This is a genomic window from Robiginitalea marina (assembly GCF_024006985.1).
Lineage (GTDB): Bacteria > Bacteroidota > Bacteroidia > Flavobacteriales > Flavobacteriaceae > Robiginitalea > Robiginitalea marina.
This window is the reverse complement of record NZ_JAMXIB010000012.1, coordinates 1-57,671: the sequence shown is the minus strand read 5'-3', so window position 1 is coordinate 57,671 and position 57,671 is coordinate 1. Positions and strand designations below refer to the sequence as shown.

At 56.5% G+C, this 57,671-nt stretch carries 46 protein-coding genes and 1 tRNA gene (1 of these 47 running past the window's edge); 25 read left to right on the top strand and 22 right to left on the bottom strand.

What is annotated here, in order from left to right; translation table 11 throughout:
• From NG653_RS12800 to topA, 11 genes are all read right to left on the bottom strand, one after another.
• Window positions 1-2,163 carry the 5' portion of an efflux RND transporter permease subunit gene (locus tag NG653_RS12800; protein ID WP_252742110.1) on the bottom strand. Its footprint begins 1,134 nt before the window's first position, so 2,163 of the gene's 3,297 nt are visible here — the first part of the coding sequence; its start codon is at window positions 2,161-2,163; its stop codon lies beyond the left edge, outside the window.
• A gap of 4 nt (window positions 2,164-2,167) precedes the next feature.
• On the bottom strand, window positions 2,168-3,319 hold the full coding sequence (locus NG653_RS12795; RefSeq protein ID WP_252742109.1) for an efflux RND transporter periplasmic adaptor subunit: 1,152 nt from the start codon (window positions 3,317-3,319) through the stop codon (window positions 2,168-2,170).
• 148 nt (window positions 3,320-3,467) lie between these two features.
• A complete protein-coding gene (locus tag NG653_RS12790) occupies window positions 3,468-4,364 on the bottom strand; it encodes a leucine-rich repeat domain-containing protein (protein WP_252742108.1) in 897 nt (298 codons plus the stop codon).
• A 125-nt stretch (window positions 4,365-4,489) separates the two neighbouring features.
• Window positions 4,490-6,421, bottom strand: coding sequence for an ABC-F family ATP-binding cassette domain-containing protein (locus NG653_RS12785; protein WP_252742107.1), 1,932 nt, complete (start codon window positions 6,419-6,421; stop codon window positions 4,490-4,492).
• Window positions 6,422-6,494: 73 nt separating this feature from the next.
• On the bottom strand, window positions 6,495-7,562 hold the full coding sequence (locus NG653_RS12780) for an NAD(P)/FAD-dependent oxidoreductase (protein WP_252742106.1): 1,068 nt from the start codon (window positions 7,560-7,562) through the stop codon (window positions 6,495-6,497).
• Window positions 7,563-7,680: 118 nt separating this feature from the next.
• Entirely contained in the window at window positions 7,681-8,583 is a 903-nt protein-coding gene (porN, locus tag NG653_RS12775) for a type IX secretion system ring subunit PorN/GldN (RefSeq protein ID WP_252742105.1), read from the bottom strand.
• An 84-nt stretch (window positions 8,584-8,667) separates the two neighbouring features.
• Window positions 8,668-10,236 (bottom strand): type IX secretion system motor protein PorM/GldM, encoded by a 1,569-nt coding sequence (porM, locus tag NG653_RS12770; RefSeq protein ID WP_252742104.1) that lies wholly within the window; start codon window positions 10,234-10,236, stop codon window positions 8,668-8,670.
• Between the two features lie 60 nt (window positions 10,237-10,296).
• Window positions 10,297-10,947 carry a type IX secretion system motor protein PorL/GldL gene (gene porL, locus NG653_RS12765; RefSeq protein ID WP_252742103.1) on the bottom strand — a complete coding sequence of 217 codons (651 nt, stop codon included), beginning with the start codon at window positions 10,945-10,947 and terminating at the stop codon, window positions 10,297-10,299.
• A gap of 88 nt (window positions 10,948-11,035) precedes the next feature.
• A complete protein-coding gene (porK, locus tag NG653_RS12760; protein WP_252742102.1) occupies window positions 11,036-12,394 on the bottom strand; it encodes a T9SS ring complex lipoprotein PorK/GldK in 1,359 nt (452 codons plus the stop codon).
• A gap of 116 nt (window positions 12,395-12,510) precedes the next feature.
• A complete protein-coding gene (locus tag NG653_RS12755) occupies window positions 12,511-13,668 on the bottom strand; it encodes a formimidoylglutamase (protein ID WP_252742101.1) in 1,158 nt (385 codons plus the stop codon).
• Window positions 13,669-13,687: 19 nt separating this feature from the next.
• Window positions 13,688-16,153, bottom strand: a complete 2,466-nt coding sequence (gene topA, locus NG653_RS12750; RefSeq protein ID WP_252742100.1) for a type I DNA topoisomerase — start codon at window positions 16,151-16,153, stop codon at window positions 13,688-13,690.
• Window positions 16,154-16,336: 183 nt separating this feature from the next.
• On the opposite strand from topA, the gene NG653_RS12745 reads away from it, so the two are divergent.
• The 15 genes from NG653_RS12745 (at window position 16,337) to rodA (ending at window position 34,115) form a co-directional block, all read left to right on the top strand.
• Window positions 16,337-19,474 carry a WD40/YVTN/BNR-like repeat-containing protein gene (locus NG653_RS12745; RefSeq protein ID WP_252742099.1) on the top strand — a complete coding sequence of 1,046 codons (3,138 nt, stop codon included), beginning with the start codon at window positions 16,337-16,339 and terminating at the stop codon, window positions 19,472-19,474.
• A gap of 142 nt (window positions 19,475-19,616) precedes the next feature.
• Window positions 19,617-21,062: a tRNA (N6-isopentenyl adenosine(37)-C2)-methylthiotransferase MiaB gene (miaB, locus tag NG653_RS12740; protein WP_252742098.1), complete on the top strand. Its 1,446-nt coding sequence runs from the start codon at window positions 19,617-19,619 to the stop codon at window positions 21,060-21,062.
• Between the two features lie 3 nt (window positions 21,063-21,065).
• On the top strand, window positions 21,066-22,340 hold the full coding sequence (locus NG653_RS12735; RefSeq protein ID WP_252742097.1) for a sigma-54 interaction domain-containing protein: 1,275 nt from the start codon (window positions 21,066-21,068) through the stop codon (window positions 22,338-22,340).
• A 10-nt stretch (window positions 22,341-22,350) separates the two neighbouring features.
• A complete protein-coding gene (locus tag NG653_RS12730) occupies window positions 22,351-22,878 on the top strand; it encodes an LptE family protein (protein ID WP_252742096.1) in 528 nt (175 codons plus the stop codon).
• Between the two features lie 4 nt (window positions 22,879-22,882).
• The gene (locus tag NG653_RS12725; protein WP_252742095.1) at window positions 22,883-23,797 is read left to right on the top strand and encodes a tetratricopeptide repeat protein; all 915 of its coding nucleotides are present in this window, start codon (window positions 22,883-22,885) and stop codon (window positions 23,795-23,797) included.
• Window positions 23,798-23,806: 9 nt separating this feature from the next.
• The gene (secG, locus tag NG653_RS12720; RefSeq protein WP_252742094.1) at window positions 23,807-24,169 is read left to right on the top strand and encodes a preprotein translocase subunit SecG; all 363 of its coding nucleotides are present in this window, start codon (window positions 23,807-23,809) and stop codon (window positions 24,167-24,169) included.
• Between the two features lie 137 nt (window positions 24,170-24,306).
• Window positions 24,307-24,585, top strand: coding sequence for a co-chaperone GroES (locus NG653_RS12715; RefSeq protein WP_252742093.1), 279 nt, complete (start codon window positions 24,307-24,309; stop codon window positions 24,583-24,585).
• Window positions 24,586-24,640: 55 nt separating this feature from the next.
• Window positions 24,641-26,272 (top strand): chaperonin GroEL, encoded by a 1,632-nt coding sequence (groL, locus tag NG653_RS12710; RefSeq protein ID WP_252742092.1) that lies wholly within the window; start codon window positions 24,641-24,643, stop codon window positions 26,270-26,272.
• Window positions 26,273-26,379: 107 nt separating this feature from the next.
• Window positions 26,380-26,832, top strand: coding sequence for an XrtF-associated fRMsr-like GAF protein (locus NG653_RS12705; protein WP_252742091.1), 453 nt, complete (start codon window positions 26,380-26,382; stop codon window positions 26,830-26,832).
• 94 nt (window positions 26,833-26,926) lie between these two features.
• Window positions 26,927-28,459, top strand: a complete 1,533-nt coding sequence (gene purH, locus NG653_RS12700) for a bifunctional phosphoribosylaminoimidazolecarboxamide formyltransferase/IMP cyclohydrolase (protein WP_252742090.1) — start codon at window positions 26,927-26,929, stop codon at window positions 28,457-28,459.
• Window positions 28,460-28,516: 57 nt separating this feature from the next.
• Window positions 28,517-29,545, top strand: coding sequence for a rod shape-determining protein (locus NG653_RS12695; protein ID WP_252742089.1), 1,029 nt, complete (start codon window positions 28,517-28,519; stop codon window positions 29,543-29,545).
• 56 nt (window positions 29,546-29,601) lie between these two features.
• Window positions 29,602-30,420 (top strand): rod shape-determining protein MreC, encoded by an 819-nt coding sequence (gene mreC / locus NG653_RS12690; RefSeq protein ID WP_252742088.1) that lies wholly within the window; start codon window positions 29,602-29,604, stop codon window positions 30,418-30,420.
• A complete protein-coding gene (locus NG653_RS12685; RefSeq protein ID WP_252742087.1) occupies window positions 30,410-30,919 on the top strand; it encodes a rod shape-determining protein MreD in 510 nt (169 codons plus the stop codon). Before mreC ends, NG653_RS12685 begins: the two co-directional genes overlap by 11 nt.
• A 54-nt stretch (window positions 30,920-30,973) precedes the next feature.
• Window positions 30,974-32,842, top strand: coding sequence for a peptidoglycan D,D-transpeptidase FtsI family protein (locus NG653_RS12680; protein ID WP_252742086.1), 1,869 nt, complete (start codon window positions 30,974-30,976; stop codon window positions 32,840-32,842).
• Window positions 32,832-34,115: a rod shape-determining protein RodA gene (rodA, locus tag NG653_RS12675; protein ID WP_252742085.1), complete on the top strand. Its 1,284-nt coding sequence runs from the start codon at window positions 32,832-32,834 to the stop codon at window positions 34,113-34,115. Before NG653_RS12680 ends, rodA begins: the two co-directional genes overlap by 11 nt.
• Here the strand turns inward: rodA and NG653_RS12670 are convergent.
• Complete coding sequence (locus NG653_RS12670; RefSeq protein ID WP_252742084.1) at window positions 34,112-34,927, bottom strand: DNA/RNA non-specific endonuclease; 816 nt, start codon at window positions 34,925-34,927, stop codon at window positions 34,112-34,114. The two genes, rodA and NG653_RS12670, sit on opposite strands and share 4 nt — an antisense overlap.
• 78 nt (window positions 34,928-35,005) lie before the next feature.
• On the opposite strand from NG653_RS12670, the gene msrB reads away from it, so the two are divergent.
• Window positions 35,006-35,467, top strand: coding sequence for a peptide-methionine (R)-S-oxide reductase MsrB (gene msrB, locus NG653_RS12665; protein WP_252742083.1), 462 nt, complete (start codon window positions 35,006-35,008; stop codon window positions 35,465-35,467).
• Window positions 35,451-35,999 (top strand): peptide-methionine (S)-S-oxide reductase MsrA, encoded by a 549-nt coding sequence (msrA, locus tag NG653_RS12660; RefSeq protein ID WP_252742082.1) that lies wholly within the window; start codon window positions 35,451-35,453, stop codon window positions 35,997-35,999. The genes msrB and msrA overlap by 17 nt, the downstream gene beginning before the upstream one ends.
• Before the next feature lie 74 nt (window positions 36,000-36,073).
• Here msrA and NG653_RS12655 read toward each other — a convergent pair whose 3' ends face one another.
• A complete protein-coding gene (locus NG653_RS12655; RefSeq protein WP_252742081.1) occupies window positions 36,074-38,191 on the bottom strand; it encodes a carboxy terminal-processing peptidase in 2,118 nt (705 codons plus the stop codon).
• A gap of 180 nt (window positions 38,192-38,371) precedes the next feature.
• On the opposite strand from NG653_RS12655, the gene surE reads away from it, so the two are divergent.
• The 5 genes from surE (at window position 38,372) to NG653_RS12630 (ending at window position 43,223) form a co-directional block, all read left to right on the top strand.
• Window positions 38,372-39,151: a 5'/3'-nucleotidase SurE gene (gene surE / locus NG653_RS12650; RefSeq protein WP_252742080.1), complete on the top strand. Its 780-nt coding sequence runs from the start codon at window positions 38,372-38,374 to the stop codon at window positions 39,149-39,151.
• Window positions 39,144-39,443 (top strand): hypothetical protein, encoded by a 300-nt coding sequence (locus NG653_RS12645; RefSeq protein ID WP_252742079.1) that lies wholly within the window; start codon window positions 39,144-39,146, stop codon window positions 39,441-39,443. The genes surE and NG653_RS12645 overlap by 8 nt, the downstream gene beginning before the upstream one ends.
• Entirely contained in the window at window positions 39,440-40,561 is a 1,122-nt protein-coding gene (gene lpxB, locus NG653_RS12640) for a lipid-A-disaccharide synthase (protein WP_252742078.1), read from the top strand. The genes NG653_RS12645 and lpxB overlap by 4 nt, the downstream gene beginning before the upstream one ends.
• A gap of 85 nt (window positions 40,562-40,646) precedes the next feature.
• Window positions 40,647-41,207 (top strand): C40 family peptidase, encoded by a 561-nt coding sequence (locus NG653_RS12635; protein WP_252742077.1) that lies wholly within the window; start codon window positions 40,647-40,649, stop codon window positions 41,205-41,207.
• Window positions 41,208-43,223 carry a ComEC/Rec2 family competence protein gene (locus NG653_RS12630; RefSeq protein WP_252742076.1) on the top strand — a complete coding sequence of 672 codons (2,016 nt, stop codon included), beginning with the start codon at window positions 41,208-41,210 and terminating at the stop codon, window positions 43,221-43,223. It abuts the gene before it with no gap.
• A 4-nt stretch (window positions 43,224-43,227) separates the two neighbouring features.
• On the opposite strand, the gene NG653_RS12625 is transcribed toward NG653_RS12630, so the two are convergent.
• Together NG653_RS12625 and NG653_RS12620 are read right to left on the bottom strand one after the other, a co-directional pair.
• Window positions 43,228-44,760: a peptide MFS transporter gene (locus tag NG653_RS12625; RefSeq protein ID WP_252742075.1), complete on the bottom strand. Its 1,533-nt coding sequence runs from the start codon at window positions 44,758-44,760 to the stop codon at window positions 43,228-43,230.
• 18 nt (window positions 44,761-44,778) lie between these two features.
• Window positions 44,779-46,944: a S9 family peptidase gene (locus NG653_RS12620; protein ID WP_252742074.1), complete on the bottom strand. Its 2,166-nt coding sequence runs from the start codon at window positions 46,942-46,944 to the stop codon at window positions 44,779-44,781.
• 155 nt (window positions 46,945-47,099) lie between these two features.
• Here NG653_RS12620 and NG653_RS12615 point away from each other — a divergent pair, with 155 nt between their 5' ends.
• Both NG653_RS12615 and NG653_RS12610 read left to right on the top strand, forming a co-directional pair.
• Complete coding sequence (locus NG653_RS12615) at window positions 47,100-48,425, top strand: hydroxymethylglutaryl-CoA reductase, degradative (protein WP_252742073.1); 1,326 nt, start codon at window positions 47,100-47,102, stop codon at window positions 48,423-48,425.
• A complete protein-coding gene (locus NG653_RS12610; protein ID WP_252742072.1) occupies window positions 48,422-49,333 on the top strand; it encodes a GYDIA family GHMP kinase in 912 nt (303 codons plus the stop codon). Before NG653_RS12615 ends, NG653_RS12610 begins: the two co-directional genes overlap by 4 nt.
• A 67-nt stretch (window positions 49,334-49,400) precedes the next feature.
• On the opposite strand, the gene NG653_RS12605 is transcribed toward NG653_RS12610, so the two are convergent.
• The 7 genes from NG653_RS12605 to NG653_RS12575 form a co-directional block, all read right to left on the bottom strand.
• A complete protein-coding gene (locus NG653_RS12605; protein WP_252742071.1) occupies window positions 49,401-51,521 on the bottom strand; it encodes a peptidylprolyl isomerase in 2,121 nt (706 codons plus the stop codon).
• A gap of 89 nt (window positions 51,522-51,610) precedes the next feature.
• Entirely contained in the window at window positions 51,611-52,888 is a 1,278-nt protein-coding gene (locus tag NG653_RS12600; RefSeq protein ID WP_256470482.1) for a hemolysin family protein, read from the bottom strand.
• Window positions 52,889-52,900: 12 nt separating this feature from the next.
• Window positions 52,901-53,104 carry a hypothetical protein gene (locus NG653_RS12595; protein ID WP_252742070.1) on the bottom strand — a complete coding sequence of 68 codons (204 nt, stop codon included), beginning with the start codon at window positions 53,102-53,104 and terminating at the stop codon, window positions 52,901-52,903.
• Window positions 53,101-53,703, bottom strand: coding sequence for an LPS export ABC transporter periplasmic protein LptC (gene lptC / locus NG653_RS12590; protein WP_252742069.1), 603 nt, complete (start codon window positions 53,701-53,703; stop codon window positions 53,101-53,103). The genes NG653_RS12595 and lptC overlap by 4 nt, the downstream gene beginning before the upstream one ends.
• Window positions 53,704-53,705: 2 nt before the next feature.
• Window positions 53,706-55,076, bottom strand: coding sequence for a hypothetical protein (locus NG653_RS12585; RefSeq protein WP_252742068.1), 1,371 nt, complete (start codon window positions 55,074-55,076; stop codon window positions 53,706-53,708).
• A 40-nt stretch (window positions 55,077-55,116) separates the two neighbouring features.
• Entirely contained in the window at window positions 55,117-56,382 is a 1,266-nt protein-coding gene (gene bamG, locus NG653_RS12580; RefSeq protein ID WP_252742067.1) for a BamG family beta-barrel-assembly machinery protein, read from the bottom strand.
• The gene (locus tag NG653_RS12575) at window positions 56,383-57,111 is read right to left on the bottom strand and encodes a type III pantothenate kinase (protein ID WP_252742066.1); all 729 of its coding nucleotides are present in this window, start codon (window positions 57,109-57,111) and stop codon (window positions 56,383-56,385) included.
• 244 nt (window positions 57,112-57,355) lie between these two features.
• On the opposite strand from NG653_RS12575, the gene NG653_RS12570 reads away from it, so the two are divergent.
• Window positions 57,356-57,428 (top strand) — tRNA-Phe (locus NG653_RS12570).
• The last annotated feature ends 243 nt before the right edge of the window (window positions 57,429-57,671 follow it).

Here is a 57,671-nt window from a genome sequence, read left to right as displayed (position 1 = left end):
CTCCGGGTCGGTATCGGTCACATCCGTCAGTTTGGGGTTGTTCTCCAGGTAGGCCCGGAGTTCGTCCTTCGCGGCCTCCAGCTGCTGGTTGTCATTGCTCAGCAGGGCCACGGATACCGGGTTCCCGCCAAAGTTTCCGCCAGACCCAAAAGTAAGGCGTTCCACCCCGTACACCTCCCCTACTTCCTCCCGGATCGCATTGGTGATTACCGGGCTGGGAAAATCCCGCTCCTCCCCGGGCAGGAGGTTGACCCTCAGGGAAGCTTTGTTGTTCCCGGGTCCCACCCGCTTGATGATATTATCGATCACGGGCTTATTCCCGCTCTGCCGCTCCGTGAAGGCCTCTCCCACCTTCCAGGCAGCCTCCTCCACCCGGGTAATGATGTCGGAGGTGATCTCGGGGTTGGTCCCTTCGGGCATCAGAAGGTCGATGTTGACCTGGTCGCTGGCGATACTCGGGAAAATGGTCACCCGGATCGCCCCTGAGGCAATCGACGCCAGAGTGATCAGGAGCAACCCCAGGAAAATCGAGAAACTCAGGAAACGGTGCCCCAGCACAAACCTGAGGGTTGGCCCGTAGGTGTTGTCGCGCAAAACCGCCATCACCTTGTCGCCCACTTCGTTGAACTTGCGCAATCGCAGGAAGATTTTGTTGAAGAAGCCTTTTTTTGCGCTTTTTCTCAGCTCGCTTTCCGGGAGCAGGGCCTTGGAATGGGCGATGTGGGCCGGGAGGATGATCAGGGCCTCAAACAGGGAGACCACCAGGGTCAGGATGACCACGGTGGAAACCTCGCCAAAGAATTCCCCGATGCGGCTGTCGAGGAACAGGAAAGTGGAAAATGCCAGCACGGTGGTGATAATGGCCGATATGATTGGAGGGATCACCTCCATGGTACCGTCTATGGCGGCCTGTATGGGCGATTTGCCCCTTTCGTAATGCTGGTAGATGTTTTCAGAGATCACGATGCCATCGTCGACCAGGATCCCGATGACGATAATCATCCCGAACAGGGAAAGCACGTTGATGGTTACCCCCAGGGACCCGGCGAAGATAAACATCCCTAAAAAGGAAATCGGCAGGCCGAAAGCCACCCAGAACGCCAGGCGGGTATTCAGGAAGAAAGAAAGGAAAATCAGTACCAGGATGATCCCCATAGCCCCGTTTTCCGCCAGGAGCTGGGTGCGCTGTTTGAGGGTGATGGACCGGTCGGAGTCCACATCGAGACGGACGTTGTTATGCGTGGCATTGAAATCCGCGATGTAGGCGTTGATCTTGTCGGCGGTTGGGATCAGGTCTTCATTGTTGGTGTTGCTCACCTCGATGTTGACCGCCAGGTTCCCGTTGAAATAGGTGGCATTGGGGGTTTCTGAAAAGCGGTCCCGCACCTCAGCCACATCCTTTAACCGAATGGTGTTGCCCGAAATATCGGCCCTGACCACCAGGTTGTTGAGGTCATCGCCATAGTAGGAGCGGTTATTCGCCCTGATGAGGTAATCTTCCTGTACGGTTTTGATATTCCCCCCTGTGGTGAGGATGTTGGCCTGGGAAACGGCCTGGGCCACCTCCTGGAAGCTCAGCCCATAGGCCAGCAGGTCGTTTTCCCTGACGGCGATCTCGATCTCCTCATCAGGGTACCCGGTGATCTGGATCTGGGAAACCCCCTCCATCGCCCTCAGGTCGAATTCAATCTGCCGGGCAATCTGTTTCAGGGTCCCCAGACTCACCCCCTCCCCGCTGAGGGCAAAACTTATGGTGGGGCGGATGGCTTCCTGTTTGGCCACTACCAGGGGTTCCATACCCCCGGGGAAGTTGGGCACCCGGTCCACCGCATTTTTGACCTCCGTCAAAATCACATCGATGTTCTCGTCCTTGTCCGTTTCGATGGTAATCGATCCGCCGTTCTCCCTGGAAGTCGAGGTCACGCGGTCGATACCAACCAACCCCTTGAGGTTGTCTTCAATCTTCAGGACAATCCCCTCTTCGATCTCCTGGGGGGCAGCGCCGGGGTAATTGATGCTGATGGTGATGATCTGCGATTCGATCAGGGGGAAAAAGGAGGAACGCATCCGCAGGGCCCCTGCGATGCCGAACACCACAAATGCGAGGATGATGACGTTAACCGCCACATCGAATTTGATGAAATAGCTGATGATCTTTCGCATCGGCTTAAGGATTCTGGAGGTTTTGAACGGGAGCCTCCGTATTTCCGGTATCGCGGTAGGCGCTTACCAGCATTCCCGGATACGCCCCGGGTACGGGACGCGAGAGGTAAACCGTTCCATTTTTCAATCCCTTCAGGATAACGGTCTTATCTGTAAAGAACACGGGGTCTACCGGCATCAGGTCCAGGATGCTGTCCCTGAGGATATACAATTCCCCCTGCTCGGTAAGGAGCTGGCGGGGCACTTCAATGGCATTTTCTTCCGCCCTTCCTTCGATAATCGCTTCGAGGTACATCCCTTCCTTCAGGGCCGGGTCGGCCACGTCGATAAAGACGGAAACCGTTTGGGTCTGCGGGTTTACCGCCGCATTGATCCGCGATACAACCCCCTGGTACTCCTGGGTGCCCTCCAGGTTCCGCAACCGCACCTTTTTCCCGATCTGTAGGAAATCGCTGTAGGTTTTGTTGACCGATACTTCCAACTCGTAAATGCTGGGGTTGATAAAAATCCCCAGGGACTGGCCGGACCGCACCAGGGTTCCCTCGGTTACCTGGGCATCGGTCAGCACCCCGCTGAAGGGCGCGCGGATATAGTATTTGTCGAGCCGCTGTTCCAGGTTGCGCACGTTGTAGTAGGTGGTCACGATATTGCGGCCATTGATGAAATACCGCTCCTTATCGGAATCCATTTCGGGGAGCTCCGGGGTTGGCTGGGTAATATCGAACGCATCCAGGTACCCCTGCCATTTGGGGTAGATTTCAGGATAATCGAGCCGCAGGTCAGGCATGGCTGCCGTTAACAGGTTATAGAGGTTGCTCTTGGCACTCTGCACCGCTGCCCGGTATTCGGTGGCGTCAATACGCAACAAAACCTCCCCTTTCCGGTAGGCCTGCCCATCCTTAAAAGGATGCGAACTGTTTTGGAAGATCCCCTGCACCTCTGCAAAAAGTGCTACCCGTTCCTTGGCCAGCAGATTTCCGTTGGCCCTGACCCTGATCGGGACACTTCCGTTTCTGACGGTATCGGTAAAGACGGTTTTGATTTGCCTGACTGGGGCTGGGCGCTTTTCTTTTTCCTGGGTAAGCAACCGGTAAGACACCCATCCGGCAAGCGCCAGGAGAAGCACGCCGAGCAGGTAGAGGATAATTTTGCGCATAAAGCTTGGAATCAGCTGATTACTTTTTAGACCCCAAAACTATCCATAAGTTTAATCTGCCGTCGTTAAAATATTCATAAAAACCCTTCGCTCAAGGGGTGGGGATTCCCCCCGGGCGCGGGCCCGTGCCCGGTTCCGCCCCTTTCCCTCAATGCTCCTCTTCAAACTTCGTATCGGCCATCCGGGTCTTTGAAAACTGCAACTTCCTGAAATCGATCTCCGATTTTTCGGTATCGTAGTCGAATACAAGCAATTGCCCCGGATTAAGCCGTCCCAGGTTGCGGTAATTCTCAAACTGGTTGTTCTGGATCTGCAGGACCCTCAGGTTAGCCAGTTGCCCAATGCCGGAAGGGATGGCCCCTTCCAGCTGGTTGTTGGCAAGGACCAGCTCCCTGAGGTCTGTCAGGTTCCCCAGGGTTTCGGGAAGCTCCCCGTAAAGACGGTTTTCAAAAAGGCCCAGGGATTGCAGGTGCCTCAATTGGCCTATGCCTTCAGGGATGCTCCCGGTAAGGCCGTTGCTCGACAGGTTGAGTACTCTGAGGTTTTTCAGTTCCCCGATGCGCTCCGGTATGGGTCCGTTAAAGAAATTATTAAAGGCCGATAATTCCTCGAGCATTTCAAGGTTCCCCAGGTCTTCGGGCAAAGGTCCCTTCAGGCGGTTCATTTCCAGTTTCAACACCCGCAACCGGGCAAGGCTGAAAAGGGCACCGGGCAGGGTCCCGGTCAATTCGTTGAACGCAAGGTTAAGGGTTTCCAGAGCACCCAGGCCCGAGATTTCAGGGGGGATGGTCCCTTTAAGGTTATTGTGAAACAATTCGAGGGCCACTACGCGTCCCTTGCGCAGGGTCACCCCATGCCACTGGGAAACCGGGGCATCAAGGTCCCAACCCCGGGTCCACCCGGGGCCTCCGGTACTGTGGTAGAGGGCGAGCAGGGCCTCCTTTTCCGTGGAAGATACCTGAGCGTTCAGGTTTTGGATGGGCAGGGAACCGGCCAGGAAAACGACCAGCCAGAAGATCTGTGGATACACTGCATTCCTACGCATAATGTAGCATATTATCCTATATTATATATAGGAATTTACTTACAATTGTACGAATTTACAGCGATATTGCCCGCAGATCAGGGAATTATGTTGTGTAGGGCCCTGTTTGTGTGGTGAAAAGAAACCTACCCCAGGCCTTCCAGTTCAGAAGAAACCGTTTCCCACTGCCCCATGAGCTGTTCCAGTTCCTTCTTTTTATCGTGGTACCGGTCGAAGAACCCGGGTTTGGAAATCGTTTGGTCATAGTCCATGAGCAACTGGTGGTCTATGTCGGCGAGGTGCTGTTCCAGGGAATGGATCTGGCTTTCCAGCGAATTCAACCGGTTTTTAAGGGCCCTTTGCTTTTTCTTGGCCCTGTAGTCTTCAGGCCCCCCGGATTCCCGACCGGAAGTCTTTGGCGGACGGCCCCCTTCCTCCCCGGGGCTGCCCCGTTCCACTTCCCTGAAATCGGCCGCCTGGCGTTGTTCGAGATAAAAATTTATGTCCCCCAGGTAGGGCTTGATTTTCTGGTCCCTGAATTCATACACCATATTGGTCAGCCCCTGAAGGAAGTCCCGGTCGTGGGAAACCAGGATCAGCGTCCCCTCAAAATGGCGCAGGGCCTCCTTCAGGACTTTCTTCGAAGGGATATCGAGGTGGTTGGTCGGCTCGTCCATGACCAGCACGTTGAAGGGCTGCAGCAGCATCCGCGCCAGCGCCAGCCGGTTGCGCTCTCCCCCGGAAAGCACCTTCACGGGTTTTTCAACCTCGTCGCCCCGGAAGAGGAAAGCCCCCAGGATATCCCGGATACGGGGCCGGGTAGCTTCCGGGGCGCCATCCATCATGGTATCCAGAACCGTCAGGTCGCCGTCGAGAAATTCAGCCTGGTCCTGGGCGAAATACCCAAGCTGTACATTATGGCCCAACTTGCACTGCCCCCCGAAGGACAGTTGCCCTACCAGAATCCTGGCCAGGGTGGTCTTCCCCTGGCCATTCTGCCCCACAAAAGCGATCTTGCTGCCTCGCTCGATCGAAAGGTCCACCCCGTCCAGGACCCTTTTGTTCCCGTAGTCCTTGGTAATCCCGACCCCTTCGAGAACGACCTTTCCGGGCTGTTGCGACAACGGGAATCTGAGGAACATAACCTGGGTTTCTTCCCCATCGACCTCAATGCGGTCCATCCGCTCGAGCTTTTTGATCAGCGACTGGGCCATGGACGCTTTGGAAGACTTGGCCCGAAAGCGTTCGATAAGGCGTTCCGCTTGTTGGATTTCCCGTTGCTGATTCTTCTGGGCACTCAGCTGTTGCTGGCGGATCTCGTCGCGCAGCACCAGGAATTCCGAATACGGTTTCGGATAATCATAGATGCGCCCCAGGGAGATTTCGATCGTCCGGTTGGTCACCTGGTCGAGGAACATCTTGTCGTGGGAGACTAAAAGGACCGCCCCGGGGAATTGCCTGAGGAACTCCTCAAGCCAGAGGATGGATTCAATATCGAGGTGGTTGGTGGGCTCGTCGAGCAGCAGCAGGTCGTTCTTCTGCAACAGGAGTTTGGCCAGCTCAATCCGCATCCGCCACCCCCCGGAAAACGTTTCGGTGGGCTTGTCAAAATCGGTGCGGCGGAAGCCCAGGCCCAGCAAAACTTTTTCGGTCTCCCCCTGATACTGGTAGCCCCCGATCAGTTCGTATCGGTGCGTACAGTCGCTCAGGGCCACCATCAGGTCGTGGTAGGCTTCGCTCTCATAGTCTTCGCGGCGGGCCAGTTCCCCGTTGATCCGTTCGAGTTCCGCCTCCAGTCCCCGGATCTCCTCAAAGGCATGGTAGGCCTCTTCCAGCACCGTATTGCCCCTGCGGAATTCCAGGTCTTGTTTCAGGTACCCCAGGGCCATTCCCTTTTCCCTGGATACCGTCCCCTGGTCGGGGTTCATTTCCCCGGCCAGCATCTTGAGCAGGGTCGATTTTCCCGCCCCGTTCTTCCCGATCAGGCCGACGCGGTCCCCCGGGCGGAGTTGGAAGGAAATGCCGTCAAAGAGGGCCTCCCCCCCGAAAGAAACCGATAAGTCGTGTACGTTCAACATGGGTCCAATACATCTGTTGCGGCAGGGCATCCTGCCATTCGCATGCAAAAATCCGAAAAATCCATGGAATCCGTCAAGGTTGCCCTGCCTGCTTTTCAAACCGGCGTGCAAAACGGGCGCTATCCATTGCTTCCGGGAGGGGATCGCCAAAGTCGATGAGGCGCTGGAGGCAGTGGGCGGCGTAGGGGGCCACCAATACCCCCCGGGAGCCCAGGCCATTCAACACATAGAGGCCCTGATGCAAGGGATGCCGTCCGACAAGGGGCCTGCGGTCTGCCACCGTCGGGCGGATGCCCGCACGTTGCGATTCCACCGTGAACCCGCATTTCAGGAATTTCCGCAGCTTTTCCAGGAGCTCCTCCCGCCCCTTTTCCGTGGGGTTCGGGTCTTTATCCCAGTTGTGGTACGTCGCCCCTACCAGGTACCTGCCTTCGCCCATGGGGATCAGAAACACCCCCGATTTGATGACGTTGTTCTCCTTTAGCTGCGGGGCGTGGACCACCAGGAGTTCCCCTTTGGTGCCGTTCAGGGGCAGGTAGTTGAAAAACGGATTGGCCTGCAGGCCAAAGCCCTCGCAAAATACCACCGCATCTACCCGCTTCCCCTTATAAGCGGGTTTGTCGGAACCCGGCTCCAGCGCCTTGTAGTCAAACGCTTCGGTCCGCAACCTGCCCTGCCCCTCCAATCGGGCCCGGTAGGCGGTTAAGAGGGTTTCGGTATGGATACGCCCGGTATGCAACACTTCCCCAAAGCCGAAAGGGGCTTCCAAACAGGGGTTCTGGTTATCGAGTAAACGGGTGGAAAGAAACCCATCGAGGCCCGGCCGGTCGGTGGCTTCGAACCATTCGTTTTGCTCCCTTGCCGAGTGCAGCAACCGCAGCACGCGGAGTTTTTCATCGAGGGAGACCCCAAGTTCCCGCTCGAGTCGCTCGTAAAAGGGGATGGAAAACCGCATCAGGCGCCGGCCTTCCCAGGAAAGGGTAAAGCGTTTCAGCACCACCGGGTTATAAAGGCCGCCGGCCACCTGAGAGGCCCTTTGGGAACCATCGTCATAGACCTCCACGGCATGTCCCTGCCCCAAAAGGGTGTCTGCCAGGGCAATCCCCCCGAGTCCTGCGCCAACCACCAGGTATTCTGCCATGGGGCAAAGGTAAAGAACAATCCCTGATCCGGGGCCTTAAAAACAAAGCCCCGGCCATAGCGCCGGGGCTTTTCTGCTCTTGAATTGGAATAAGTTCAGGTACGGATGGCGTAAGGCCCTAATAGGCCCACATGTCCTGCTCCCTGTCGCGGATAGTTTCCTTGATGCGCTGGGCTTCCAGTAACTGGAACAGCGCATTGTCGGCGATGTAATCGCGGATTTGACGGTCTCCGTGCACATTGTCTTCCTTGAAGATCACGGCATTGAAACGCCTTGCGTTCAACAGCATGTCAAAGGAAATGGGCAGGGCCGAATTGCTGGCATTGAACACCTTGGCATCGTGAAGGATTTGCCGTGCACTCGGGTACCATACCCAGAAAAGGGGCACCAGGGCATCTTCGGCCGACATGCTTTCGCTGTCGATGAAGTTGACGTCGGGCGCCACCGGGGCAATCCCCAGCAGGCGGTACTTAAGTTCCCCCTGCCGCTTGTCGAAATACCAGATCCCCTTGATCCGGTACTCCTCGATGTCGGCGGCAGTGATATCCCTTTTGTTGATATACTCCGGGGAAATCTGCTCCCCTGCATTGAGCTGCTCATAGCCCAGGTCAGTGGTGTCCACTTTCTGCAGGGTGGCCTTCAGGTCCTCGAACTTCCGCTTCTCCGTAAAATAGGAATCCACGTAGATGTCCTGCAGGGTCCCGTCTTTGATGTTCTTGATCAGCACATCGTAAAGGGAGCGGCGGTCAGAGCCGATCCCCACCGTATCGGTCGGGTAATACAGGGGGAAATTCACCCGCTCGTCCAGGTCTATGGTTTCCCATACGGTTTTGGACCAGAGGATATCCCTGTCGTCCACGTAGCCGTAATCCAGGGGGGCATCGTTGTCGATTTCCTTCTGGGAGGCCGTGCGGATCCCAATCTCCTCGGGTTTCTTCGCATTCAGGATGTTGGCCTGTGCCAGGCCCGATGCCGGAAGGAAGGTTGCCGAGGCGATGATTAAAACACTTTTCCAATTCATGGTTTAAGGTATTGCTTGGTTCCTTTAAAACCCGGTGCAGGCCTCCGCAGGGATTCCTGCACCGGATCTATTGATAAACACACACTAGTTCGTGATCTCCACCACTACGGGAGATACTTTCTTCAACTTATAACTCTTATTGTTGGTGATATAGGCTTCGATATCGAAGATCTGTACCGCATCACCCCTCCTGGCACGGGCCAGGGCCGATTTCGCACGGGCGTCCAGCTTATTGCCGTTCACATTGACGGTAGGTTGCCCTGGCACCTTGAATTTGAAGCCGCTCACCTCCAGGTTCAGGTCAAAGTCAAAGTCTTCCAGCATGGCCCCCACGGTGGAAATCTCCAGGTTGGCCCTTGGCATCTGCACGCTTCCGCTTTCGCCGCGGACAGACCCGGAAGGCCGGGGGATATCCTTGATGCGGAATTCGGAACGGGTGGTGATGTTCTGTCCGTCAGGCAGGGTCCCGGAGGCGGTAATGGTTACGGTGCGCCCGGTGCCCGGGTTCATCACGTAATTGCTGCCTCCGCGGCGGGTCAGGCCCGCAGCCGATGCATTCACCTTATTGTCGGGGATCCCCGGGATGGAAATGGTCATCGGGTTGGCTACCCCACGGTATACCACATTCATCTTATCGGCTGAAATCACTGCGGCATTCGGTTTGGAAATGGTGGAAAAGCTGTTCTTTACGGGAACTTCCTTTTCCTGTCCATCCTGCATGTAATACAGGTTTCCGCTGATGACGTGGTCGCCGGGGTTGCCGGCACCGATCAGCATTTTCACGCCGCCTTCCTGCAGCTCGTAGTCCTTCCCTTCAGCCAGTTTCCTGCCATCCAGGCTCAGGTCGGCCCGTACGGGCTTCGCCGATTTGTCGGTCTTGCCCAGCACGATGCTCCCGCTGAATTTCTCCCCGGAGTAGAAGGCAGATTTCTCAGCCTCCAGCAGGGTGGAGAAATTGGAGAGGTTGATCTGCTCGGTGAGTTGCCCCTGCAACATGGCTTTCAGGGCATCTTCCTCGGTAGCCTTGATGTCGGCCTGCAAACTGGTGAGGTTGGTCAGGGACGCGATCAGGGGGAACCCTTCATAGTGGTAATTGATCCAATCGACACGTACCCCGTCGCGGCGCTCTACTTTGCCTTCGGCGTCCCCGGTTTTAAAACGGGTTTCCACAGCAGCGGATACCTCCGGGAAACTTTCCCCGAGGATGCCCAGCACCTTATCCCGGTAGCTGGTCAGTTGCTCCATGAATTTCTTCCCTTCAGGGGCAAGGTTGTCGCCCTGGAAGAATTTCTGGTCGAGGTAGTCGGATTTGTCCATCACCTGGTAATCCGAGGGGTCTTCGATTTCGGCCACCATGGATTTTTTAAGGTTTTCCAGGTAGTCGTAGTAGTCCTGGGAGAGCTGCTTGATCTGCTGGGCATCTGCGTAGAGCTCAGCATATTTGGCAGCATCTTCCGAAGCCTTGGTTTCCAGGCCTTCGAGGAACGCCATATTGTTCTCGGTGGCCTTCTTGTTGGAAGTCTCCAGCCTTTCGTTCATAAGCCCGAAGGCGGCCAGGACTTCCTTACTCATATTCAACGCCAGCATTGCGATGAAGATCAAGTACATGAGGTTGATCATCTTCTGACGTGGGGTTTGTTTTCCTGATGCCATTATCTCTAATTAGTTGTTAACAGTTACGTTGATTTGGGAATTGGTCGAACAACAACTAAGTTAGTTTCTGCTCATCGCGGACAGCATGCCGCCGTAAACCCCGTTCAGGGAAGACAGGTTGCTGGCCAGGGATTCCATTTGGTCCTTAAGGGCACCGGCATTCTGCACCACTTCCTCGTTGATGGAAGCCTGGCGGCTGGCACTCTCCAATTGTACTTTGTAGAGGCTGTTGAGGGATTCCATCTGAACGGCGGCCTGCGCCAGCTCATCGGAATATTTCTTGGTCGACTGGATAGCATCTGCGGTAGGGGCAATTCCTTTGGCGGCGCCTTCAAAATTGCGGATACTCTCACCCAGGCTGCTCATCAGTTCGGCGTCGATATTAGCCTCCTTCAGGAGTTCATCGAGTTTCCTTGAAAGCAGTCCTTCAGCTTCTTTGGCTTCGGCAGCCTCATTCTTGCGCGCTTTGGTTTCGGCTCCGGCCAGTTCCGGGTATACCAGGGACCAGTCGTACTCATCGTCCACCGGTTCGAAGGCGGAAATCGCGAAAATAAGGGCTTCGGTAATCAGACCTACCGCCAGCAGGAGGCCTCCGGTCAGCGGGCCGAACTCCCAGTGCAGGATTTTGAACAGGGCCCCGATGATTACCACCGAAGCTCCAAGGCCGTAGGCCATGTTAAAGAGTTTTTTAGTCGATTTGGATTGTGCCATGATTCAAAGATTAAATAGTTAAGTTTAAAGTTAAAGGTTGAGGTATTGGGTTCTTGTCAATGTTGTATAAGCCGTCTTGTCTTGCGTACTACTGGGTGGAATCTTCCTCCCCCATGTAATCCTGTACCGTCCTGAAGCCGATATAGCTGCGGGCCGAATCCTTGTATTCGTAATCGCGGGTGCTGACCTGCAGGAAATACGCCACGTCCTTCCAGGAACCGCCGCGGATCACTTTGCGGTTGTTGTTCTGCGAGTCTGCGTTGGGGTTCATGGTAGAGGCGTACATGTACGACCCGGGGTAGTAGCTGGAGTTGGTCCACTCCGAAACGTTTCCGGCCATGTTATACAGGTTGTAGTCGTTGGGCTCATACGATTTGGCCTCCACGGTATACATGGCAGCATCGGCCGCATAGTCGCCCCGCTGGGGCTTGAAATTGGCCATGAAACAGCCGGTGTCGCTGATCACATAAGGGCCTCCCCAGGGGTAGGTACCCCCTTCAATGCCCCCGCGGGCGGCATATTCCCATTCAGCTTCCGTGGGCAGGCGGAACTGGTTTACAAATTGCTTGCCCCGCTCGCGCTGGTAATCGTTCTTGAATTTGGTCCTCCAGTGGCAGAACGCTTTGGCCTGGCTCCAGGAGACCCCCACTACCGGGTAGTCGCTGTAGGCATCGTGCCAGAAATAATCGTTGTGCATGGGTTCGTTGTAGGAGTATTCAAAGTCCCTGATCCAAACCGTGGTGTCGGGGTAGATTTCGGTCTCCTCCTTGCGGATAAAGTCGCGGCGGCGGCCATCGCGGGAGCGGGCGGCGGCCTCGATATCCATCCAGGTATACTGGTACTTCAGTTTTTTGACGTCAAGGGTGCGCTGACCATTATAGGATTCCTCCTCGGGCAGGTACATGGAGTCTACCATCACCTCTGCATAATATTCATCGGGGTACTCCGAAGTGTCCCAGATCAGATCCTCATCCCAGTTCAGGGCGCGGCCTTCGTAATAATTATCCCCAAGGCCTGCATAATTGTCGAGCATATACTTGTCGTAAACCGACAGGTTGGCGGTATCTGCATCTTTGAACGCGTACCTCCCGATGCCTTCGTCTTCAGGGCCAATCCCGAGTTCATCGGCCAGGATAGCGAGTTTGGTCCGTACCACGGAATCCTTTACCCATTCCACAAACTGACGGTACTCGCTATTGGTGATTTCGGTGTCGTCCATATAGAAAGAGCGCACCGTCACGGTTTTGGTCGGTGCGTTCAGGGCATCAGCCATGTCTTCTTCGCTCTTCCCCATAATAAAGGAACCCCTGGGGATGAGCTCCATCCCATAGGGCTTTTCGGGATGCCATTGCTTCCCCTGCACGCCAACCAGCTCCCCTTTGCCTTTGGAGCCACAGCTGCTGAGCAAAAACACAAACGCTAAAGATGTTAACAATAGCTTTTTCATACGTAGGTTAATTTCAATTGAGACTGAACGACAGTAATGTCAATGATTATTCACTAAAACTTAAAATCGAATAATTTATTGTACACCACAGCCTGACGGCCTTAAATAAATTTGGTTTAGTTGAAGCCCTTCCTGTAGGCCTTGAACCACCGCTCCGGGATATTCTGGTCACAGGCGTCCAGATAGTCCTGTTCGGTGCATGGTAATAACGCAGGGGCATTGGGTTTAGTATACCCGCCCGGAAGGTTTGGGACCTCGACCCACCAGCGTCCGCTGAGGGCGCTTTTGTAGAAGACGAGTTCCTCGGAGTCGCAGGGGACCAGGAATTTGGTGAAGTCAGCGTCGGACGGGGAAGGGTGTTCCACGGTCCGGAAGTTGTGCCCTTCCATAAAGTACCAGATCATCTGGGAGACCAGCTGGAAGGATTGCATGTTGTTTTCGATCTCGAAGATCCCGAACAGGGAAATGGCATCTCCCATCCCCGCATAGCGGGCGATGGCACAAATCTCCCTGCCGGTAAAGCCGTTGGGCGAGAAGGCGTCGGCCTGTCCCATCTCACTGGCCCGTATGGCTCGGGCATCGATGCTCACCAGGTGGGCGTTGCGCAGCACGGGTTCGGCCAGCGAAACGTCGGAGGCGATTTCCCCCAGGCGGTAGGCATCGAAGAAAAGGCGTTCCATCAGGTCGATCTCCTCCTGGGCATTAAAATAGGTCTGGTAGCCGATGTTGGAAAAATTAAACAGGTTGTTGGGCTTGTCGGTAATGATCCGGCTCATGTAGGAGTTCGAGGAGATCAGTTCGTCCTCCACCCCGAAGTCGAACCGGCAATCCACCGAAACCAGGTTGATCATGTCGGCAATGCCGTCGAAGGCCCGGTAGGCCGGGTAGGTCAGGTCCTGGGTGGCCCCCATGATGATGGGGATGATCTTTTCCTCAAGGAGTTCGGCGACGATTTGCCGAAGTACAAAATAGGTGTCGTCCACCGTTTCGCCCTGTTCAATATCGCCCAGGTCGATGATGGAGTCATTCCAGTTGCCGTGCATCAACCGGTATAGCTGGATGCGGAGTTGCTCGAGGTCGAGGCGGTCGTTCTTTTTCTCAAAGGCATTCCGCGACTCATTCACCCCCAGCAGGGCGAAGGTGGCCCCGGCCAGTACCGGCAGGCCATCCTGTTCCGTGTGCTTGTAGATAAGCCGTCCCAGGGCCTGGGCCGGCAGGAGTTCCGTATGGGCCAGGACCCGTTGGGAAACCGGTTGTAAAAAGTCGAATGCCATGCCTGAGATCGCGTCTAGCTTATTTTACCCCCTTTTTTGGTTTTTTCTTGTCGAGCAGTTCTTTGGCCTGTTCCAGGCTCACCTCCATGGGGTCGACCTCCCGGGCCAGGTCCACGCGGGCCTTGCCCCTGATGATCTGGTGCCGGCCCCACCGCCCTTTTTCAATCCTGATTTTTTCCTCCGGCCATTCGCGCACGAGTTTTTCGGCTTCCTTTTTCTTTTTGTCCTCGATCAATTCGGCAATATCTTCCTGGCTCAGCTGGTCAAAGTTGTATTTGCGGCCTACATTAATAAAGGTACCGTCCCATTTTATGAAGGGCCCGAAGCGACCCTTTCCCTTGGTCACCTCCTTCCCCTCGTAGGTGGCAATGGGTGCTTCGGCCTTTTCCTTGGCACGGATGAGTTCCAGGGCCCGCTCCAGCTTCACGTCGAAGACGCTTTCCTCCTTCTCCAGGGAGACAAACTTCTTTCCGTACCTTATATAAGGTCCATAACGCCCAACATTGGCCTCTACCTCCTCTCCCTGAAAGGTGCCCAGATGGCGGGGCAGCTTAAAGAGGTCCATGGCATCCTCAAAGGAGATGGTGCTTATGGATTGATCCGGGAGCAGGCTGGCAAACTGGGGCTTCTCTTCTTCCTCCGCCGTGCCGATCTGTACCATGGGGCCAAAACGGCCGAGGCGGACCGCTACCTGCCGGCCCGTTTTGGGGTCTGTCCCCAGGATGCGTTCCCCGCTGGCCCGCTCGGCGTGTTCCTCCACGCGTTCCACTTTCGGGTGAAAGCCCGAGTAAAATTCCTTAAGGACCGATTTCCAGTCTTCCTCCCCGGCGGCTATATCGTCAAAATCCTTTTCCACCTTGGCGGTGAAATGGTAATCGAGGATGTTGGCGAAATGGCTGACCAGAAAATCGTTTACGATCATGCCGATATCGGTGGGCACCAGTTTCCCCTTGTCAGACCCAATGGTTTCGGTGAGTTTTTTGGCGGTAACCGTCCCGCCTTCCAGGACCAGTTGGGCATATTCCCTTGGGGTCCCTTCCACCGTGCCCTTTTCGACATACCCCCGGTTCTGTATGGTGGAAATGGTAGGGGCGTAGGTGGAAGGCCTTCCGATGCCGAGCTCTTCGAGTTTTTTTACCAGGGAAGCCTCCGTATACCGGTACGGCGGGCGGGTGAACCGCTGGGTGGCCGTGATGCTGTTGGCCTCGAGCCGCTCCCCTTCCGAGAGGGCGGGCAGCATGCCCTCCTGCTCCTCGGAATCCTCTTCGTCCCTCCCCTCGAGGTATACCTTCAGAAATCCGTCAAACCGGATGACCTCCCCCTGGGCGGTAAACCGCTCCTGGTTCTGGTCGTTGCTGATCGTGGCCAGGGTCCGCTCCAACTGGGCATCGCTCATCTGGGAAGCCAGGGTCCGTTTCCAGATAAGCTCGTAAAGGCGGGCCTGGTCCCTTTCCAGGTTCGGGTGCTGCAGGCCCATGTCGGTCGGGCGGATGGCCTCGTGGGCCTCCTGGGCCCCCTTGGACTTTGAACTGAACTGCCGGACCTTGCTGTAGCGCTCCCCGTAGTTGTCCACAATGGCCTTTTTGGCCGCCTCAATGGCTTCCCCGGAAAGGTTCACACTGTCGGTCCGCATATAGGTAATGAGTCCGGCTTCGTAGAGGCGCTGGGCTACCTGCATGGTCCGGGACACATTGAAGTAGAGTTTTCGGGAAGCCTCCTGTTGCAGGGTGGAGGTGGTAAAGGGGGCCGCCGGGGTCTTGGAAGCGGGTTTTTTATCGAGGCTTTCCACCTGGAAAGCGGCCGGTTTTAAGGCCTCCAGGAAACTACGCGCCTGCTCGAGGGTATCAAAGGTCCCGGACAGCCTCGCGGTGAAGACAGCCCCCCCGGCCGCGCGGAACTCCGCGGCCACCCGGAAACTGCTTTCCGGGGTAAAGGCTTCGATCTCCCGTTCCCTTTCGACGATTAGCCTGACGGCCACGGATTGGACCCTCCCTGCAGAAAGGCCGGGTTTGATCTTCTTCCAGAGCACGGGAGACAGCTCGTACCCTACCAGGCGGTCGAGGATCCTGCGGGCCTGCTGGGCATTCACCAGGTTGTAATCAATCGCCCTGGGGTTCTCTATGGCCTTTTGGATGGCCGATTTGGTGATGGAGTTAAACACGATGCGACGCGTCCTGTCGCGGTCGAGCCCCAGGGTTTCGGCAAGGTGCCAGGAAATGGCCTCCCCTTCCCGGTCCTCATCGCTGGCCAGCCAGATAGTCTCTGCCTTAGAGGCCAGGTCCTTCAGCTTCTTTACCAGCGCCTTTTTTTCCTTGTCCACCACATACTGGGGGGCAAAATCATTCTCCACATCCACGCCGAGCTCCCGGGAGGGCAGGTCGGCGATGTGGCCAAAACTGGAGGCGACCTTATAATCCTTCCCAAGGAATTTCTCAATGGTTTTAGCTTTGGCAGGCGACTCGACAATTACCAGGTTTTTGGCCATCAGGTGGTTTTTGGTTAACAAAAGTAGGTCAATTTTCTGATTTGCCAATTCACCCTGCCCTGCAACCCCGGGGAGAAAGGACTTGTTCAGTACCTTTCTGACAGGGGCAGCGACCCTGGCCCCGGAAAAGTGCGGAGGGAAAAAATTATTGCGTAAATTGACGGGCACAAAATCCAACCCCCTATGAAAACCCTCCTTCGCGCCCTGATCCTGACCCTTTGCCTGGCCCTTGGCCTTCCTGCACTGGCACAGCGCAAAAAAACACAGCAAGCCCCTGTTTTCCCCGAAACCCTTTACAATTCCATCCAATGGCGGCTGGTCGGCCCCTTCAGGGGAGGCCGGGCGGGCACCGTAACCGGGGTGGTCGGCAACCCCAACCTGTACTACATGGGCACCGCAGGCGGCGGGGTCTGGAAATCCGGTGACGCGGGCAATACCTGGGAATGCATTTCCGACGGGTACTTTGGCGGTTCCATAGGGGCCGTGGCGGTTTCCGAATCGGACCCGAACGTACTCTACGTCGGGGAAGGGGAGCAAACCCTGAGGGGAAATGTCTCTTCCGGAAACGGCCTGTGGAAAAGCACCGATGCCGGAAAATCATGGAAATTCATCGGGCTGGAAGGCTCGGAGCACATCGCCCGGATCCGGATACACCCACAGAACCCCGACATCGTTTATGTAGCGGCCATCGGCAACCTGTGGATCCCAAATGAAACCCGGGGGGTCTACCGCTCCACCGACGGGGGCGAGACCTGGGAACGCATCCTTTATGTAAGTGACAAGGCCGGGGCCGGGGACCTGATCCTGGACCCGAACAACCCGCGTATCCTTTACGCGGCCACCTGGGAAATGTCCCGAAACGGCTACCGCATGGACAGCGGGGGCCCCGATAGCCGGATGTTCCGGAGCACGGACGGGGGGGACACCTGGACCGATATCTCGGAGCGCCCGGGGCTGCCCGGGTTTCCCTGGGGTATTGTGGGGATTGCGGTTTCCCCTAAAAATTCCAACCGGATCTGGGCCATCATCGAAGCTGAAGAGGGCGGGGTGTACCGTTCCGAGGATGGCGGGGGCACCTGGCAGCGGATCAACCAGGACCGGGCCCTGCGCCAGCGGGCCTGGTATTACAGCCGGATATATGCCGATACCCAGAACGAAGACAAGGTTTATGTAATGAATGTGAGCTACGGGGTTTCCACCGATGGCGGGAAAACCTTCACCCTGAAGGACGCCCCCCATGGGGACCACCACGACCTATGGATCGACCCGCTCGACAACCGCAGGATGGTCATCGCTGACGACGGGGGCGCCCAGGTCTCCAATGACGGGGGCAACAACTGGACCACCTACCACAACCAGCCCACGGCCCAGTTTTACCGGGTGACCACCGATACCCATTTCCCGTACCGGATCTACGGGGCCCAGCAGGACAATTCCACGGTGCGGATCCTCCACCGCTCCGCAGGCAATGCCATAGGCGAGCGGCACTGGGAGGAAACCGCCGGGGGGGAAAGCGCCCACCTGGCCCCCGACCCGAAGAACCCGGAGATCGTTTACGGGGGTACCTATAAGGGCTACATGATGCGGGTAGACCATTCCAAGGACCAAACCCGGTCGGTGAATGTCTGGCCCGACAACCCGGCAGGCTCCGGGGTGGAAGTCATGAAGTACCGCTTCAACTGGAATTTCCCGATCGCCTTCAGCCTCCACCACCCGGGACGGCTCTATGCGGGATCCAATTATTTACACGCCACGGAAAACGAAGGACAGTCGTGGGAGGTGATCTCCCCTGACCTGACCCGGGGCCTGCCGGAGACCATCCGTTCCTCGGGAGGGCCCATCACCCAGGACAATACCGGGGCCGAATTTTATTCCAACCTCTTTGCCATTGCCGAATCGCCCCTGGAAGAGGGGGTCATCTGGGTAGGCAGCGATGACGGGCTGCTCCACATTACCCGCGACAATGGCAAAAACTGGGAAAACGTAACCCCCCCGGCCGGGATGTCGCCAAAACTCAACATGATCAATTGCATAGACCCCAGCCCCTTCCGGAAGGGGACGGCCTATGTGGCGGCGACTTCCTACAAGTTCGGTGATTACCGGCCGTACCTCTACAAAACGGAAGACTACGGAAAATCCTGGTCCCTGATCACTGAAGGGATCAGGCCGAACCATTACACCCGTGCTATCCGCTCCGACAAGGTGCGCGAAGGGCTCCTCTATGCCGGCACCGAATGGGGTATGTACGTCTCTTTTGACGATGGGAAGCACTGGGTCCCTTTCCAGTTGAACCTGCCGGTGACCTCCATCCGCGACCTCCATGTGCGCGACAACGACCTGATCGCAGCTACCCATGGACGGTCGTTCTGGATGATTGACGACCTGACCCCCCTCCACCAGTTATCGAAGGAGGTGGCCGACAGCCCCTTTTTCCTCTACAAGCCCGATGACGCCTACCGCTTGCCCCGGGACGGCTGGGGCGGCCCCGATTTAAAACGGGAAGGGGAAAACCACCCCGATGGGGCCATTGTCCACTTTTACCTGGCTTCCCTGGCCGAATCCGATACGGTGAGCCTTGAAATCCTCGATGGGAAGGGCCGTTCCATACAGCGGTTTTCCAACAAAGCCCGGGAAGACAAAAACAACCCGGCCTCCGAAAAAACCCTTAAGGTTCGCGCCGGGGGCAACCGCTTTGTGTGGAACCTCCGATACCCCGGCTTCCAGGGATTTGAGGGCATGGTCCTTTACGCCTCCCCCAACGTGGGGCCCAAGGCCGTCCCGGGTACTTACCGGGTCCGGCTTTCGGTCAACGGGCAGGTGCAGGAAAAGGAATTCAACGTTTTGAAAGACCCCCGCCTGCCGAACACGGCAGAAGACTACCAGAAACAGTTCGATTTCCTGATCGCCGTGCGCGATGAGGTCAGCAAGGCCAATGGGGCGATTGTAAAAATCCGGAAACTCAGGAAAGACCTGGGTTACCTGAAGGAAAAAGCCGCCGCCAACGCGGGCCTCCTTGAGCGCATCCAGCGCTTTGAAACCCGCCTGGATGAAATCGAGAACAACATCCACATGACCAAAAACCAAAGCCGGCAGGACCCCCTCAATTACGGGATCCGCATCAACAACCGCCTGGCCTTCCTGTTGGCGGACTCCCAGCGGGGCGACTACCCGCCCACAGACCAGTCCCTGGACTTCTTCCAGCAGGTACGGGCAGAACTCCAAACGGAATTAAAGGCCCTGGACGGAGTGGTGGAGGAACAGTTGGGGCCGATCAACCAGATGGTACAGGGTGGAGGGATCCCCCTGCTGACCTGGGACTAACCGGCATCCCTGAGAGGGGAAGTCATTGGGGGGAGGGGCCACAGGGTCCTTCCCCCTAAATTTTCGCGTCTGTCAAATTGTCATAATGGCATAAAAACCTATCTTTGCAGCCCTTCCCGATTATTGGGAAAAGGCCTGAACTATGGAGAAGATCATAAAGGAAGAACTGCAGGGCACACCCCTGAGCCAGGCCACCGGGCCCGGGCATAGCCGAAAGCTTTACATCGAAAGCTATGGCTGTCAGATGAATTTCTCGGACAGCGAAATCGTGGCTTCCATCCTCAGCGAGGAAGGCTTTGGCACTACCCAGCGGATGGAGGAAGCCGACCTGATCCTGGTAAACACCTGTTCGATCCGGGAAAAGGCTGAACTCACGGTGCGCAAGCGCCTTGAATTGTTCAATGCGGTAAAGAAAACCAACCCAAACCTCAGGGTCGGGGTGCTCGGTTGTATGGCCGAGCGCCTCAAAAGCAAACTCCTGGAGGAGGAAAAAATCGTCGATATGGTGGTGGGGCCCGACGCCTACAAGGACCTTCCCAACCTGGTCCGGGAGGTGGACGGGGGCCGGCAGGCCGTTAACGTGCTGCTCTCCAGGGAGGAAACCTATGGCGATGTTTCCCCTGTGCGCCTGGGCACCAACGGGGTTACCGCCTTTGTGTCCATAACCCGGGGCTGCGACAATATGTGTACCTTCTGCGTGGTGCCCTTTACCCGGGGCCGCGAACGCAGCAGGGACCCGCAATCCATCCTGGACGAAGTGGCTGACCTGTGGAACCGGGGATACCGGGAGGTAACCCTGCTGGGACAGAATGTAGACAGCTACCTCTGGTACGGGGGCGGGCTGAAGAAGGACTTCGAAAAGGCCAGCCCCATGCAACAGGCCACTGCGGTCAATTTTGCAGGGCTGCTCGACCGGGTGGCCCGAGCCCAACCCCGGATGCGGATCCGCTTTTCCACCTCCAACCCCCAGGACATGACCATGGAGGTGATCGACACGATGGCCATGCACCCCAATATCTGCAACTACATCCACCTGCCGGTGCAAAGCGGGAGCGACCGCATCCTGCAGGCCATGAACCGCCTGCATACCCGGGAGGAATATTTTGCCCTGATCGATGGCATCCGCAAGCGCATCCCCGACTGCGGCATCAGCCAGGACATGATCGCGGGCTTCCCCGGGGAAACCGAGGAAGACCACCAGCAAACCCTTTCGCTGATGGAGTATGTCAAATACGACTTCGGGTTTATGTTCGCCTATTCGGAACGGCCGGGCACCCTGGCGGCCAGGAAACTCGCAGACGATGTTCCCGAAGCAGTAAAAAAACGGCGGCTGCGGGAAATCATAGACCTGCAGCAACAGCACAGCCGATACCGCAATGAGCAGCACCTCGGCCAGGTGGAGGAAGTACTCATCGAGGGGGATTCGCGAAAGTCCGATGCCCATTGGATGGGGCGCAATACCCAGAACACCGTGGTGGTATTCCCGAAGGAACACTACCGCATCGGCGATTTCGTAATGGTCCGTATCGAAGGGTGTACTTCCGCTACCCTCCTCGGGAAGGCAATGGGGTATTCCGAAAACCAGTAATCCATGGAAAACCTGCAATCCATCAAGCAGCGCTTTGAGATCATCGGGAACGATGTGAAACTAAACCGGGCCCTGGAAAAGGCCATACAGGTGGCTGCCACCGACATCTCCGTGCTGGTGACCGGGGAAAGCGGGGTTGGGAAGGAATCCATCCCCAAGATCATCCATTCCCTTTCGCACCGCAAGCACAATAAGTATATCGCCGTGAACTGCGGGGCCATCCCCGAGGGCACCATCGACAGCGAACTTTTCGGGCATGAAAAAGGTTCGTTTACAGGAGCCACACAGACCCGAAGCGGGTATTTCGAGGAGGCCGACGGGGGCACCATCTTTCTGGACGAGGTGGGCGAACTCCCCCTTACCACCCAGGTGCGGCTGTTGCGCGTCCTTGAAAACGGGGAATTCCTAAAGGTGGGGTCTTCCCAGGTGCAGAAAACCGATGTGCGCATCGTGGCCGCGACCAACATCAATATGCTCGAAGCCATCCGGAAGGAAAAATTCCGGGAAGACCTCTACTACCGCCTGAGCACCGTGGAAATCCATTTACCGGCCCTCCGGGAACGGGAGGAAGACATCAACCTGTTGTTCCGCAAATTCGCCTCCGACTTCGGGCGGAAATACAAGATGCCGACCATCCGCCTCGATGAGGAGGCCATGGCCCTGTTGCAACACTACCGCTGGCCCGGGAACATCCGGCAGCTTCGCAATGTGGCCGAGCAGATCTCAGTCCTGGAAAAGGACCGGAACATCACGGCCCGGGTCCTGCGGTCGTACCTGCCGGCAGACGCAGGAGCGGCCAACCTGCCTGCCGTGGTGGCCCAACAACGGCGCGAAGGGGATTTCAGCAATGAACGGGAGATCCTCTACAAGGTGCTTTTCGACATGAAGGCAGACCTGAACGACCTTAAAAAACTCACCCTGGAATTGCTCAAGCACGACAATGCCCAGAAGGTACAGGATGAAAACAAGCAGCTCATCCGCAAAATCTATGGCGATGCCGACGAGGTGGTGGAGGAGGAAGAAGCTGCCATTGCCGTGCTCCCCGCCCTGAGGGCCGAACAGGAGTACGCGAAGCACCCCTCGCCCGGCCCGGCGGAAGACAAATACCATTTCGCCGAGGAAATCCAGGAAGAAGAAACCCTATCTTTACAGGACAAGGAGATCGAACTGATCAAAAAAGCCCTTGAACGCAACCGGGGCAAACGCAAGGCAGCGGCCTCGGAACTCGGGATTTCGGAACGCACCCTGTACCGGAAGATCAAACAATACGACCTTTAGCCCTATGGCGATGGAAAAACTCACAGGAAAACCGACCCTTTGGCTGGGCCTGCTGCTGGCGGGGCTACTGCACAGCTGCGGGGTCTATAATTTCACGGGGGGCGACGTGGGCTCGGCCCAGACCTTCCAGGTGAACTACTTCCAGAACTACGCCACCCAGAGCCCGGGGTCGGTTTTTGACCCGGCCCTCGACCGCGACTTTACCCTCGCGCTGCAGGATGTGATTTTGAACCAAACCAGCCTCGACCTGGTCAGTTCCGGGGGGGACCTGGTCTACGAGGGGGAAATCGTGGAATACCGCATCTCCCCCATGACGGCCACGGCGGAGCAGCGGGCCGCCCAGAACCGCCTCACCATAGGCGTAAACGTGCGATTCTATAACAATACCAAGGAGGATGTCAACTTCGAGCAGCGGTTCTCCTTCTTCTATGACTACCCGGCCACATCGCAGCTCGCATCGGTACGGGACGAGGCGCACCTGGAAATCTTCGACCGGATCACGCAGGAAATCTTTAACCGCTCACTGGCAGACTGGTAGCCCCATGAAGGTCTCGGAATTCACAAATCTGTTGCAGCATCCCGACCAGGTACGGACCCCGGCACAAATCCACCAACTGGAGGAACTCCTTCGCGCCTATCCGTATTTCCAGCCGGCAAGGGCCCTGCACCTGCTGGGCCTCAAACACCTGAACAGCTATAAGTACAACGATGCCCTGAAGGTCACCGCCGCCGGCTGCGCCGACCGGGAAGTCCTGTTCGACCTGATTACTTCGGAAGAATTCCCCCAGAACCGGATTGCCGACTCCATTTCCGGCAAAGCGCCCCTGAAGGAACAGGACCTCATTTGGGAAGAAGTGGAGCCCAACCCGGAAACCCACCCGGGGATGGTCGGGGATGAAGAAGACAGCCCCCTGCCCCGGTCGGCCAGGGAAGCCGAAAAAATCCTGGACCCGAAACTCTTCCGCTCCCGCGACCCGGAAGTGGACAAATCCGTGGAAGCAGCCCGGCAGGAAGCCAGGGATTCCCTTAAAATGGGAAGCCCCCTGCCCTTTACCCGGGACGAAAAACACTCGTTTTCAGAATGGTTGCAACTGGCCAGCCTGAAAACCCCTGCCGGACGGCAGAACCCTGCCGGGGAAGCATCCGAAGGCACCGCGGATGCTGTCGATACGGGTGAACGGCAAAAGAAATTCGAACTGATCGATCGTTTTATCGCCCGAAACCCAAAGATCACCCCCGGGGAGCGGACGCCTTCCGACGTCGACATCAGGGAGTCCCTGAAGCTCGACAAAAAAGAACTGATGACAGAGACCCTTGCGCGGGTATACCTGGAGCAGGGCAAATACAAGAAAGCCATACAGGCCTACCGGATTTTGATTTTGAAATATCCGGAAAAAAGTAGTTTCTTTGCAGACCAAATTAAAGCGGTGGAAAAACTGCGCGACCAAAAACCTTAGTAAAGAAACATGGGTACTTTCTCAATCTTTTTGATCCTGATCATTGTGGTGTGCTTGCTGCTGATGCTGGTGGTGATGGTGCAAAACCCAAAAGGGGGCGGGCTTTCGTCCTCATTCGGGGGCGGCGGGAACCAGGTGATTGGCGGGGTCAAAAAAACCGGGGACTTCCTCGATAAATCGACCTGGACCCTGGCGACCATCCTCATTGTACTGATCCTGCTCTCCAACGTGGCGTTGAAATCAAATTACCAGGAGGCGGAATCCAAACTGCTGCAACAGGGCCTGGAGTCGGTGCCGGAAACACTCCCCGAGGAAATTCCTGAAGAAACCCCTGTTCAGGAGGGCGGTGGTGTCCTTGACACCCTGCAATAGGTCCCGGAAAAAATCACAAAATGCCAGCTTGAGTGACAAGCTGGCATTTTTGTTTTACAATGTGTCAGGTTTTATGGGCTGGCACAATTTGTGCCCGATCAAGGGCAACGTTTAAAATCAACAAAAAATCAATCGATATGGCTAAACTGAACATTAAACCATTGGCAGACCGGGTCCTGGTGGAACCCATGGCAGCCGAAACCAAGACGGCATCCGGAATCATTATCCCCGACACGGCCAAGGAAAAACCGCAAAAAGGAAAAGTCGTGGCTGTAGGGCCAGGCACCAAGGACGAAAAAATGACGGTGAAAGTCGGCGATACCGTTTTGTACGGAAAGTACTCCGGCACCGAACTCAAACTGGATGGGGCCGACTACCTCATGATGCGGGAAAGTGACATTTTAGCAATTGTATAAACCGATTTCAGGCAGTGGAAACGCTGCCCCCAAACCACAAAATTTTTAAACGATTATGGCAAAAAACATCACTTTTGATATTGAAGCGAGAGACGGCCTCAAGCGCGGCGTGGATGCGCTTGCCAATGCCGTTAAGGTAACCCTGGGGCCCAAGGGCCGGAACGTGATCGTGAGCAAGTCCTTCGGCGCTCCCGTAGTCACCAAGGATGGGGTAACCGTGGCCAAGGAAATTGAACTGGCCGATGCCCTGGAAAACATGGGCGCCCAGATGGTCAAGGAAGTTGCTTCAAAAACCAACGACCTGGCAGGTGACGGGACCACTACGGCTACCGTACTGGCGCAGGCCATTGTAAAGGAGGGGCTTAAAAACGTCGCTGCCGGGGCCAACCCCATGGACCTGAAGCGCGGGATCGACAAGGCCGTGGAAGCCATTGTGGAAAACCTCGCCAAACAAGCCAAAAAGGTTGGGGATTCTTCCGAAAAGATCAAGCAGGTGGCTTCCATCTCTGCCAACAACGATGAAACTATCGGAGAGCTGATCGCCGAAGCATTCAAAAAAGTGGGCAAGGAAGGCGTCATTACCGTGGAGGAAGCCAAAGGCACCGATACCTATGTGGACGTAGTGGAAGGGATGCAGTTCGACCGCGGATACGTTTCCCCCTATTTCGTGACCAATTCCGAAAAAATGATCGCTGAGCTCGATAACCCGTTTATCCTGCTTTTCGACAAGAAAATCTCCACCATGAAAGACCTGCTTCCGGTACTGGAGCCGGTAGCTCAGTCAGGGAAACCCCTGCTTATCGTCTCTGAGGACGTCGATGGGGAAGCCCTGGCCACCCTCGTGGTGAACAAGCTTCGCGGCAGCCTGAAAATCGCAGCGGTTAAAGCCCCCGGGTTCGGAGACCGCAGGAAGGCCATGCTGGAAGACATCGCTATCCTCACCGGGGGAACCGTGATTTCCGAGGAACGCGGCTTCACCCTGGAAAACGCCACCGTGGATATGCTGGGTACCTGTGAGAAAGTGACCATCGACAAGGATAACACCACCCTTGTAAACGGTGCCGGTGCAGCCAAAGACATCAAGGCCCGTGTGAACCAGATCAAAGCCCAGATCGAAACCACCACTTCCGATTACGATCGCGAAAAACTCCAGGAGCGCCTGGCCAAACTGGCCGGAGGGGTAGCCGTCCTGTACGTGGGCGCGGCTTCCGAAGTGGAAATGAAGGAGAAAAAAGACCGCGTGGACGATGCGCTGCATGCCACCCGCGCGGCTGTGGAAGAAGGCATCGTGGCCGGGGGCGGGGTCGCCCTGGTACGCGCCCAGGCCGTCCTGTCGAAGGTTAGCGTAGAAAACGCCGATGAAGAAACCGGGCTGCAGATCGTGGCACGCGCCATCGAATCGCCCCTTCGCACCATCGTGGAAAACGCCGGGGGCGAAGGCTCCGTGGTTGTCGCCAAAGTCCATGAGGGCAAGGGAGACTTCGGATACGATGCGAAATCGGAGAAATACGTGGAAATGATGAAGGCCGGGATCATCGACCCGAAAAAGGTCACCCGAATCGCCCTTGAAAATGCGGCTTCCGTTGCCGGGATGATCCTGACCACGGAATGTGCCCTTACCGAAATCAAGGAAGACAACCCCGCCGGCCCGCCCATGGGAGGCGGCGGCATGCCGGGCATGATGTAATCCAGATACCCGTTAAACCCAGAAATCCGGCAGCACCCCTGCCGGATTTTTTATTTCGCCCGGATCGCGATTCTTTTGTACTTTTCGGGCCCTAAATCGATTGTCCCATGTTTGACCACCTCAAAGAACAGGCATCCCGGGTGCTGGCAGACCGCTCCAGGCCGGTGGATGACCGGCTGCAGGACCTCTGCGGCCTGCTCCGGGCTTCAGTACCCCATTACAATTGGGTGGGGTTCTATTTCCGGAACGGGAAGCGGGAAGAACTAAAACTGGGGCCTTATGCCGGGGACCCCACCGACCATACCATCATCCCGTTTGGAAAGGGCATCTGCGGCCAGGTGGCCCTGAGCAACCAGAATTTCGTGGTGCCGGACGTCTCGGCCCAGGACAATTACCTCGCCTGCAGCCTGAATGTGAAGGCAGAGATCGTGGTACCCATCTTTGTGGGGGGCGAGAACATCGGGCAGATCGACATCGACTCCCATACCACGGACCCGTTCTCGGAAGCGGACGTGGAATTCCTGGAAACAATTGCAGGGGAAGTAGCCCGAATTCTTTAAAACTTCCCGGGTTTTGTTGATAACCCCACCGGGGATATTCCTTTCAAATAAAGTACTTTTGCGGGGCTGAAACCCTAATTAGAACGCCTTCGCCATGAGCCATTCCAAAAAAGCGGCCTCCGCCCTTATTTCCGTTTTCCACAAGGACGGCCTGGAACCCATTGTACGAAAATTACACGCCCTGGGGATCGCCCTGTATTCCACCGGAGGGACCGAATCCTTCATCCGGGACCTCGGCCTGCCGGTTACCCCGGTCGAAGACCTCACCGGGTACCCCTCCATCCTCGGGGGGCGGGTTAAAACCCTGCACCCGAAGGTCTTTGGAGGCATCCTGGGTCGGAGGGACCTGCCAGAGGACCTCGGCCAGCTGGAACAGTACGGTATCGCCCCCCTGGATATCGTAATCGTGGACCTCTACCCCTTTGAAAAAACCGTAGCCGAAGGGGCTGGCGAGGCCGATATCATCGAGAAAATAGACATTGGCGGGATTTCCCTCATCCGGGCAGCCGCAAAAAACTACAGGGACGTGTTGTGCGTTTCTTCCATGGAAGACTACGGGCCCCTGCTGGAACTCCTCGGGCAGGGCGGGGGAAGCACCACGCTGGAGGAACGCCGGCAATTCGCCGCCCGGGCCTTCAATGTGTCGTCCCATTACGACGCTGCTATTTTTTCGTATTTCAACCGCAGGGCCGGGATCCACGCCCTGAAAGTGAGCGAAAGGGAAGGACGCCCCTTGCGATATGGGGAAAACCCCCACCAGGAAGGGAAATTCTTCGGCGACTTCGACGGCCTGTTCGACCAGCTCCACGGGAAGGAACTCTCTTACAACAACCTCCTGGATATCGATGCAGCAGTGTCCCTAATGGCTGAATTCCGGGAGGACGACCCCACCTTTGCCATCCTGAAGCACAACAATGCCTGCGGCATCGCCACCCGGCCCACCCTGTCGGCAGCCTATGCGGCTGCCCTGGCCGCAGACCCGGTTTCCGCCTTTGGGGGGATCCTGATCAGCAACCGGGCCCTGGACCTGGAAACGGCCGAAGCCGTCCACGGGTTGTTCTGTGAAGTGGTCATTGCCCCGGCCTTCGATCCGGAAGCCCTGGCCCTGTTGAAAGGAAAAAAGAACCGCATCCTCCTGGTCCAAAAACACTGGAACCTGCCGGAAACGCAGGTCAGGACCTGCCTTAACGGTTACCTGTACCAGGACAGGGATGCCAAAACCGATAGCCTGGAAGACCTCAGCTACGCAACCGAAAAAAAACCCGGGGATAGGGAACTCCGGGACCTCCTGTTCGCCTCCAAAATCTGCAAGCACACCAAATCGAATACCATTGTGCTGGCCAGGGACGGGCAACTGCTGGCCAGCGGCACCGGCCAGACCTCAAGGGTGGATGCCCTGAACCAGGCCATCCACAAGGCGAAATCCTTCGGGTTTGACCTGCAAGGGGCCGTGATGGCCAGCGACGCCTTCTTCCCCTTTCCCGACTGCGTGGAGATTGCCGGCATCCAGGGAATTTCCGCCGTCATCCAGCCCGGGGGGTCTATCAAGGACGAGCTGAGCATCGACTATTGCGACCAAAACGGGATGGCTATGGTTATGACAGGTACCCGTCATTTCAAGCATTAATTTTAGTACTTTTGTCGGTACTACAAGCCCGTTTGTCGGGAACTTAATTCAAAGCGAATGGGATTTTTTGATTTCCTGACCGAAGAAATAGCCATCGACCTGGGTACTGCGAATACCCTTATCATCCACGACGACAAAGTAGTGGTAGACAGCCCCTCCATCGTGGCCAGGGACCGGATCAGCGGCAAGATTATTGCCGTGGGGCGGGAGGCCAATATGATGCAGGGCAAGACCCACGAAAACATCAAGACCATTCGCCCGCTCAAGGACGGGGTCATCGCCGATTTCGACGCCTCGGAAAAGATGATCAACATGTTCATCAAAAACATCCCGGCACTCAAGAAGAAATGGTTTCCGCCGGCACTGAGGATGGTCATCTGCATCCCATCGGGAATCACCGAGGTGGAAATGCGGGCGGTTAAGGAATCTGCGGAACGGGTAAACGGCAAGGAGGTATACCTGATCCATGAGCCCATGGCGGCAGCCATAGGGATTGGTTTGGACATCATGCAGCCCAAAGGGAACATGATCGTCGATATCGGGGGTGGTACCACCGAAATCGCAGTGATCGCTTTGGGGGGGATCGTGTGCGACAAATCCGTAAAGATTGCCGGGGACGTCTTCACCAACGACATCATCTACTACATGCGCACCCAGCACAACCTTTATGTTGGGGAAAGCACCGCAGAAAACATCAAGATACAAATCGGCTCCGCCACCGAGGACCTGCAATCGCCCCCTGACGAAATGCTGGTCCAGGGGCGCGACCTGCTGACCGGAAAGCCCAAACAGGTATCCATCACCTACCGGGAAATCGCCAAAGCCCTGGACAAATCGATCCTGAGGGTGGAAGACGCCGTGATGGAAACCCTGTCGCAGACCCCCCCGGAACTCGCAGCCGATATCTATAACACCGGTATCTACATGGCCGGGGGCGGTTCCATGCTGCGCGGCCTGGACCGGAGGCTTTCCCAGAAAACCGACCTGCCGGTGTATATTGCGGAAGACCCCCTAAGGGCAGTGGTGCGGGGCACCGGTATTGCACTCAAAAACCTGGAGCGCTACAAGAGCATCCTGATAAAATAACCCCGGAGGGAAGCCCTCCCGGGGCGCTTCCCCAGGAACAGACCTAGGGCACCTGCATGCAACGGATCATCAATTTTATTTTAAGGAATAAAAATACCCTGCTCTACGCGCTGCTCCTGCTCCTTTCCCTTTTCCTGACCATCCAGAACAACGACTACCACCAAACCCGGTATTTCAATTCCGCCAACTGGCTTACCGGCCGGGTCTACAAGACTTCCGAATCGGTGCGCAAGTACTTTTGGCTGAGGGAAGAGAACGAACGGCTCATGGAGGAAAACAGGCGGTTGCACACCCGGCTGTACAACGTTGCCCGGGAGGATTCCATAGCACTGGATACCAGCCAGCTGACCTACAGCGTGCTCACGGCAAGGGTAATCAAAAACAGCTATGGAGAAGCGAACAACTACCTCACTATCGACAAGGGAAGGCGCGATGGGGTGGTCCAGGATATGGGAGTCATTACGCCCCAGGGGATCCTGGGGATTGTGGAACGGAGCAGCCAGGGTTTTGCCTCCGTGCAAAGCGTGCTGAATGCCAAGTCGAATATCAATGCCAAAATTCGAAATACCGACTATTTCGGTTCCCTGACCTGGAACCAGGAAGATTACCGGCTGGTGCAACTCGAAGACATCCCCAGGCTGGTCCCCCTCAAGGTGGGAGACACCATCGTCACCGGGGCCATGTCCAGCATTTTCCCCGAGAATATCCCCATAGGGACCATTGAAAATTTCACCCTGAGTGAATCCGACAGTTTTTACCAAATCGATGTCCGCCTCTTCAACGACATGACCAGCCTGGGCCAGGTGTACCTGATCCTGAACCGGAAGCGGCCCGAGATCCTTGAACTGGAAAACCAGACGCGCAATGACCGGTAATTCCCTCCTCACTGGCATCGTTAGATTTATCAGCCTGCTCCTGGTGCAGGCACTGGTTTTCAACCACCTCAATATCCTTGGGAGCATCAACCCCATGGTCTATGTGCTTTTCTTTTACTGGTATCCCGTTCAGGAGAACCGGTCGGTGCTTATCGGGACGGCGTTTCTCCTTGGATTCTTTGTGGACCTTTTTTCCGATACCATGGCCCTGCACACGGCAGCTTCCCTGACCACGGCCTTCTTCAGGATTGCGCTGATGCGTTTTGTGTTCGGGGTGAACCTGGAATTCCAGAATTTCAGGATTTCCAATTCCACAAGGGTACAACAATCCAGTTTTCTTGCGTTATTGATAGTGATCCACCACCTGGCCTTCTTTAGCCTGGAGATTTTTAGTTTGTCTAATTTGCTGTTAATTTTGAAGCGCGTGGTGTTTACGGGGGTAAGCACCTTTATCTTTGCCACATTGCTGGCGGCCCTCTTCGCCAGGAGCAAAGAATAGCCCTCTGGAAACCGGGAGCAGGGGCCTCGCCAATCTCCCCCACCAGCAACGGAAATGAAAAAACTGGTTCTGTCATCGATCATCATCCTCGTCGGGATTTCTTTCCTGGGCCGGTTGTCGTACCTGCAACTTTTCCGGTTTTCAGAGGATCATTTGCTGGAAGACCCCGCCGTAAAGGTAGTTTATGACTACCCGGAACGCGGCTACATCTATGACCGGAGCGGGAAACTGCTGGTGGCCAACCAGCCCGCCTATGACGTCATGGTCATCCCCAGGGAAGTACAACCCCTCGACACCACGGAATTCTGTACCCTTTTGGGGATCAGCAGGGAGCGATTCATCGGGCAGATGCAAAAGGCCCGAATCTATTCCCCCCGCCTTCCCTCGGTGCTGGTCCCCCAGCTGTCCAAGGAAGATTATGCCGGCCTGCAGGAAAAAATGAGGAAATACAAGGGGTTTTATATCGAGAAAAGGTCCCTGAGGGATTACAAGACCAATGCCGGAGCCAACGTGCTCGGGTATATCAGTGAGGTCAACGAGTGGGACCTGAAGTCCAACCCCTATTACGAACTGGGCGAGCTCACCGGCCGTACCGGCATCGAAAAACAATACGAAGAAGTACTGCGCGGGCAAAAAGGGGTCAAATACATCCAGAAAGACCGGTTTAACCGCGACATCGGGCCCTACAAAGACGGCGTGAAGGACCTCCCCTCCATAAGGGGTACCGAATTGCACATCACCCTCGACAAGGAATTACAGGAGTACGGGGAGCTGCTGATGCGGGGGAAAAGGGGCGGGATCGTGGCCATTGAACCGGGGAGCGGAGAAATTCTGACGATGATTTCCGGCCCTACCTATGAGCCCTCCCTGCTCGTTGGGCGGGAGCGCTCTAAAAATTACAGCACCCTCCACAACGACTCCCTGTCCAGGCCCACATGGGACCGTTCCATTTTGGCTGAACCTTCCCCCGGGTCACCTTTCAAAACCCTGCAGGCACTTGCCGCCCTGCAGGAAGGGGTTATCAGCCCTGAAACGCCCTTTACCTGCTATAACGGGTTTTATGTTGGCAACCGGAAACGGGGGTGCCACTGCGGGGGAGGTACGCGCACCATGAATACCGGCATTTACAAATCGTGCAATGCCTATTTTGCAGGGGCTTTCCGAAGGTTCTACGACAAGTTCGAAACCTCTGATAAGGCCATGGACGTATGGGAGGGCCATATGAAAAGTTTCGGCCTCGGGAATTACCTGGGATATGACCTGCCGACCGGGCGCCCGGGACGCATCCCCGGCAAGGACTACTACGACAGGGTCTATGGCGATGGACGCTGGTCCTCTACCTATATTATTTCCAACGCCATCGGACAGGGGGAAGTAGCCGCCACGCCCATTCAACTGGCCAATATGACGGCCGCCATCGCCAACCGTGGATTCTACTACACCCCCCACCTGATCAAAAAAATCGGGGAGGAAACCATTGACGACCCCCAATACACGGAACGAAAATACACCACCATAGACCCGGAACACTTTGCGCCTGTGGTCCAGGGCATGGCCGATGTTTATGAGAAAGGTACGGCCAGGTGGCTGCAGGTCCCAGGGGTTAAGATCGCCGGGAAGACCGGGACGGTGGAAAACTTTACCATCATAGACGGGGTCAGGAAACAGCTCACCGACCATTCTGTGTTTGTGGCGTTTGCCCCGGTGGACAACCCGCAAATCGCCCTGGCCGTTTATATCGAAAATGGGTATTACGGGGCGCGGTATGCCGGGCATATCGCCTCCCTGCTGATCGAGAAATACCTGAAGGGAACCATCAGCCGCAAGGACCTGGAAAAACGCATGCTGGAAAAAACCCTGGAGCACGAATACGCCAAGCCCTACAGCGGGGAAGATTTCAAGATCAACGAATATGTCTGGTAGGAGCGTGCTTCACAGGATGGACTGGATAACCGTCCTGATTTTTTTGCTCCTGGTCGGGATGGGGTGGATGAATATTTACTCCAGTACCTACGACGAAGGGAATTCCTCCATATTCGACCTTAGCCAGGAATACGGGAAACAACTGGTTTTTATCGCGATCAGCCTGGCCTCCATTGTGCTGGTCCTGGGCCTGGAGGCGAGTTTCTACGAGCGCTTCTCCAGTTTGTTGTACCTGCTGACCCTGTTGCTGCTCATAGGCCTGTTCCCTTTTGGCAAAACCATCGCCGGGGCCACCTCCTGGTACGACCTCGGCTTTTTCAACCTGCAGCCCTCAGAACTTGCCAAGACGGCTACCGCCCTGGCGCTGGCCAAATACCTCAGCGACATCCAAACCGATATCAAGAGGCGGAAAGACCAGCTGTATGCCCTGCTGATCATTATCCTCCCGGCCCTGCTGATCATCCCCCAGCCCGACCCGGGAAGTGCCTTGGTATTCTTTGCCCTTGTGTTCGTGCTTTTCCGCGAAGGGCTTCCGCTATGGTACCTGGGGGTAGCCCTGGTCGCCGTGCTCATCTTTATAACCACCCTTATGTTCGGGTCGGCCTGGGTAGGGATTGGCCTGGGACTGGCCCTGATCATGGTCTTCCTGCTGAAAAAGCCCACTGCCAAAATCCCCTTCCTCCCGGTGGCCGGCCTCTATGTGCTGGCCATGGCCTTTTCCCTATCGGTGAATTTTGTCTTTGAGAATGTTTTTGAACAACGCCATCGCGACCGGTTCAGCCTCTGGCTACGCCTGGAAAAAGACCCGGAAAAACTGGAGGAAATCCGCAAAACCATCGGCTACAATACCTACCAGTCCGAAAAGGCCATTGAATCGGGGGGTACCCTCGGGAAAGGATTCCTGGAAGGAACGCGTACCAAAGGGGATTTTGTTCCCGAACAACACACCGACTACATCTTTACCACGGTAGGCGAAGAATGGGGGTTCGTGGGGACCAGCACCGTGGTGCTGCTGTTCACCATATTGCTGCTGCGCCTGGTGCACCTGGCCGAACGCCAGAAAAACCCCTTCAGCCGCATGTACGGGTATGGCGTGGTCTCCATCCTGATGGTACACTACTTCATCAATATCGGGATGGTGATCGGGATGTTGCCCACCATCGGCATCCCCCTGCCCTTTTTCAGCTATGGTGGCTCCGGGCTTATCGGCTTTACCCTGCTGCTGTTTATTTTACTCAGGTTGGACGCCAACCGCCTGAAGGAATGGGATTAAAACTTCCAGTGGCGGGCTTCCACCCGGCTCTCAAGGGCTTCCTGTACAGGTTCGGGAAGGGGGGCAAAGAAGTCGATCCCCGTAAGGGATTCCAAGCGGTCCAGGGGTGCCAGGAAAGATTCAGGAGCCGCCCCGGAGGGCTCGTTTGGGATGAGGAATCCCAGGGCCCTGACCCGGCTCCCCCCGCCCCTGAAGACCACCTTGTAAAAATAACGGGGAACCGCCACCCCCTCTTCGCCAATGCGCGGGAGCCCGGGTTCCAGCACCCCGCCGGTTACCACGTGCACCTGCCCGTATTCCCGGGCCCAGCGACGTACCTGCTTTTCCAGTTCATTCCAAACCCCGGCATTGAATTCCGGGTGCTGAGGGCTTATGTTACTGGTATAAAAGGTTTGGTTATAGGCGGCCTCCGAAAACCTCCGGTCCCCGGCCGGGCAAAGGTGGCCCCGGTCGTACCCCGAGGCCTTATAGTTTCGCCAGTGGGCAGAACGGGTAGCCACCTTAGGGTCCTCCACAAAAAAAGGGCGTTCCCTGTCGTCGGTCGTCAGGTGTTCCCGCTTCAGCGTATAGGCCACCCAGGCGGCCTGTTCGTAGGGCTCTGAATACGAAAGCAGGTAATGGTCATGGGAAACCAGTTCCCCTCCGGAAAAGCCGGGGAGGTATTCCCGGGGAAAATCGGTGCGTTCCGCTCCGGCCGGGGAGGGATAGGGATCTTCCGTCCCCTGCTGCTCGAGCCACCAAAACCCGGCAGTCATCAGCACAAACAAAAGCACATAGGTCCATCTATCCCCGAAAAGGCCGCGTCGCAACATGCCGTAAATTTACACTAACTTCGCAAAGAATTGGCCGGGGCCCATGCCTTGCGGCCCGCTGAAAAAAATGCTTTGAAAATGCTTACCTGGAAAGATATTATGCATTATGCCACCCGGGGGAATCCGCAGCCCGACAGGAGGGTGGAAAAACCGCTGGAAACCTGGAAGGCCGAACTCGACCCGGAGGTATTCCGGATAACCCGCATGCACGGAACCGAGGCCCCGCATTCCGGGGCCCTGTGCCACAGCCATGACCCGGGGGCCTACCGGTGTGCCTGCTGTGGGGCCTCCCTTTTCGATTCCCGCATCAAGTTCGATTCGGGCACCGGCTGGCCCAGTTTTACCCAACCCACCGAAGCCAATGCGATCAAGTATATAAAAGATACTTCTTTTGGCATGGTCCGGGTGGAAGTACAATGCAATAGCTGCGACGCCCACCTTGGCCATGTGTTTCCCGATGGACCGCCCCCCGGCGGCCTCAGGTACTGCATCAACTCCCTGGCCCTTAAACACGAAACACGCGATGGGAACGAAGGTTGATTCCCTGCAGGATGCTGTCCTTGGCGGAGGGTGCTTCTGGTGTACGGAAGCCGTTTTTCAGAACGTTCGGGGGGTAAGGAAGGTCATCTCGGGGTACAGCGGGGGAGCTGCCCCTGGCAGGCCAACTTACCGGGAGGTCTGCTCCGGCCTTACGGGCCACGCCGAGGTGGTTCGGATTACCTTTGACCCTTCCCTAATCAGCTACCGCGACCTGCTGGTGATTTTTATGGCGACCCATGACCCAACCACCCTTAACCGGCAGGGGGCCGACGTCGGTACCCAGTACCGGTCGGTGATTTTCTACCTGGATGAAGGGCAAAAAGCCACCGCGGAAACGGTGCTCAGCGAAATGGCCGAATACTTCGATGCCCCCATCGTTACCGAGCTCAGCCCCCTGAAGAACTGGTATGAGGCGGAGGACTACCACCAGAACTACTATGAGGACCACGCTTCGGAAGGGTATTGCCGGGCAGTCATCAGCCCGAAACTCCGCAAGCTCAGGGAGCAATTTGCATCCCGCCTGAAAGACTGAGGCCGCACGCCAAAAAAAAGGACCCGGGGAAGTCCCCCGGGTCGCTTTGGGTTGTGCAAACCACCCCGAAGGCCTTAACCCCGGGTGCGGCTCGCCAGCTTATCTTTCTTAATGTTGTTGAGCTTCAAATCCTGCAACACATTCACCGCTTCTTCCACGTATACATCGCGTGCCAGGTCCTTGTGCCACCGGTTGCGCTTGTCGCGCAACACCGAGTCCTGTGTAAAGAGTTCCCTTTCATAGCGCGGGGAACTGAAATCGAGTTTGGAGTCATAGACCATTTGGGACCTGAAGTATTGCGACTTATCCTTGTTTTCCTTCTCGCGTCTCTGGTACTCCGCGAAGTTCAGGGGGACCTGGGTTTCATCCTGCTGTTCCTTGATCCAGCGGGCGTTTTCCTCAATCAGGGCAATCTGCGGATGGGCCTTCATACGGGCTGTGCTCCTTGAAATGGTTGTTTCGTAATCGATATAGCCGTCCCAGGGCTCATAGGAGGCCGGGCTGATCTTATCCCATTGCAGGGGGTTTTGCTGGTCCCGTTCCCCCAGGTCGATATAACTGTACCGGTCGGGCACCACCACATCGCTTTTAACCCCTTCCAGTTGGGTGGAGCCCCCATTGATGCGGTAGAACTTCTGGGTGGTGAGTTTTATGGCGCCCAGGTCGCCGTATTCATTGCTGCGGACGATATTCTCCAGGGGGATAAGGTTCTGCACCGTACCCTTGCCGAAGGTTTGCCTGCTGCCGATCACCACCGCCCTGCGGTAATCCTGCATGGCAGCCGCAAGGATTTCTGAAGCCGAGGCGGAAAGTTCGTTGACCAGGATCACCAGCGGGCCATCCCATTGGATGCGCTCATCCTTGTCCTCGTAGATTTCCTTGTCCCTGGCGGAAGAGCGTACCTGCACGATAGGGCCGTCCTTGATAAACAACCCGGCCATATCGACCACGGTCTTCAGCGACCCGCCCCCGTTGTCCCTGAGGTCCAGGATGAGGCCCTCGGCCCCTTCGGACTTCAGCCGTTCGATTTCCCGGGCCACATCGGTGGCGGCATTGCGCTCCGTGTAATCGTCGAAATCCACGTAGAATTTGGGGAGGTTGATCAGCCCGTATTTTTTATCCTCTTTCCTGATCACGGCCGACTTGGCAAAAGACTCCTCCAATTCCACCACATCCCGGGTAATGGAAATCACCTCCACGGTACCATCGACCTTGCGCACCGTGAGGTCCACCACGGTGCCTTTCGGGCCCTTGATCAGTTTGATGGCATCGTCCAAACGCATGCCCACGATGTTTACAGGGGGCTCCCCGTCCTGTCCGACCTTGAGGATTTCATCGCCCACTTCCAGGCGCTGGTCCCTCCAGACCGGCCCTCCGGAGATAATCTCGACGATCTTGGCGCCCTCCGACTGTTTTTGCAGGCGCGCCCCTATGCCTTCAAACTTTCCTGACATACTGACATCGAAACGTTCCTTGTCCTCCGGGGCAAAGTAATAGGTATGGGGGTCGAATTCGTCCACAATGGTGTTCAGGTACTGTACAAACCAGTCCTGACGCTGGAGGTCATCGACGAAATCGAAGTACTCCTCCATGGTTTTCCGGGTATTTTCCCGGGCTTCCCTTTCAGCTTCCTCCGGGGTAAGTGCCTGAGAAGGATCGGCGGCCCCAAGGTTCAGCTTAGATTCATACGTGCCTATGGTGGCGTACTTCAGCTGCTTGCGCCAGCGGTCGGCGAGTTCCTTCCGGTCTTTGGCATACCCCTGTTTTTCATAATCGACGTCGATGTATTCCTGAACCGAAAAATCAAAAGGGGATTCCAGCACCTCCGGGTACATCTCCCGGATCTGGTCCATGCGCTGCATGAGCCGCTCATATACCAGGTTAAAGAAGGATATCTCGGTATTTTTGATCTGGTCGTCGAGCTGGAATTTGTACTGCTCGAATTCCTCGAGGTCCGATTCCAGGAAATACCTTTTGGTGGGATCAATCACGTCGATGAAGTCTTCAAAAACACTTACTGAAAAATCATCGTCAATATCCCTGGGCTCGTAGTGGCCGCGTTCCAGCACATAGGTGATCAGATCGAGTAAAAGTTTATCGCGGTCGTCGGTTTCGAACGAACGGTTGGTGAAACTGCAGGATGCCACGGCAATCAGCAGGATCGATAACACTAACACAAAATTCCTTTTCATGTAACTCTTTTTATTTACTGGTCCCGGGGACCGCAAAACTGCCTTTGATCTGGCATTGAACCCCCTAAAGTACAGAAAAAACCATGCCAGCCCTGAGGGATGACATTAATTTTTTGTTAATGCCCCCTTTCCGCAGCCCTATTTACGAAAAACGTATTTTTGCACGGTAAAGTATATCCAATGCCCAAACCCCTTATCCTGGTTACCAATGACGACGGGATCACCGCACCCGGATTGCGGATGCTGATCCGCTACATGAAGGACCTGGGGGACGTGGTGGTCGTTGCGCCGGACAGCCCCCAATCGGGCATGGGCCACGCCATAACCATCGACAGCACGTTGTATTTCAAGCGGGTGGTCACAGACCCGGGAGACGGGGCGCTGGAAGAATACAGCTGCAGCGGGACCCCGGCCGACTGCGTGAAGCTGGCCCTGCAGGAGCTCCTGCCCCGCAGGCCCGACCTGTGCGTAAGCGGGATCAACCACGGGTCGAACGCCTCGATCAACGTGATTTATTCCGGGACCATGAGCGCTGCCATTGAGGCGGGGATCGAAGGGGTGCCCGCCATCGGGTTTTCCCTGTGCGACTATTCCTGGGAAGCGGATTTCCGGCCCGCCGAAAAAGCGGTAAAGCAAATTGCCCGGGAATCCCTCAAACAAGGGATCCCGGAAGGGGTGGTCCTGAACGTCAATATCCCCAGGACCCGGGGTGAGCTCCCCAAAGGCATCAGGGTTTGCCGGCAGGCCCGGGCAAACTGGAAGGAAAAGTTCGACAAGCGGACCAACCCGAGCGGACGGGATTATTACTGGCTTACCGGGGAATTCGAACTGCTCGACAAGGGGATGGATACCGACGAGTGGGCCCTGGCCCAGGGCTATGTTTCGGTGGTGCCGACCCAGTTTGACCTCACCGCCCATCACGCCATACAGGAACTGAATAACTGGTCACTCCATGAATAAAATACATCCGGCCCGGGAAATGGCCATTGGTTTTGCGGTGGGAATCATTGCCAATACCCTGGGGGTACTGCTCTACATCTGGCTGTTCTCCGATCTGGGAATTGCCGATGCCTATGCTGCCGCCGTGCAGCAGGGACACGTGGGAAGCCTGCTCGCCCTGGGGGCCATCCTGAACCTCTTTGCCTTTTTCGGGTTCCTGAAGCTCCGGCGCGACCACCGCGCCCGCGGGGTCCTTATGGCGACCGTCCTGACGGCCCTGGTTATCCTGTATTATAAACTTTTCGGAGGGTGAAGTACTACATCATCGCAGGGGAAGCTTCCGGGGACCTTCACGGGTCGAACCTGGTCCGTGCCCTCCACCGCCACGACCCCGGTGCCGAGGTGCGCTGCTGGGGCGGGGACCGCATGGAAGCTGCCGGGGCCACCCTGGTAAAGCACTACCGGGAACTCTCATTCATGGGGTTCCTGGAAGTCCTGGCCAACCTGCCCGCCATCTTCCGCAACCTTTCCTTCTGCAAAAAGGACATCGAAAGCTTCGGGCCAGACGCCCTTATCTTCATCGATTTCTCGGGCTTCAACCTCCGCATCGCCCAGTGGGCAAGGCAGAAGGGATACCGTACCCATTACTACATTTCCCCCCAGGTGTGGGCCTCGAGGGAAGGCAGGGTGCGAAAGATCAAAAGGGATATCGATGAACTATACGTCATCCTTCCGTTTGAAAAGGAATTTTATGAGGAAAAGCACGGGATGCCAGTACATTTCGTGGGGCATCCCCTCATCGATGCCCTGGAAGGGCTCCCGGAACGGGACCCGGCCGGCTTTCGCCAGGCCCACGGGCTGGACCCTGACAAGCCCATTATAGCCATCCTGCCGGGAAGCCGGGCCCAGGAAGTGCGAAGCATTTTGCCGGTAATGCTTGCCCTGGTGCCCCGCTTCCCCGCATACCAGTTTGTGGTGGCGGGGGCGCCCAGCCTGGACCCCGACTTCTACCGGGAATTCCTGGAAGGCTCCCGGGCCCGCCTGCTGCAGGAGCAGACCTACCCCCTGCTCCTCCATGCCCATGCGGCCCTGGTGACCAGTGGCACTGCAACCCTGGAAACCGCCCTGCTTGGGGTCCCCCAGGTGGTTTGCTACAAGGGCAACTGGGTATCTTACCAGATTGCCCGGCGGCTGATCACCCTGAAATATATTTCCCTGGTAAACCTGATCATGGACCGGGAAGTGGTGACGGAACTGATCCAGGGGGACCTGACCCCGGACAACCTCTCCGGGGAACTGGAAGCCATCCTGGAAGGAAAGGGCAGGGAGGAGCAACTGGAAGCCTACGGGGTGCTGCGCCAAAAACTGGGGGGAAAAGGCGCCAGCTATAAAGCGGCAAAACTGATCGTCGGGTTCAGCAAGAGGGGCTAATTTTAACCCCTCATATGGGATATGGTATCCCCAGTGTGCGAAAATCCCTAAATTTAGGGCGGCCCGAAAGGCCCTCCGGACGCCGATGAAAAAAGCCAGCTTCTTACTGGGAATCTCCGTATTGCTGTGGAGTTGTGGCGGGGCAAAAAAAACTGCCAGCCGTCCCGGCCCGCCGAAGATACACGTGGAAGGCACTGTCCCGGAATCCGCTAAGGGCCCGGAAGCGTCTGCCGAAGCCCCCACCGGGCCCGCGGTGGAAGACACCCGTGCAGATGCTATTATTGAAACCGCCCTCTCGTACGCCGGGGTGAAGTACCGCTATGGCGGGACCACCCGGAAAGGGATGGACTGCTCAGGGCTCCTGTACGTTTCCTTCCTGGAGCACGATTATCCCCTGCCCCGCAGTTCCCACCTGCTGGCCGAAGAAGGCCGCCAGGTAGCCCTTTCCGAATTGCAACCCGGCGACCTCCTGTTCTTCAAAACCCTCAGGAGGGCCAAAAACATCAACCATGTGGGGCTGGTGGTGGAGGTCGGCGACGGGGAGGTGCGCTTTATCCACTCCACCACCTCCAGGGGGGTCATCGTTTCCTCCCTGAGGGAAGGGTACTGGAACCATGCCTTTGTAAAGGCTACCAGGATTTTCTAAATGCCTTCCCACACCACCGTTTCCATAGGGCTGGCTGCCTGCCTCTCTGCGGGCGTGCTTTCGTCCCTGTGGGTAAAGCCTTCCTTTGGGGCCGCGCTGTTGACCCTGGTGATATTCCTGGGGCTCACCGGGCTGGGCCTCCGGCGAATGCCCGCAGTGGGCTACTGGATACCCGCCGGCCTGGCGGCCTGGTCTCTCGGCCTGTGCAGCATGGCCTGGCGCCTGCCGGAGAACCGGCCCCTGCACTTCCTCCACTTCGAAACCCAGCCGGGTGGCTGGGTGGGGGCGAAGGTCCTGGAAGCCCTGCGACATACCCCCTACTCCGACCGGTACCTGGCAGAAATCACCCGAGTCAACGGCAACCCCGCAGAGGGAAAAGTGGTGTTGCAATTGCCGGCCGGCCCGGACACCATACGACTGGCCCCCGGGCAGGAAATCATCAGTGCGGTGTTCCCCGGGCCCGTAGGGCCCACGGCCAATCCCGGGCAGTTCGATTACAGGGCGTATTTGGAGTCGGTTGGGATCCACGGGCAGCTAAGGCTAAACGAAGGGGAATACCTCCTCCCGCCACCCCCGGTCGGGGGCAGAGGGGGCAGGCTTGCCACCCTGCGCAGCCGACTGCTCGAAAGGCTTGATGAAGCCGGGTTCTCCCCTGCTGAAGCGGGGGTAGCCCGGGCCCTGCTCCTGGGCGACCGCTCCGAAATGGATCCGGAAGTACAGGCGGCTTACCGCAAGGCCGGGGCCCTGCACCTGCTGGCGGTATCGGGGTTACACGTGGGGATTGTGGCCGGCCTGGTGTACCTGGTGCTGGCGCCGCTGGGCAGGGGCCGTTACGGCAAGTCGGCCCGGCTGTTCCTTACCGTAGCGCTCCTCTGGGGCTATGCCTTTTTGGCGGGTCTAAGCCCTTCGGTAGTAAGGGCCGTCCTCCTTTTCAGCCTGGTCTCTTACGCCCTTTACCTGCAGAGGGACCGGATGACCCTTCATTTCATGGGGTTGGGCTGGATGGTGATGATCGGCATCCTGGACCCCCTCTGGCTGCTGCAACCGGGGTTCCAACTGAGCTTTGCGGCGGTGGCGGCCATTGTGGTGTATGCCCCCGCCCTGATGCGGTGGTGGCCCTGGAAGCGCCGTCCGTGGGGGTGGATGGGCAACCTGTTCTGCGTGAGCCTGGCCGCACAGATGGGCACCCTGCCGCTGTCGCTGTTCTATTTTCACCAGTTCCCGGGCCTCTTCCTGCTCTCGGGCCTGGCGCTGCTGCCCCTGATGGGCCTGGTACTTGGGATGGGCTTCGCTGTGTTGCTGCTGCAGTCGGTTTCCCTGCTGCCGGCCTTCCTGCCGGCCCTTTACAACGCAGTTCTTTCAGGGATGAATGGCTTTGTCCGGTGGGTGGCCGGGCAGGAAGGGTTCCACCTCGAAGGCATTCCATGGGACGGCGTCCACCTCCTGCTTGGAGGCGCGGCCCTTGTGCTTGGGGGGATATCCCTACGGCAGGGTAGCCGGTGGTGCCTCAGGGGGGCTGTCCTCGCCCTGCTCCTGCTGCAGGCCTACGGAATCTGGCTCCGGGACCAGGACCAAGAGGTCCGGCGACTTACCATCCCCCATAAGGTGGCGGCCAGCGGATTCTGGGTGCAGGAAGGCCGAAGCCTCCGCGTGTTTTCCCCTGATTCCGCAGCCCTGCAGCCGCTTTTGCGGGACGCCGCCCTGCACGGGCGCGCCAGCCGCATAATCCATATGCCTTTGGAAAACCATTATCGCTGGGGGGACCAAAACGTGCGGGTCCTGGACAGTATGGGGGTGTATTCGGGCAGGGAGCCTTCCCCCCGCCTGCTGGTCCTCACCGGGTCACCCCGGGTGCATCTGGGCCGCCTGCTGGAAGCACTGCGGCCCGCGCAGGTAGTGGCCGATGGGAGCAATTACCACAGCTATGTACGCCGCTGGGAACAAACCTGCCGGCTGCAGGGCATTCCCTTCCATGCCACGGCATGGTCGGGGGCCTTTGTAACCGAACTGCCCTGAACCTTTAATGCACGTTGCCCATCAGGCGCTTCATCAGGGGGGCCGTAACCAGCACGATGACCCCTGCAGCCAGGGCATACTGGGCAATCAGCTCGAACCCTCCGGTGTATACCTCCAGGGTATCCAGGCCCCGGACGTTGGGATCGTCACTTTCAATGGCCAGTTGTTTGCCAATAAAGCCGACGACCTGGAAGGCAAACGCCGAGGACAGGAACCACACCCCCATCATAAAGGCCACAATCCGTTTGGGCGAAAGGTCGGTGATTTTGGAGAGCCCCACGGGCGACATGAAAAGTTCCCCCACCGAAAGCAAAAAGTACATCAGCAACAGGTAGGAAAAAGGGACCATGCCGTTTTCATCGGCACTGCCCCCGCTGAGGGCCAGGACGTAAAAACTGATCCCCGCAAAGGCCAGCCCCAGTCCGAACTTGTACGGGGTGCGGGGGTTGAGGTTCCGCTTCGACAACCAGGTAAACAACAGGGAAATGGGAATGGAAAGCAGGATGATGAACACCGGGTTGATGGCATTGGACTGGGCCGCATCGATCCAGGCCAGGTTCACGTTCCGGTCTGCGAACAGGGTAATGACGCTTCCTGACAGTTCATGGAACCCCCAGAAGATGGTCATGAACAGGGTGATCAGGACCGCCATAATCAATTTTTTCCGTTCCTCCGCGGTGGACTTAAAGATAATGTACGCCAGGTATCCCAGGATGAAAATCCCGATCAGCTTGAAAATGATGTTCACCGGGTTCTGGTCTTCGAAAAAGTCCCCTTCCTCCCCCATGGGCTTATAGGATGCCAGAAGGACGGCGATCACGGGCACTGAAAGGAAGGCGATCACCGGCACCATGATGCGCTGGGGTACCCCGACCAGGGGTTTATCGAGTACTTCCTGGCTGGGGGCCTTCCCCCGGTCGCCAAAGACGTTCTTCCGGATCCCGCTCCAGAAAAACAAGAGCCCGGTAAGCATCCCGATCCCCGCAAGGCCAAAGCCGTAATGCCACCCGTACTCCCGGCCGAGCCAGCCGCAAAGCAGGGGGGAAACAAAGGCGCCGATATTGATCCCCATGTAAAAAATAACAAAGCCGGAGTCCTTCCGGGGGTCGCCCTCTTTATACAGCGACCCTACAAACGTGGAAATATTCGGTTTGAAAAACCCGTTGCCCGCCACAATTAGGGCAAGGGCGGAGTAAAACGCCACGTTGTGTTCTATGGCCAGCACAAAATGGCCCAGGGCCATCAGGATGCCCCCCAGCAGGATGGAGCGCCGCATGCCCAGGATGGTATCGGAGATGCGCCCCCCGATGACGGTAGAGGCGTATACCAGGGAGCCGTAACTGGAGTAGACCGCGGCGGCGGCGTAATCGCGCTCCAACAGGGCCTCGAAAATCACATTGACCATGTAGAGGGTCAGCAGGGCCCTCATCCCGTAAAAGCTGAACCGCTCCCAGAGCTCTGCAAAAAAGAGATAGAACAGCCCCTTGGGATGCCCCATAAGCTGTTGTTCTTCTACGTCAACGATTGTTTTTTCCATGGGTCAGGTCAGGTTAGGTTAAAGGTTTTCCAGGACGAACCGGGTCATTTTGGTATACAGGTGCAGGCGGGTTTTCCCCCCAGAAATCCCGTGGTTGCGGTCGGGGTATACGGCCCACTCGAATGGCTTGTTCGCGCGGACCAGGGCTTCCACCATGCGCATGGTATTTTGTACATGCACGTTGTCATCCGCCGAGCCGTGGACCAGCAAATACTTTCCCCTGAGGCGGTCGGCGAAGTTCAGGGGGGAATTGTCGTCGTACCCGGAGGCGTTTTCCCGGGGGGTCTGCATATAGCGCTCGGTGTATATGGTGTCGTAAAACCTCCAGCTGGTCACCGGGGCCACCGCAATGGCCATCTCAAAGACCTCATTCCCTTTAAGGATGCAGTTGGAAGACATGAAGCCCCCATAACTCCAGCCCCAGATCCCCGTCCTGGATTCATCCACATAGGGGAGTTCGCTCAGGATACGGGCCGCCTCGATCTGGTCCTCCACCTCGTATTTCCCGAGTTCGAGCTGGGTGACTTTTTTAAAGTCGCGTCCCTTGAGCCCCGTGCCCCGTCCGTCGATGCAGGCCACGATAATCCCCTCGGAGGCGAGCATCTGGTGCCAGTAGTCATTGCTCCCATGCCAGCGGTTGGCAACCTGCTGGGACCCCGGGCCACTGTACTGGAACATGAAAAGCGGGTATTTTTTTGACGGGTCAAAATCTGAAGGTTTGATCATCCACATGTTCAGCTCGTGCCCGTTTACGCTCAGGGTGCTGAACTCCTTGGGAGAGAGCTGGTATCCTTCCAATTTTTCCAGCAGGGGGGCATTGTTTTTCAGTTCCCTGACCAGCCTGCCGTCGGCCGCCCGGTGGAGCGTGTAGCGGGGCGGGGTATCGACGTTGCTGAAGGTGTTGATAAAATAGGTGAAGTCAGCACTGAAAGCAGCCTGGCTGGTGCCATTGCCCGGGCTCAGGCGCCTTTGCCCCTTTCCCCTGTCAGAAACGCTGTAGATATTCCGGGTAATGGACCCTTCCTCCGAAGACTGGTAGAAGATCCTCCGGCTCCCGGGGTCGTATCCGTAGTAGGCCGTTACCTCCCAGGGACCGCTGGTGAGCTGGTATTGCCGGGTCCCATCGGCCCGGTGGAGGTACAGGTGGTTGAACCCGTCCTGCTCGCTGGTCCAGATAAACCGGTCATCGGGGAGGAAGGTAAGGTTGTCGGTCACCTCCACATAGGCGGCATCCCTTTCCTCCAGCAGGGTGCTGACTGCCAGGGTGGCGGCATCCACCCGGTGGAGGACCAGGTGGTCCTGGTGGCGGTTCAGGGTCTGCACGCTCAGGTGGTCGGGGTGGTTCATCCACTGGATGCGCGGGATGTAATACGGGCTTCCCAGGTCCACCTCCCGTGTCGAACCTTCGTTAAGGTCGAAGAGGTGCAGGGTGACCTGTGAATTGGCCTCCCCGGCCTTGGGGTATTTAAACACATAGGGGTACGGGTACAGCCCGCTTCCGTAGACATCCATGGAGAATTCGGGCACTTCCCTTTCATCAAACCGGAGGAAGGCCAGGCGGTCTCCCCGGGAATTCCACTGGAAGGCCCTGACAAATGAAAACTCCTCTTCATAGACCCAGTCGGTGACCCCGTTGATAATGGCATTCGGTTCCCCGTCGTCGGTCACCCGGGTTACCCGCCCGGCGGAGAGGTCGAGGACATACAGGTCATTCCCCCAAACATAGGCCACTTTACCCCCATCCGGCGACAGGGTGGGTTCCTGGATCATTTCAGGGGAGACGCGGATGGTTTCCCCGGTCTTCAGGTCGTGTACGTAATAGATGCCGAGGGTGGACCTGCGGTAGACCGGTTCCACCTGAGTGGCCAGCAGCACCTTCGATTCATCGGCGCTGAAGGTATAGCCCGTAAAGTAGGGGATTCCCACCCGGCTATCGGAGGCTACCAGGGAGGCCACTTTTTGCTGGGTTTCGTACTGGTACTTATCGATGCTGCTGGTCTTGGCGGAAGGGTCGGACTGCAGAACGGTGTAGTGCTTCCCATCCTCCATGGAATGCAGGGCTTGCAAGGACTCCGTGCTGAAAGCCCCGCCCCAGATTTCTTCGAGGGTAAGCTTTTGTTGCTGGGCCCAAAGCGCAGGGCCCAAAATGATCCAAAGCACAAAGATCCAATAAGGCTTCTTCATAATTCCGTAAAAATGGGGTTAAAATCCTCAAGTTTAGGAATATTTTGCCAAAAAACGCAACTTCTGTTTGAATTTATTGCCGCCCTGCCGCTGTGCGGTACCCCCCCGGATTATTAGGGCTGAATGTGTATCTTTAACCCCTCAATTCAATGCAGATGGACCAGCCTATCGAAGGATTCTCCAGGCTTTCCAAGGAGGAAAAAATACAGTGGATCGCCCAGCGGTACACCCGGCACCCCAGGCAGACCGAAGCGCTTTTGCAGCAGTACTGGAACCCCGACGCCCACTTGCAGCAGCTTCACGACGAATTCATTGAAAATACCCTGAGCAATTTCTACCTGCCCCTCGGGGTAGCCCCGAATTTCCTGATCAACGACCGGCTCTACGCCATCCCCATGGCCATTGAAGAAAGTTCCGTGGTGGCCGCCGCCAGCAAGGCTGCCAAATTTTGGCTGGAACGGGGCGGGTTCCGTGCCCGGGTACTGGGGACGGAAAAAATTGGCCAGGTGCATTTCCTCTTCCATGGAAAGGCAGCCGACCTGCAGGAGTTTATTGACCATATCGGGCCGGTTCTGAGGAAAGATACCGCCGGGATAACGCGAAATATGGAACAACGCGGGGGCGGGATCCGCGACATCGCGCTCCGCGACAAAACGGAAGCCATGCCCGGGTACTTCCAACTCCATTGCACTTTTGAAACCCTCGATGCCATGGGGGCCAATTTCATCAATTCCTGCCTGGAACAACTGGCGGCCACCCTGGTGAGGGAAGCAAAGGCTTACCCCGCGTTCCAGGGAATGGAGCCCCCGGTGGAAGTTTTGATGAGCATCCTTTCGAACTACGTGCCGGGCTGCCTGGTACGGGCTGAAGTCAGCTGCCCTTTGGAAGCCCTTCCCGCCGAATGCGGCCTCACTGGGGAAGAATTCGCCCGCAGGCTGGTACAGGCAGTGGCCATTGCCGATTGTGAGCCTTACCGGGCCGTGACCCACAACAAGGGTATCATGAATGGTATCGATGCCGTGGTCATTGCCACCGGAAACGATTTCCGCGCCGTGGAAGCAGGGGTACACGCCTTTGCGGCCCGCTCGGGGTCGTATCGCAGCCTCACCCGTGCCAGGATAGAAGACGGGCAGTTCCACTTCTGGATGGATGTCCCCCTGGCCCTGGGGACTGTGGGGGGGATCACCAGCCTGCACCCATTGGTCCGTTTTTCCCTGGAACTCCTTGGCGACCCGGGCGCCCCGGAACTGATGCAGGTGGTGGCGGTAGCCGGGCTGGCCCAGAACTTTGCCGCCCTTCGCTCCCTGGTAACCGTCGGCATCCAAAAGGGCCACATGAAAATGCACCTGCTCAATATCCTGAACCAACTCGGGGCGACAGAGGCAGAAAAAACGGCCCTGATCGACCATTTCAAAAACGATACCGTCAGCCACAGCGCGGTGGTGGAAACCCTCAATGCCCTGCGCTCCCAAGCCCTATGACTTCCTATTACAGCCACGGGAAAATCCTGCTCACCGGGGAATACCTGGTGCTGGACGGGGCCCTCGCCCTGGCCCTCCCAACGCGAATGGGGCAGTGGCTTGAAGTGGTTCCCTCTCAAGCCCCGGGGCTTCGCTGGACCAGTCGGTCCCCCGATGGCACCCCCTGGTTTGAAACCCATTTCTCACAGGAAGAACTCGGGGCCCCTCCAGAAGGAGGTTTTCCCTCGGGGGTACGGGAACGCCTTCTTTTCATGCTCCGGACAGCCCGGGCGCACGCTCCCGGTTTTTTGCAGGAACCCTGCTCCCTGACGGTGGAAACCAAACTGGAATTCCCCCGGGAATGGGGCCTGGGATCGTCGTCTACCCTGGTGTCGAATTTGGCCAATTGGGCGGGGGTCGACCCTTATACCCTGCTGCGGGAATCCCTGGGGGGGAGCGGGTACGACCTGGCCGCCGCCCGCCATGGGGGCCCTTTATTCTACCAGCTCCGCGACGGGCATCCGGCCGTTTCGGACGCCCCCTTTGCCCCGGCGTTCGCCGGGCAGTTGTTTTTTGTCTACCTGAACCGAAAGCAGGACAGCCGGGAAGGTATCCGGCGGTACCGCCAGCGCCATTTTGACCAGGGGAAAGCCCTGAGGGAAGTCTCATCCCTTACCCGGCAGCTCGCCGGGGCGCCCGACCTCGTGTCCTTTTGCCGTGCCCTGGAGCAGCACGAAGCCCTGCTGTCCGATATCCTGGGGGTAGCCCCGGTAAAGGAGGCCCATTTCCCCGACTATCCCGGCAGCCTGAAGAGCCTTGGGGCCTGGGGCGGGGATTTCATCCTGGCCACGGGTTCCGAAAAAGGGCCCGGGTATTTCCGGGAAAAAGGATACGACACCCTGATCCCCTACCGGGAGATGATCCTCTAATGCAAAAGGCCCCTGAACCTCAATGGCTCAGGGGCCTTTTGACAAGCCTTACGGAAACCTGGGCGACTTAGTAGAAGGCGGCCCGGTTATCCACGATTTCTGCCCGTTCTTTCAGGGCGTTGAATGCCTCTGACAAAACCCTTGCACCAAGGCTGTTCTGGATATTGTTCGCATAGGGGGCATAATTTTCCATATTCGGGGCAACCTCCTTATTGGTCACCTCCAGCTTGAAAACCCCGGATTCCCCTTTGATCAGCCCGGAAACTGCGCCGGTATCGAGGGTAACTGCCGTTCCGACCACCAGGGGCTCCCTTCCGGCCCCGGCAATGGTGGGTGCCTTGGCGTTCAGCGAACTGGCACTGGAAACCTGCACCCCGTTGGAGCTGGCCAGCTCCTCCAGGCCCTTGCCTTCATTTGCGGCAATGATCTGTGCGGCCTTGCGCTCCTTGCGCAGGATCGGCAACACCTGCACCGAAGCATCCTCCACACTCATCGGTCCTTCCCTGTAGGTTGCAGTCAGCTGTACAATGGCATAGCCGTTATTCAGGTCAAAGCGGCGAACATCCCCCACTTTGGTATCTTCATTGAAAGCCCATTGGGCAATGCGGCGCTGGGACCCCAGGCCAGGAAGGTTTTCGTCAAGGGCTTTGATTTTGTTAATCGGGCGCACCTGATATTCCTTTTCAGCGGCCTTGTCGGCAAAACCCTTTTTATCGTCAATCACGGCCATCTCAAAGGTGGTGGCCTCGGTAAAGAGCGTATTCACGGTTTCCTCGGAGGGTTCGATCAGGCGGGTAAGGGTCGCCACGCGGACGATATCCTGCTTGTCGTCCACTTTTACAATATGGTACCCGAATTCGGTTTCCACAAGCCCTATGGTGCCCACCGGGTTCTGGAAGGCAAAATCGTTGAATTTGGCGGTCATGACCCCCTCCTGGAAGTATCCCAGGTCCCCTCCCCTCGGGGCGGAGGGACCATCGGAATTTGCGCGGGCGAGCTCGGCAAAAACCGCGCCTTCTTCCCGGGCCTCTGCGAGCAGTTCCCCTGCCCTGGCCTCAGCTTCTTCCTTGGTACGGGTAACCGACGGGTTGGCCCGTTCAGCCCCCTGATAGGCAATCAGGATATGGCTTGCCTTCACCGATCCCCCGGGTTTCTTGCCCATCATCCGGGAAACTTTGAAGTATTCCCCATCCTGGTAAGGCCCGTATACTTCGCCTACTTCAAGGTTCAGGAGGGTATCGGCAAACTGTGCCGGAAGTTCCGCGCGGGAGCGGAACAGGGTGTCGTACCGGGTATCGGAATGGCGGTCCAGAAAGGCGTCCATATCAGTTGTGCTGCGGAACCCGGGGATTACCACGGTCGAATCGAGTTCCTCCATGAATTCCATGCCGTCGCCCAGAAGGCCTTCCAAGCCTTCACGGATGGCCGCCCGGTCGGCCTCAGAGGCCTTCTCCTCAAAAAACACATAGCGGATATCCCTTGCGGCTTCCTGCTTGTATTCTTCAGGGTGGTCCTTGATGTATGCGGCAATGTCTTCTTTGGAAACCTGAATGGTGCTGTCGGGGATACTGCTGTAAGGCACGCGTACATACCGGATATCGACCTTGTCATTGGCCAGGTGGTATTCGAGCTCCCCTTCCTGCAGGGTAGCCCCGAGCCCCGCCCGGATCAGGTTAAAATAACTTTGTTCCCTGGCCGACTGCACCAACCCTTTTTCGGTTTCCAGCCAGAGGTTATACTGCTGGGGGGCGTTCACCTTCAATTCTGCGAGGAAGTTCAGGAAGGCCGTTTCGTCAAAAAAGCCGTTCTCATCCTGAAACTGGGGGTTCTGGGTATAGCTCGGGTTATTGCGGATCACCTCGATGATCTGGTCCGGCCCGATATCGAGCCCGAGGCCTTCAAACTGCTGGTTGAGCAGGGCTGTCCGCACCTCCTGGTTCCAGACCGAATTCACAATCTGGGTGGAACTGGCCTGGTTGCCAAACTGGCTGGAAGCGATTTCCATCTTCCTGCGGAATTCCTCCAGGGATATGGATTCCCCATTCACTTCCCCCACGGTGGTCCCCACCTTCGGGTCGCCAAACCCGCCACGGGTAAGCACATCGGAAATCACAAATGCAAAAAGCGCCAGTCCGATGATCAGGATCATGACGGTGGTACGCTTTCGAATCTTTTCTAAAATTGCCATGTTACCGGTCTTTAAATCAGTGGGCGAAAATACCACTTTCTCCCCAATAATAAAAGGAAAAACAGGGGGGTTGGGAAGCGGACGGGAACCTATTCGGATTCGAGTACTTCGAGGGTAACCAGGTCGATCTTCGTATTGGACACTTCCAGGATGCGGAAAAGGAACCTGCCAATGCGGATCTGGCTGTCTTTTTTCGGGATCTCCCCGGTTCCGTTAACGATCATCCCCCCCAGGGTGCCGTATTCATCGCTTTCCGGAAGGTCGAGGCGGTAGGTCTCATTGAGGTAGTCCACCTCGAGGCGGGCAGAGAATTTATAGGCAAATTCGGAAAGCTGCTCCTCGCACAGGTCGACCGTGTCGTGTTCGTCCTCGATTTCCCCGAACAACTCCTCGATAATGTCCTCCACGGTGAGGATACCGGAGGTGCCCCCGTATTCATCCAGGACCACCGCCATGCTCTTGCGCTTTTTGGTCAGGACGTTCAGGATGTTCTGGATCAGCATGGTTTCCGGCACGAATTCCACCGGCAGCAGGATGCTCTTGATGGTATTGGGCTTTTTGAACAATTCGTAGGAATGCACATAGCCGATGATGTTGTCTATGGTATCCTTGTAGACCAAAATCTTCGAATAGCCGGTTTCCGTGAAGAGGCGGGTGAGGTTCTTCGGGGTTTCGTGCAACTCCACCGCAGTGATTTCCGTTCGGGGTACCATGACCTCCCGGGCCTTGACTTCCGAAAATTCGAGGGCATTCTGGAAGATCTGGATTTCCGAATCCACCTCATCACGCTCTTCCACCGTCTCCATTTGTTCGGTAATGTAATCGCCCAGTTCCAGTTTGGTAAAGGCCAGTTGCACCTGGTCGCCACGGGTCCTGAAAAACGCCTTAAGGATGCCGTCGGAAACAAATATGACGAATTCGGAAAGGGGCCAGAACAGGAGGTAGAACAGGTAGGCAGGGATGGCCAGGGCCTTAAGCAGGGTGTTGGCATAAATCTGGAAGAGCACCTTGGGCAGGAACTCGGCGGTAAGCAGGATGATGAGCGTGGAGATCAGGGTCTGGGTCAGGAGGCTGAAATCGGTCAGCAACGCGGTCAGCAGGATGCTATCCACGGGCAATATCCGCAGGAACCATCCCATGAGCAATTCTCCCATATAGAGGCCGTACACCACCAGGGCAATATTGTTGCCGATCAGCATGGTGGCGATAAACTTTGACGGGCTTTCCGTCAGTTTTCCCAGCACCCGGGCCAGCAGGCCCTCCTGTTTTTTCTCGATTTCGATATGGATGCGGTTGGCGGAAACATACGCGATTTCCATCCCCGAGAAAAAAGCCGAAAGCAGCAGGCAAAGAACGATGATGGCCATGAGGGGCTCGACTTAACTTTTTTCGGATTCCCTGCGTTTTTCAAAGCGCTTCCGATAGTTCCTCCTGAAAAAGAACATGGCTATGGAAACCACCGCAAAAAAGACAAAAACATAGGCCTGGTCGCGGTCGGCCTCCCACAGTTCGCCGATTTTATAAAGGGAAATCAGGGCAACAGCCAGATAAAGGTATTCGGTGTATCTGAGGATTTTTATCATGATTCTTCTTCCTTCAGGAGCATTTCGCCCCCTGTTTTATGTGCTATAAAATAACTAAAATCCCGGTTAAAATCCATGCCCTGCCCATTGAGCACCGTACCTTCTTCCGGGTTCGAAAAGGTAAACCGCTGCTGGGTAAAGATCCATTCATTGCTGCGGTCCCAATACAGTTGGGTGGTCTCCAGCCGTTTCCCGTCGTGGGTTTCGAGGACTACATTGCCCTGCAGGTCCACGATATTGGTACGGGTATAAATAATGGCATAATCGGCCCTAATGGTGCTTTTTTGGCCCTGCTCATCGAAGTGTTCCACCAGCAGGCCGTTGGGGAAGGTCCGGTAAGGGAATTCGAGGTTCTCGTAATCCTCGCTGCGGTCGCTTTTCAGGATGGCCACGATGCGCGAGTCGCTGCTGCCCTGAGACTGCAACTCCTCTTTGGTCTCTGTATAAGTTAGGGTGAAGTGCTCGGCTACCCCCTGCGGATACACCCGGGCCGGCTTCTCCTCCCCTACCCGCTGGTAGTTGTCGGCACACCCCAAAAAAAACATTGCCACAGTGGAAACCATGGCAATGCCTGCAATACGTTTTATTTGCCTTCCCATCCCTACAGGTTAGGAACGGTCACGCTGCCCCCGATCCAGCAACTCAGGGAAATGGTCTTGCCGGCCATCCCGGAATTGAAAATATCGGTTTTGGAAGGGGCTTTGGCGCTGTAGCTTGCCGCGGCCTGCCCGGCGGTGGAAGAAAGGGAGGGGTCTACCCTGCCGGCCTTCCGGGCCATGTCTGCCGCCAGCCAGTATACCGAACGTTTCTCAAAAGGGGTCTCCCCACACTCGTTGGCGCTGCTCGCATACAGGGAGGCGATCAGCAAATAGGCTTTTCCGTTGGAGGAATTGGCGCTGATGGCTTTATTGGCATAAGTCCTGGCCTGGGACTTGCTGAATTTACGGGCCACGGTGGCCGACTTGTACAGGATGTCCGATTTTTTCCGGGCATCGGTTTCCAGCTCCGCCGCCTTGTCAAAATCCGCCAGGGCGCCGCGGGTATCCCCATCTTTTACTTTAAGGCTACCCCCATAGAGGTAGGCGCTTGCAGAAGGCTCCAGGGCCATCTGGGCCTCGAAAAGCTTCCGGAACAGGGGGGAGTCGGTACATTCCTTGGCGAACATGCGGCCCACCGCCCGTTTTACCCAAACGATATCGCCCTTCTTTTCCTCGAAGGTCTTCTCGTACAGCGGGATCAGGTTGTCGCAATCGGCAAGGGCCCCCAGCTTGGAATCGATGCTCGATGATATCTTCCCGTAGTTTTCAGAATAACTGTTGTACGCCCTAAGCTGGCTTTTTTCCTTGCTGGACAAAGTCCCTGCCTCTTCCTTGGGCAACAGCTTATTGATCTGCTGCAGGTATTTTTCGTTCTCCTCTTCGATTTTTTCCGTTACGTCGTCGTAGGCGTCAAAGACTTCCTGCAGGTCCTTCTTACCGGCCTCGTGGAGGTTGACCAGGGATGAGAAATACAGGTAGAGCGCCTTGGGGTTGTCGAAATTGGCCCGGTCTTCCCGGAACGCTTTGGACAACATATTGAAAAGCTGCTCGTCGTCGGCCATTTTGTTATCGTACAAAATGGAAGCCTTGTCACTGGCTATCCCGGCGCTGGTGTAATTCTTTGGGAAATATTCCTTGCTTTTGTCGTGCAGGGTCAGCAGGTCTTTGATAAACCCCTCTTTTTCAGCCCCGGAGGAATTATCGATCTTATGCTGCAGGATTTTTTCCCCAAGGGAAAAATTCGCCTTGTTGATGCCCGGGCAGGTCTCGTAAACCATTTTCCACGGGGCATAGGCAGCTTCGTAGTTCTTTACCTTGGCGTGTTCGGCGTAGATGGAAAGATTGGTCATGCATTCCGGGTTATCTGCCTGGCCAAAAACCGATGCGGATAGTCCCAAAACCGCAACCAACATCAAGTAAAATTCCTTTTTCATCTTAACGTTCATTTAAGGGTGGTCAATGTACTAATTTTTTTTAATTAATCTGTCTTTTGAGGAACCAGCGGGCGTTGAACGCAAGTCCGACACTCACCTTAAAGTAACTCTCCCGCACCAGGTCATTCATGGTGGTTCCCCTGCGGCCAAGCTCAAACCCGATGTTCAGGTTCGAAAAATCGGCGCTTATAGGCAAACCCAGTCCAAAGGTTATGCCAAAGTTCTCCAGGGGCTTGTCATTTACGACTAAACCCGTATTATCCAGACGAACGCCCGCCCGGTAAACCACCCTGTTGAAAAAGGAATCAAAAGAGTTGTAATCCGGTATAAAGAACCCCCCAAGGGCGTAACTGCTGGCATCTTCGTATTCCGTATTGTCCTGCTCCAGGAAGGTATTTACAAAGTCGCTGTATTTCTGGAAGCTGTATTCGGCCCCTACGAACCAACGTTTATCCTGGCCATATCCCAGCCCGATGCTGGTAGTCGTCGGGATCTTGATTTCGGTATTGCGCAGGTTCAGACGGTCGAGGTCGACCTCAATTACTTCAATGGGCCTCAGGGTACTGGCCACCACGGAGCCGATTTGCTGGTTGTTTTTGGAAACGAGGTTTCCCCGGGTGTTGACCCGTAATGAGGTGAACAGGGTATGCTTCCCGAAACTCGGGGTATAGGTAAGGCCGTAATTGAAGTCAAAACCGCTTACCTCCGACTGCCGCAGGTCCTGGGTGCCAAAGACCACGTCCTCTACAAGCTGCAGCCGGGCAGTTTCCAGGTTCCCGAAAAAATAATTGACCGTTGCCCCCACATGCAGGTCGGGGAGCACCCGGAACCCGGCGGAAAGGTATACCTGGTTCAGCCCTCCCCGTCCGTTGAACTCACTGGTCACCAGGCTTCCCTGGCTGTCCGTGGTTTCATTCACCAGGCTGTACCCAATGGAACTGAAGGGTTTCAGGCCGAACCCGATGGCTGCCTGCTGCGATTTTATCGGCAGGGCCACGGCGAGGTATTCCAGGTTCGAAACCGAACTGTTCTGCTCCTCGGTAAAGGTCTCAAGGCGCAGTTCTTTATGGGAAAAGGCAGCGGAATAGGCGGTTAACCCCAATTTCCCGAGGGAAGCCGGGTTGTTCAGGTGGATGTGGATGCTGTCGGTATAGATGCCCAGCCCGCCCATCATCTGGTTGTCTACCGTGCGGACCGATTTCAGGTCTCCGATGCCGAAAAAAGAGTAGGGCGATACCGTGCCGTTTTGGGCCGAAACCCCATAGGTTGCAAAACAAAGGATTGCGGCAATAAGTTTTTTTACCATCTAGCTTTTGTTGTATTCCAGCAGCTGGTTCAAGCCCTCCAGGAGAAAATTGGAATGGGCAAATATGCTATTTTTTAACCGCCTGGACAAAAATTGGGCGTCCCCCCCCGTTAAAATAACTGTTAAATCGGGAAACCTCGATTTATATTGGTCGATGACCCCGTCTATTTCCAGGGTAATGCCGTTGACCACCCCGCTGTGGATACTGCTTTCGGTGGCATTGCCGATAAAATCGAGGATGTTTTCGGGGGTGAGCAGGGGGAGGCGGTCGGTAAATTCGTGGAGGGCGTTGTAGCGCATGTAGAGGCCCGGGGAAATGGCGCCCCCCAGGTACTCCCCGCGGTCGTTCACCATATCGTAGGTGATGCAGGTGCCCGCATCGATGACCAGGGTATTCCCCTTGGGGTTATGGTAAAAGGCCGCCGTGGCCAGGGCCAGCCGGTCGGGCCCGAGGGTCTGGGGGGTGGCGTAGGAGTTCTTAAAGGGGATTTTGCTGCGGGGCGAGAGCACATAGGTCTTGCAAAACACCGACACTACGTCGGCCGCCCGCGCATCTAGTTTGCTCACCGACGAGATAATGGCCGTACTGATTCCGGGGTACTGCTGGAACACGGCCTTGATGTGGTCGGCAAAGCCCGCTTCCAGGCTCGATTCCACGTGCAACAGGCGGTTTCGCCGGAAAACGGCAAACTTGATTTGGGTATTCCCTGCGTCGATCACGAGATTCATACCACAAAGATCGGAAACTGGGAAAAAACCACCCCCTTTTTTTCAGAAATTGTTGGTTGTTCTTAAATTTGAAAGTATATTTGCCACCCCTTTGAAAAGCATCTCCGCCCCAAAGGGAAACGTTCTTAAAACCCCTGGTACCTTAGCTCAGTTGGTAGAGCAACGGACTGAACCCCGATAGCTATCGGGGCGTGTGTCCCTGGCTGACCAAAGTTCAATGGTATCAACTAGAAATTCACTTTCTGGTACCTTAGCTCAGTTGGTAGAGCAACGGACTGAAAATCCGTGTGTCCCTGGTTCGATTCCTGGAGGTACCACTTAAAGCGCCAAAACCCGCCCTCGAATGAGGGCGGGTTTTTTGTTTCCCGGACGCGGCGAAAGCTCGCTTTCGTAAGCGGAAGGGGAACAAAAAACACCGCCGCTGAAGGCGGCGGGTGGTTTTGGCATTTTCACCTGGGGGGCCAAAGGAACACCGACCCCGACCGATGGCAATCGGGAGGGGGAGGTATCTCCTGGAGTTCAATTGAAGAAATCTCCAGCGGCGGTAGGTTTTGGCACCC

Bases quoted from the DNA above. Each gene is read 5' to 3' on its own strand.
- msrB (WP_252742083.1), top strand. From the start codon at position 35,006: ATGCTTACCTGGAAAGATATTATGCATTATGCCACCCGGGGGAATCCG.
- porL (WP_252742103.1), bottom strand. From the start codon at position 10,947: ATGGCACAATCCAAATCGACTAAAAAACTCTTTAACATGGCCTACGGC.
- NG653_RS12635 (WP_252742077.1), top strand. From the start codon at position 40,647: ATGAAAAAAGCCAGCTTCTTACTGGGAATCTCCGTATTGCTGTGGAGT.
- lptC (WP_252742069.1), bottom strand. From the start codon at position 53,703: ATGGGAAGGCAAATAAAACGTATTGCAGGCATTGCCATGGTTTCCACT.
- NG653_RS12605 (WP_252742071.1), bottom strand. From the start codon at position 51,521: ATGGCAATTTTAGAAAAGATTCGAAAGCGTACCACCGTCATGATCCTG.
- NG653_RS12620 (WP_252742074.1), bottom strand. From the start codon at position 46,944: ATGAAGAAGCCTTATTGGATCTTTGTGCTTTGGATCATTTTGGGCCCT.
- rodA (WP_252742085.1), top strand. From the start codon at position 32,832: ATGTCTGGTAGGAGCGTGCTTCACAGGATGGACTGGATAACCGTCCTG.
- porM (WP_252742104.1), bottom strand. From the start codon at position 10,236: ATGGCATCAGGAAAACAAACCCCACGTCAGAAGATGATCAACCTCATG.
- NG653_RS12630 (WP_252742076.1), top strand. From the start codon at position 41,208: ATGCCTTCCCACACCACCGTTTCCATAGGGCTGGCTGCCTGCCTCTCT.
- NG653_RS12600 (WP_256470482.1), bottom strand. From the start codon at position 52,888: ATGGCCATCATCGTTCTTTGCCTGCTGCTTTCGGCTTTTTTCTCGGGG.
- NG653_RS12725 (WP_252742095.1), top strand. From the start codon at position 22,883: ATGAAGGTCTCGGAATTCACAAATCTGTTGCAGCATCCCGACCAGGTA.
- surE (WP_252742080.1), top strand. From the start codon at position 38,372: ATGCCCAAACCCCTTATCCTGGTTACCAATGACGACGGGATCACCGCA.
- NG653_RS12755 (WP_252742101.1), bottom strand. From the start codon at position 13,668: ATGGCATTCGACTTTTTACAACCGGTTTCCCAACGGGTCCTGGCCCAT.
- miaB (WP_252742098.1), top strand. From the start codon at position 19,617: ATGGAGAAGATCATAAAGGAAGAACTGCAGGGCACACCCCTGAGCCAG.
- NG653_RS12610 (WP_252742072.1), top strand. From the start codon at position 48,422: ATGACTTCCTATTACAGCCACGGGAAAATCCTGCTCACCGGGGAATAC.
- NG653_RS12685 (WP_252742087.1), top strand. From the start codon at position 30,410: ATGACCGGTAATTCCCTCCTCACTGGCATCGTTAGATTTATCAGCCTG.
- NG653_RS12595 (WP_252742070.1), bottom strand. From the start codon at position 53,104: ATGATAAAAATCCTCAGATACACCGAATACCTTTATCTGGCTGTTGCC.
- topA (WP_252742100.1), bottom strand. From the start codon at position 16,153: ATGGCCAAAAACCTGGTAATTGTCGAGTCGCCTGCCAAAGCTAAAACC.
- NG653_RS12655 (WP_252742081.1), bottom strand. From the start codon at position 38,191: ATGAAAAGGAATTTTGTGTTAGTGTTATCGATCCTGCTGATTGCCGTG.
- msrA (WP_252742082.1), top strand. From the start codon at position 35,451: ATGGGAACGAAGGTTGATTCCCTGCAGGATGCTGTCCTTGGCGGAGGG.
- mreC (WP_252742088.1), top strand. From the start codon at position 29,602: ATGCAACGGATCATCAATTTTATTTTAAGGAATAAAAATACCCTGCTC.
- NG653_RS12780 (WP_252742106.1), bottom strand. From the start codon at position 7,562: ATGGCAGAATACCTGGTGGTTGGCGCAGGACTCGGGGGGATTGCCCTG.
- NG653_RS12695 (WP_252742089.1), top strand. From the start codon at position 28,517: ATGGGATTTTTTGATTTCCTGACCGAAGAAATAGCCATCGACCTGGGT.
- purH (WP_252742090.1), top strand. From the start codon at position 26,927: ATGAGCCATTCCAAAAAAGCGGCCTCCGCCCTTATTTCCGTTTTCCAC.
- NG653_RS12575 (WP_252742066.1), bottom strand. From the start codon at position 57,111: ATGAATCTCGTGATCGACGCAGGGAATACCCAAATCAAGTTTGCCGTT.
- NG653_RS12680 (WP_252742086.1), top strand. From the start codon at position 30,974: ATGAAAAAACTGGTTCTGTCATCGATCATCATCCTCGTCGGGATTTCT.
- NG653_RS12735 (WP_252742097.1), top strand. From the start codon at position 21,066: ATGGAAAACCTGCAATCCATCAAGCAGCGCTTTGAGATCATCGGGAAC.
- porK (WP_252742102.1), bottom strand. From the start codon at position 12,394: ATGAAAAAGCTATTGTTAACATCTTTAGCGTTTGTGTTTTTGCTCAGC.
- NG653_RS12790 (WP_252742108.1), bottom strand. From the start codon at position 4,364: ATGCGTAGGAATGCAGTGTATCCACAGATCTTCTGGCTGGTCGTTTTC.
- NG653_RS12730 (WP_252742096.1), top strand. From the start codon at position 22,351: ATGGAAAAACTCACAGGAAAACCGACCCTTTGGCTGGGCCTGCTGCTG.
- porN (WP_252742105.1), bottom strand. From the start codon at position 8,583: ATGAATTGGAAAAGTGTTTTAATCATCGCCTCGGCAACCTTCCTTCCG.
- NG653_RS12615 (WP_252742073.1), top strand. From the start codon at position 47,100: ATGGACCAGCCTATCGAAGGATTCTCCAGGCTTTCCAAGGAGGAAAAA.
- bamG (WP_252742067.1), bottom strand. From the start codon at position 56,382: ATGGTAAAAAAACTTATTGCCGCAATCCTTTGTTTTGCAACCTATGGG.
- NG653_RS12585 (WP_252742068.1), bottom strand. From the start codon at position 55,076: ATGAAAAAGGAATTTTACTTGATGTTGGTTGCGGTTTTGGGACTATCC.
- NG653_RS12625 (WP_252742075.1), bottom strand. From the start codon at position 44,760: ATGGAAAAAACAATCGTTGACGTAGAAGAACAACAGCTTATGGGGCAT.
- NG653_RS12795 (WP_252742109.1), bottom strand. From the start codon at position 3,319: ATGCGCAAAATTATCCTCTACCTGCTCGGCGTGCTTCTCCTGGCGCTT.
- NG653_RS12705 (WP_252742091.1), top strand. From the start codon at position 26,380: ATGTTTGACCACCTCAAAGAACAGGCATCCCGGGTGCTGGCAGACCGC.
- secG (WP_252742094.1), top strand. From the start codon at position 23,807: ATGGGTACTTTCTCAATCTTTTTGATCCTGATCATTGTGGTGTGCTTG.
- NG653_RS12785 (WP_252742107.1), bottom strand. From the start codon at position 6,421: ATGTTGAACGTACACGACTTATCGGTTTCTTTCGGGGGGGAGGCCCTC.
- groL (WP_252742092.1), top strand. From the start codon at position 24,641: ATGGCAAAAAACATCACTTTTGATATTGAAGCGAGAGACGGCCTCAAG.
- NG653_RS12745 (WP_252742099.1), top strand. From the start codon at position 16,337: ATGAAAACCCTCCTTCGCGCCCTGATCCTGACCCTTTGCCTGGCCCTT.
- NG653_RS12670 (WP_252742084.1), bottom strand. From the start codon at position 34,927: ATGTTGCGACGCGGCCTTTTCGGGGATAGATGGACCTATGTGCTTTTG.
- NG653_RS12715 (WP_252742093.1), top strand. From the start codon at position 24,307: ATGGCTAAACTGAACATTAAACCATTGGCAGACCGGGTCCTGGTGGAA.
- NG653_RS12645 (WP_252742079.1), top strand. From the start codon at position 39,144: ATGAATAAAATACATCCGGCCCGGGAAATGGCCATTGGTTTTGCGGTG.